The sequence below is a fragment of the Agrobacterium sp. CCNWLW155 genome (assembly GCF_036888815.1).
In the GTDB taxonomy this organism is placed as follows: Bacteria; Pseudomonadota; Alphaproteobacteria; order Rhizobiales; family Rhizobiaceae; genus Agrobacterium; species Agrobacterium radiobacter.
Map to the genome: position 1 here is coordinate 1 of NZ_JBAKFW010000014.1, position 57671 is coordinate 57671.

52 protein-coding genes and 3 pseudogenes (1 of these 55 running past the window's edge) are annotated in these 57671 nt (G+C 58.4%); 18 read left to right on the forward strand and 37 right to left on the reverse strand.

Annotation, left to right across the window (positions count from 1 at the left end; genetic code table 11):
* From V6S97_RS25275 to V6S97_RS25315, 9 genes and pseudogenes are all read right to left on the reverse strand, one after another.
* Positions 1-1129: pseudogene (locus V6S97_RS25275) on the reverse strand (DUF4158 domain-containing protein); the annotation flags it as partial.
* A 451-nt stretch (positions 1130-1580) separates the two neighbouring features.
* The gene (locus V6S97_RS25280) at positions 1581-2324 is read right to left on the reverse strand and encodes an ABC transporter ATP-binding protein (RefSeq protein ID WP_334427933.1); all 744 of its coding nucleotides are present in this window, start codon (positions 2322-2324) and stop codon (positions 1581-1583) included.
* Positions 2321-4093, reverse strand: coding sequence for a branched-chain amino acid ABC transporter ATP-binding protein/permease (locus tag V6S97_RS25285; protein WP_334427934.1), 1773 nt, complete (start codon positions 4091-4093; stop codon positions 2321-2323). The genes V6S97_RS25280 and V6S97_RS25285 overlap by 4 nt, the downstream gene beginning before the upstream one ends.
* A 4-nt stretch (positions 4094-4097) precedes the next feature.
* Positions 4098-5129, reverse strand: a complete 1032-nt coding sequence (locus V6S97_RS25290) for a branched-chain amino acid ABC transporter permease (RefSeq protein WP_334427935.1) — start codon at positions 5127-5129, stop codon at positions 4098-4100.
* Between the two features lie 78 nt (positions 5130-5207).
* Complete coding sequence (locus V6S97_RS25295) at positions 5208-6344, reverse strand: ABC transporter substrate-binding protein (protein ID WP_334427936.1); 1137 nt, start codon at positions 6342-6344, stop codon at positions 5208-5210.
* 53 nt (positions 6345-6397) lie between these two features.
* On the reverse strand, positions 6398-8176 hold the full coding sequence (locus V6S97_RS25300) for an acyl-CoA dehydrogenase family protein (protein WP_334427937.1): 1779 nt from the start codon (positions 8174-8176) through the stop codon (positions 6398-6400).
* Positions 8177-8186: 10 nt separating this feature from the next.
* On the reverse strand, positions 8187-10529 hold the full coding sequence (locus V6S97_RS25305) for a 3-hydroxyacyl-CoA dehydrogenase/enoyl-CoA hydratase family protein (protein ID WP_334427938.1): 2343 nt from the start codon (positions 10527-10529) through the stop codon (positions 8187-8189).
* A gap of 14 nt (positions 10530-10543) precedes the next feature.
* On the reverse strand, positions 10544-11722 hold the full coding sequence (gene bktB / locus V6S97_RS25310) for a beta-ketothiolase BktB (protein WP_334427939.1): 1179 nt from the start codon (positions 11720-11722) through the stop codon (positions 10544-10546).
* A gap of 14 nt (positions 11723-11736) precedes the next feature.
* Entirely contained in the window at positions 11737-13542 is a 1806-nt protein-coding gene (locus V6S97_RS25315) for an AMP-binding protein (RefSeq protein WP_334427940.1), read from the reverse strand.
* A gap of 135 nt (positions 13543-13677) precedes the next feature.
* Between V6S97_RS25315 and V6S97_RS25320 the strand changes: the two genes are divergently transcribed.
* Both V6S97_RS25320 and V6S97_RS25325 read left to right on the forward strand, forming a co-directional pair.
* A complete protein-coding gene (locus tag V6S97_RS25320; RefSeq protein WP_334427941.1) occupies positions 13678-14217 on the forward strand; it encodes a MarR family winged helix-turn-helix transcriptional regulator in 540 nt (179 codons plus the stop codon).
* Positions 14218-14406: 189 nt separating this feature from the next.
* Positions 14407-15063, forward strand: coding sequence for a nucleotidyltransferase family protein (locus V6S97_RS25325; protein ID WP_334427943.1), 657 nt, complete (start codon positions 14407-14409; stop codon positions 15061-15063).
* Between the two features lie 105 nt (positions 15064-15168).
* Here V6S97_RS25325 and V6S97_RS25330 read toward each other — a convergent pair whose 3' ends face one another.
* The 9 genes from V6S97_RS25330 to V6S97_RS25370 form a co-directional block, all read right to left on the reverse strand.
* On the reverse strand, positions 15169-16128 hold the full coding sequence (locus V6S97_RS25330) for an XdhC family protein (RefSeq protein WP_334427945.1): 960 nt from the start codon (positions 16126-16128) through the stop codon (positions 15169-15171).
* Between the two features lie 48 nt (positions 16129-16176).
* Complete coding sequence (locus tag V6S97_RS25335) at positions 16177-16761, reverse strand: adenylate kinase (RefSeq protein ID WP_334427946.1); 585 nt, start codon at positions 16759-16761, stop codon at positions 16177-16179.
* Complete coding sequence (locus tag V6S97_RS25340; RefSeq protein ID WP_334427947.1) at positions 16761-18221, reverse strand: NAD-dependent succinate-semialdehyde dehydrogenase; 1461 nt, start codon at positions 18219-18221, stop codon at positions 16761-16763. The genes V6S97_RS25335 and V6S97_RS25340 overlap by 1 nt, the downstream gene beginning before the upstream one ends.
* A gap of 23 nt (positions 18222-18244) precedes the next feature.
* Positions 18245-18688 (reverse strand): acyl-CoA thioesterase, encoded by a 444-nt coding sequence (locus tag V6S97_RS25345; RefSeq protein ID WP_334427948.1) that lies wholly within the window; start codon positions 18686-18688, stop codon positions 18245-18247.
* Positions 18688-19848 (reverse strand): iron-containing alcohol dehydrogenase, encoded by a 1161-nt coding sequence (locus tag V6S97_RS25350; protein WP_334427950.1) that lies wholly within the window; start codon positions 19846-19848, stop codon positions 18688-18690. The genes V6S97_RS25345 and V6S97_RS25350 overlap by 1 nt, the downstream gene beginning before the upstream one ends.
* A gap of 24 nt (positions 19849-19872) precedes the next feature.
* Positions 19873-21399 carry a class I adenylate-forming enzyme family protein gene (locus V6S97_RS25355; RefSeq protein ID WP_334427951.1) on the reverse strand — a complete coding sequence of 509 codons (1527 nt, stop codon included), beginning with the start codon at positions 21397-21399 and terminating at the stop codon, positions 19873-19875.
* A 23-nt stretch (positions 21400-21422) separates the two neighbouring features.
* Positions 21423-22178, reverse strand: coding sequence for an SDR family NAD(P)-dependent oxidoreductase (locus V6S97_RS25360; protein WP_334427952.1), 756 nt, complete (start codon positions 22176-22178; stop codon positions 21423-21425).
* A gap of 65 nt (positions 22179-22243) precedes the next feature.
* Positions 22244-23011, reverse strand: a complete 768-nt coding sequence (locus V6S97_RS25365; RefSeq protein ID WP_334427953.1) for an enoyl-CoA hydratase-related protein — start codon at positions 23009-23011, stop codon at positions 22244-22246.
* Between the two features lie 84 nt (positions 23012-23095).
* Complete coding sequence (locus tag V6S97_RS25370) at positions 23096-24304, reverse strand: ABC transporter substrate-binding protein (protein ID WP_334427997.1); 1209 nt, start codon at positions 24302-24304, stop codon at positions 23096-23098.
* 268 nt (positions 24305-24572) lie between these two features.
* Between V6S97_RS25370 and V6S97_RS25375 the strand changes: the two genes are divergently transcribed.
* The 4 genes from V6S97_RS25375 to V6S97_RS25390 are packed head-to-tail and all read left to right on the forward strand — an operon-like array spanning position 24573 to position 27926.
* Positions 24573-25331 (forward strand): ABC transporter ATP-binding protein, encoded by a 759-nt coding sequence (locus V6S97_RS25375; protein ID WP_334427954.1) that lies wholly within the window; start codon positions 24573-24575, stop codon positions 25329-25331.
* The gene (locus tag V6S97_RS25380) at positions 25324-26028 is read left to right on the forward strand and encodes an ABC transporter ATP-binding protein (RefSeq protein ID WP_334427955.1); all 705 of its coding nucleotides are present in this window, start codon (positions 25324-25326) and stop codon (positions 26026-26028) included. The genes V6S97_RS25375 and V6S97_RS25380 overlap by 8 nt, the downstream gene beginning before the upstream one ends.
* A gap of 34 nt (positions 26029-26062) precedes the next feature.
* Positions 26063-26950, forward strand: a complete 888-nt coding sequence (locus V6S97_RS25385; protein ID WP_334427956.1) for a branched-chain amino acid ABC transporter permease — start codon at positions 26063-26065, stop codon at positions 26948-26950.
* Between the two features lies 1 nt (position 26951).
* A complete protein-coding gene (locus tag V6S97_RS25390) occupies positions 26952-27926 on the forward strand; it encodes a branched-chain amino acid ABC transporter permease (protein WP_334427957.1) in 975 nt (324 codons plus the stop codon).
* A 289-nt stretch (positions 27927-28215) separates the two neighbouring features.
* Here the strand turns inward: V6S97_RS25390 and V6S97_RS25395 are convergent, their stop codons facing one another.
* On the reverse strand, positions 28216-29172 hold the full coding sequence (locus V6S97_RS25395; protein ID WP_334427958.1) for an AraC family transcriptional regulator: 957 nt from the start codon (positions 29170-29172) through the stop codon (positions 28216-28218).
* Positions 29173-29360: 188 nt separating this feature from the next.
* Between V6S97_RS25395 and V6S97_RS25400 the strand changes: the two genes are divergently transcribed.
* The 3 genes from V6S97_RS25400 (at position 29361) to V6S97_RS25410 (ending at position 31447) form a co-directional block, all read left to right on the forward strand.
* The gene (locus tag V6S97_RS25400; RefSeq protein ID WP_334427959.1) at positions 29361-30152 is read left to right on the forward strand and encodes a hypothetical protein; all 792 of its coding nucleotides are present in this window, start codon (positions 29361-29363) and stop codon (positions 30150-30152) included.
* A 90-nt stretch (positions 30153-30242) separates the two neighbouring features.
* Entirely contained in the window at positions 30243-30773 is a 531-nt protein-coding gene (locus tag V6S97_RS25405) for an alcohol dehydrogenase catalytic domain-containing protein (protein WP_334427960.1), read from the forward strand.
* 29 nt (positions 30774-30802) lie between these two features.
* Positions 30803-31447, forward strand: coding sequence for a zinc-binding dehydrogenase (locus V6S97_RS25410; protein ID WP_334427962.1), 645 nt, complete (start codon positions 30803-30805; stop codon positions 31445-31447).
* Between the two features lie 156 nt (positions 31448-31603).
* On the opposite strand, the gene V6S97_RS25415 is transcribed toward V6S97_RS25410, so the two are convergent.
* On the reverse strand, positions 31604-32395 hold the full coding sequence (locus tag V6S97_RS25415; protein WP_334427963.1) for an SRPBCC family protein: 792 nt from the start codon (positions 32393-32395) through the stop codon (positions 31604-31606).
* Between the two features lie 196 nt (positions 32396-32591).
* Between V6S97_RS25415 and V6S97_RS25420 the strand changes: the two genes are divergently transcribed.
* The 5 genes from V6S97_RS25420 (at position 32592) to V6S97_RS25440 (ending at position 37949) form a co-directional block, all read left to right on the forward strand.
* Positions 32592-33479, forward strand: coding sequence for an FAD binding domain-containing protein (locus V6S97_RS25420; protein ID WP_334427964.1), 888 nt, complete (start codon positions 32592-32594; stop codon positions 33477-33479).
* Complete coding sequence (locus V6S97_RS25425; protein ID WP_334427965.1) at positions 33472-33951, forward strand: (2Fe-2S)-binding protein; 480 nt, start codon at positions 33472-33474, stop codon at positions 33949-33951. The genes V6S97_RS25420 and V6S97_RS25425 overlap by 8 nt, the downstream gene beginning before the upstream one ends.
* Positions 33948-34709: an N-acyl homoserine lactonase family protein gene (locus V6S97_RS25430; protein WP_334427966.1), complete on the forward strand. Its 762-nt coding sequence runs from the start codon at positions 33948-33950 to the stop codon at positions 34707-34709. The genes V6S97_RS25425 and V6S97_RS25430 overlap by 4 nt, the downstream gene beginning before the upstream one ends.
* On the forward strand, positions 34706-37105 hold the full coding sequence (locus V6S97_RS25435) for a xanthine dehydrogenase family protein molybdopterin-binding subunit (protein ID WP_334427967.1): 2400 nt from the start codon (positions 34706-34708) through the stop codon (positions 37103-37105). The genes V6S97_RS25430 and V6S97_RS25435 overlap by 4 nt, the downstream gene beginning before the upstream one ends.
* Before the next feature lie 556 nt (positions 37106-37661).
* Positions 37662-37949, forward strand: a complete 288-nt coding sequence (locus V6S97_RS25440) for a YMGG-like glycine zipper-containing protein (RefSeq protein WP_334427969.1) — start codon at positions 37662-37664, stop codon at positions 37947-37949.
* 70 nt (positions 37950-38019) lie between these two features.
* On the opposite strand, the gene V6S97_RS25445 is transcribed toward V6S97_RS25440, so the two are convergent.
* The 4 genes from V6S97_RS25445 to V6S97_RS25460 form a co-directional block, all read right to left on the reverse strand.
* Complete coding sequence (locus V6S97_RS25445) at positions 38020-39396, reverse strand: sensor histidine kinase (protein ID WP_334427971.1); 1377 nt, start codon at positions 39394-39396, stop codon at positions 38020-38022.
* Positions 39393-40070 (reverse strand): response regulator transcription factor, encoded by a 678-nt coding sequence (locus V6S97_RS25450; protein ID WP_334427972.1) that lies wholly within the window; start codon positions 40068-40070, stop codon positions 39393-39395. Before V6S97_RS25450 ends, V6S97_RS25445 begins: the two co-directional genes overlap by 4 nt.
* 110 nt (positions 40071-40180) lie before the next feature.
* Positions 40181-41188: an alpha/beta hydrolase family protein gene (locus V6S97_RS25455; protein WP_334427973.1), complete on the reverse strand. Its 1008-nt coding sequence runs from the start codon at positions 41186-41188 to the stop codon at positions 40181-40183.
* A gap of 358 nt (positions 41189-41546) precedes the next feature.
* The gene (locus V6S97_RS25460) at positions 41547-42533 is read right to left on the reverse strand and encodes a winged helix-turn-helix transcriptional regulator (RefSeq protein ID WP_334427974.1); all 987 of its coding nucleotides are present in this window, start codon (positions 42531-42533) and stop codon (positions 41547-41549) included.
* A gap of 605 nt (positions 42534-43138) precedes the next feature.
* Between V6S97_RS25460 and V6S97_RS25465 the strand changes: the two genes are divergently transcribed.
* Entirely contained in the window at positions 43139-43621 is a 483-nt protein-coding gene (locus V6S97_RS25465; RefSeq protein ID WP_111794975.1) for a hypothetical protein, read from the forward strand.
* Between the two features lie 28 nt (positions 43622-43649).
* Here the strand turns inward: V6S97_RS25465 and tnpC are convergent.
* The 4 genes and pseudogenes from tnpC to V6S97_RS29250 form a co-directional block, all read right to left on the reverse strand.
* A pseudogene (gene tnpC, locus V6S97_RS25470) lies at positions 43650-45226 on the reverse strand (IS66 family transposase).
* A 69-nt stretch (positions 45227-45295) separates the two neighbouring features.
* Positions 45296-45649 carry an IS66 family insertion sequence element accessory protein TnpB gene (gene tnpB, locus V6S97_RS25475; protein ID WP_135522033.1) on the reverse strand — a complete coding sequence of 118 codons (354 nt, stop codon included), beginning with the start codon at positions 45647-45649 and terminating at the stop codon, positions 45296-45298.
* On the reverse strand, positions 45646-46032 hold the full coding sequence (gene tnpA / locus V6S97_RS25480; protein ID WP_112295772.1) for an IS66-like element accessory protein TnpA: 387 nt from the start codon (positions 46030-46032) through the stop codon (positions 45646-45648). The genes tnpB and tnpA overlap by 4 nt, the downstream gene beginning before the upstream one ends.
* A 35-nt stretch (positions 46033-46067) precedes the next feature.
* A complete protein-coding gene (locus V6S97_RS29250) occupies positions 46068-46355 on the reverse strand; it encodes a helix-turn-helix transcriptional regulator (RefSeq protein ID WP_442886109.1) in 288 nt (95 codons plus the stop codon).
* Between V6S97_RS29250 and V6S97_RS29255 the strand changes: the two are divergent.
* Positions 46342-46506 (forward strand): annotated as a pseudogene (locus tag V6S97_RS29255) (cyclohexanone monooxygenase); the annotation flags it as partial. The gene V6S97_RS29250 and the pseudogene V6S97_RS29255 sit on opposite strands and share 14 nt — an antisense overlap.
* Positions 46507-46509: 3 nt before the next feature.
* On the opposite strand, the gene V6S97_RS25485 reads toward V6S97_RS29255, so the two are convergent.
* The 6 genes from V6S97_RS25485 to bhcA form a co-directional block, all read right to left on the reverse strand.
* Positions 46510-46782, reverse strand: a complete 273-nt coding sequence (locus V6S97_RS25485; protein ID WP_334427976.1) for a hypothetical protein — start codon at positions 46780-46782, stop codon at positions 46510-46512.
* A 611-nt stretch (positions 46783-47393) separates the two neighbouring features.
* On the reverse strand, positions 47394-48473 hold the full coding sequence (locus V6S97_RS25490) for a type I glyceraldehyde-3-phosphate dehydrogenase (protein WP_334427977.1): 1080 nt from the start codon (positions 48471-48473) through the stop codon (positions 47394-47396).
* A 140-nt stretch (positions 48474-48613) separates the two neighbouring features.
* Positions 48614-49579: an iminosuccinate reductase BhcD gene (gene bhcD, locus V6S97_RS25495; protein WP_334427978.1), complete on the reverse strand. Its 966-nt coding sequence runs from the start codon at positions 49577-49579 to the stop codon at positions 48614-48616.
* Positions 49580-49660: 81 nt separating this feature from the next.
* Positions 49661-50824, reverse strand: coding sequence for a 3-hydroxy-D-aspartate aldolase BhcC (bhcC, locus tag V6S97_RS25500; protein ID WP_334427979.1), 1164 nt, complete (start codon positions 50822-50824; stop codon positions 49661-49663).
* 10 nt (positions 50825-50834) lie between these two features.
* A complete protein-coding gene (bhcB, locus tag V6S97_RS25505; protein WP_334427998.1) occupies positions 50835-51782 on the reverse strand; it encodes a beta-hydroxyaspartate dehydratase BhcB in 948 nt (315 codons plus the stop codon).
* A gap of 14 nt (positions 51783-51796) precedes the next feature.
* Complete coding sequence (gene bhcA, locus V6S97_RS25510; RefSeq protein ID WP_334427980.1) at positions 51797-52987, reverse strand: L-aspartate--glyoxylate aminotransferase BhcA; 1191 nt, start codon at positions 52985-52987, stop codon at positions 51797-51799.
* Between the two features lie 174 nt (positions 52988-53161).
* On the opposite strand from bhcA, the gene bhcR reads away from it, so the two are divergent.
* Complete coding sequence (gene bhcR, locus V6S97_RS25515; protein WP_334427981.1) at positions 53162-53998, forward strand: HTH-type transcriptional regulator BhcR; 837 nt, start codon at positions 53162-53164, stop codon at positions 53996-53998.
* A 209-nt stretch (positions 53999-54207) separates the two neighbouring features.
* Positions 54208-54990 (forward strand): FCD domain-containing protein, encoded by a 783-nt coding sequence (locus V6S97_RS25520; protein ID WP_334427999.1) that lies wholly within the window; start codon positions 54208-54210, stop codon positions 54988-54990.
* Positions 54991-55101: 111 nt separating this feature from the next.
* On the opposite strand, the gene V6S97_RS25525 is transcribed toward V6S97_RS25520, so the two are convergent.
* The 3 genes from V6S97_RS25525 to V6S97_RS25535 all read right to left on the reverse strand — a co-directional run.
* Positions 55102-56256 (reverse strand): alpha-hydroxy acid oxidase, encoded by a 1155-nt coding sequence (locus V6S97_RS25525; protein WP_334427983.1) that lies wholly within the window; start codon positions 56254-56256, stop codon positions 55102-55104.
* 386 nt (positions 56257-56642) lie between these two features.
* Positions 56643-57107: a RidA family protein gene (locus tag V6S97_RS25530; protein ID WP_334427984.1), complete on the reverse strand. Its 465-nt coding sequence runs from the start codon at positions 57105-57107 to the stop codon at positions 56643-56645.
* An 8-nt stretch (positions 57108-57115) separates the two neighbouring features.
* Positions 57116-57671: the 3' portion of a DUF4392 domain-containing protein gene (locus tag V6S97_RS25535; RefSeq protein WP_334427985.1), read on the reverse strand. 512 nt of this gene lie beyond the right edge of the window; the window shows 556 of its 1068 coding nt (coding positions 513-1068); its start codon lies off the right edge, out of view; the stop codon is at positions 57116-57118.

Sequence of the window (57671 nt, forward strand, 5' to 3'; positions counted from 1 at the left end):
AGCCTCGTTGTCATCAACCATCGACTCGAGTTCTGGCTTCATTCTCAGCAGCCGGTGCCATCCGACTTTCTGGTCGATAACCTCCAACGCGTTCCGGCCATAATCGTTCGCGGACTGCAGAGCAGTGATCGTATCGAGGAACATGCGCAGCGCTTTGGCGGTGTTCGCTCTGCAGTCCATCTGCCGCTGCTTCTTTCGATTGTTGGCTTGCGAGAACAACTTGCCCATCAGCTTGATGAACATCGTCACCGCATCATCCGTGAGCTTCTGGCAAAAGCTTGATGACTTGAGCCACGATCAGAGCGTGGCGACGGTTGGCGTTGAAGTCGTTGGCAAGCCAGGCTGGCGTTGCATTGCCCTCCCGGATCATCTGGTCCCAACGTCCTGGTGATATGCGCGCCTGCAACATTGGATCAATTCCCAGCTCACGCAGAAAGGCTATCCGCTCGATCAGCCCGACCAGGTTCGACGCACCCGGCGCTTCTGGCGCCGAGCGCAGCCAGTGAAAGCGCGTCTGGCCGATCGATAGGTCAACCTCTAACAGCTTATCCAGTGATTGAAGCTTATCGAATGGGATGCTTTCAAGCAGAGTTTTTTCCGCCCGGCGCCTGGCTGCGGCACGGCCGGCAAGGCCGATCCGTTCGATCGTGTCGATCGCCGGCAGAAGAACTCCGCGTTCGCGAAACGCGGTGACAAGCGAACTGGCTATTGCAGCACCGTCGTCGGACAGGGTCGCCGCTTGAATTGCCGCCAATAGCGCGGCGCGACGATCTTGCGGGTTCGCGCTTCTCGTATCCAGATACACCATCAGCCGCGCCATATGATCCCGACGGGTTTCATCACGGCGGGCATAAAGGGCAAATTCGGCTGGAGCGGCGCCGATCTGATCAGCAACAAACTTCAGCATGGCGCGAGGCGGAGTTTCTTCTGCTCCCAGCACTCGACCCGGGTATCGCATCAGACATAGCTGGATAGCAAAACCGAGTCGGTTGTGATTGCATCTGCGCAGTTCGATCTCCAGACGATCGGCTGGTGACAATGAATAGTGTCGGATCAAGCTGTCCTCGTCGGCCGGGATATCGACAAGCTTCCGGCGATCTTGATCTTTGAGAAGCTTGCGCTTTGGCATCGCCCAACTCCATTCATGACCAATCTGCGTCGAGCGTGGCCGAGTCGGGCCGGACTCAGAAATCAAAATTGGCGCATGTAGCTGGCAATCCACAGAGATTGGATGTTGCATTTCCGAACTACGACATTGTTCCTGTTCCGTTCGGCCTTAGCGTACGATTTCGGACTGCTCTTGTTCTGACCCCGAATACGACGCCTTCGGGTCTCTGGGCAAGTTCGGATTTTTCGAGGGCGCCACCATCCGTGGACGCTTGGCTCAGTTCGGCCATGTCATGCTCTACCGGAGCCATCAGGCCAGACTGCATGGCGTCGTGCGCGGCAGTCTGCTGTGGCTCGTAGATCTTCTGAATACGCGCCTGCGCGCGCGCATTCGTCTGGACTAGATTGGTCGGGTTCCAAGAGAGGCTGTCGGTTGTGAAATTGCCTGCCATTCCCTGCGCGATGCGGTCTTCTCATGTTTCTGCTTCCGCCGAGAGCGACCGATTGTCTGTTGAGCCGAGATAGCTTGCGGCGACACGCGGATCTTCCGCCAGCTTCTCGGCCGGCCCCTCGAGGACGACTCGTCCAAGTTCCAGCACATAGGCCGAGGTGGCGACGTTCAAGGCAGCTCGCGCATTCTGCTCGACCAACAGGATCGAAATACCTGTCTGCTGCAAGGTCCTGATGATCGCGAAAATGTCTCGGACGATCAGCGGTGCCAGACCGAGGCTAGGTTCATCAAGAAGCAGCAGCTTTGGCTTGGCCATCAGCGCCCTCCCCATGGCCAACATCTGCCTCTCTCCACCCGAAAGCGTTGCCGCTTCCTGTCTTCGCCGCTCCTTCAGCTTTGGAAAGAGGGCGAATACTTCCTCGATCGACGATGAGAGCGCGTCCCGGTTGCGGCTGTAGCATCCAAGAACAAGATTGTCTTCAACGGTCAGCGTTGAGAAAAGATCACGCTTCTCGGACACGAGGGAAATGCCAAGACGAACACGTTCCTGCACAGGCAGACCGGTGATTTCCTCGCCTTCAAACCGTGCGGAGCCGGAGGACCGGATCAAACCCATAAGAGACAGAAGGAACGTCGATTTACCCGCCCCGTTTGGACCGATAAGTGTGACAACGTGGCCCACCGGCACCGAGAGGTCGACATCGTGGACGATTTCCTTCCGATGATAGCCGGCGCACAAGGATTCGACAGCCAGACATGTGCTCATACCACACCCCCAAGATAGGCTTCCTGGACCCTTGCGTTACGATGTATCTCGACCGGCGTGCCCTCGGCGATCGGCGTTCCGAAATCAAGTACGAGGATTCGGTCCGTCAAATTCATCACGAAATCCATGTCATGTTCCACGAGAAGTATCCCCATCCCGGTGTCCCGAAGGCGGGCAAGCACGGCCGCCAAGGCATCCTTCTCGAACTTGCGCAGTCCGGCCGCTGGCTCGTCGAGAAGCAAGAGACGCGGTTCGAGGCATAGGGCGCGCGCGATTTCCACGAGCCGGGCTGCCCCCAGCGAAAGCTCGCTGACGGTAGTGTCCGCCTTGTCCAGCAGACCGATGAGATCAAGGGCCTGGGCTGCCCGCTGAATCAGAAGTTGCTCCTCATGCCGGTTAAGTCGCAAGAATGCGCGGAAAACCCCGGCACTCCCGCGCAAATGCGCTCCGAGTGTCACATTCTCAATCACCGACATTTCTGCGACGAGCTTGACATGCTGGAATGTCCGCGCAATCCCAAGCGCGGCGATGCGGCGCGGTGGAAGTCCGTCGATGCGATTGCCGCTGATGGAAACCTCCCCCGAGCTCAAGCGGATTATTCCGGTCAGGAGGTTGAATGTGGTGCTCTTACCGGCCCCATTCGGTCCTAAAAGCGTAACAATTTCGCCGCCACGTACCGATAGATTGACGCCGTTGACGGCAATGAGCCCGCCAAACCGCTTGACCAAATCTTTGGCGGCCAGAATTTCCTCCGCGGTTACAAGCGCAGAGGGCGAAGGTGAAACGGAACTCTCAAGAGAGCTGACATTCTTCGAGGTATGGCTTCCGGCGAATCTCGCCGAAACCAGCGGCCAAAGGCCATCTCTTGCAAACTGCAGGATCAGAACCAGGAGCAGGCCGAACACGATGATTTCGTAGCTGCCGCCGCTGCCGAAGATCGCGGGAAGGATGTCCTGCAATTGATCCTTGAGGATGACGACGGCGGCAGCGCCGAGAACGGCGCCGTAGACGTGCCCGGTGCCACCCAGCACCGCCATCAGCAGGTATTCGATGCCGGCATTCAGCCCGAACGCGGTGGGCGTGACGGCGCGCTGGATATGAGCGAACAGCCAGCCGGACAGGGCGGCAAGCAGGGCCGCGTAGACGAACACCACAAGCTTGTACCGCTCTGTGTGAACACCGAAGGATTCGGCGGCCGTCTTGCCTGCTCGCAGCGCCCGAATTGCTCTTCCGGGTCGTGAATCCAGCAGATTGCAAGTGATGACGACTGCGAGCACGACCAGTGCCCAAACCAGTGGGTAGACCTGTGCCGGGCTGATGAGGGCCGTACCGAACAGCCGAAGAGGCGGAACGCCAGAAATCCCGTTGAAGCCACCGGTCATTTCCAGGTTTCCGAAAAGGGAGTAGATCGCCATCCCCCACGCAATCGTGCCAAGTGGCAGATAGTGACCTGAAAGCCGGATCGTCATCAGGCCGATGGCGAGCGCAGCAATACCGGTGGTGAGCAGCGCGATCGGCAACGTCATCCAGGGCGACAGACCGTATTGCGTCGTCAGGATGGCGGACGTGTATGCTCCAAATCCGACGAACGCGGCCTGACCGAAGGAGGTCATGCCGCCCACACCGGTGAGAATGACGAGGCCGATCGAAACCAGGCTCGCCAGCCCGATCAGGTTGAGAAGCGAGATCCAGAAGGGCGGGATGCCGGGCACGAAGGCGATTGCCAGCGCAAGTACGGCGAACACGATCGCAAAACTACGCGTAGTCAAATCCTTATTCCTCTTCCGGATGGGGGAAAAAAATCGAGCGCCACAGCAGCACCGGGATTACCAGCCCGAAAACGATCGCATCCTTCAATGCGCTGGCCCAGAAGGAGGAAAACGCTTCGGCGAGCCCCACCCCGATCGCACCGACGACGGCGGCTGGATAGCTTGCGAACCCTCCAATGATCGCTGCGACAAACCCTTTCAAGCCGATCAGGAAACCGCTGTCGTAATAGAGCGTCGTGATCGGCGAGATGAGGATTCCCGACACCGCGCCAATCGATGAGGCCATGAGGAATGCTTTCATACCGGCGCTTTCTGGCGAAATCCCCACCAAGCCGGCGCCGCGCGTGCTGATGGCCGTCGCGCGCAACGCCTTTCCTTCGATGCTTCGATTGAAGAAGAGGTAGAGTAGCAACATGACGCAGGCGGTCAGAACGAGCACCGCGATGCCTTGGCTGGACAGGACCATAGAACCGAATTCCAGGTCCGAGTGCAACATCGCAGTCGTTCTGTAACCCTCGGCCCCGAACGACAACAGGGCCACACCCGTCATGGTCCAATGAACACCCACGGAGACAATCAGGAGAGTGAGAATGGAACTGTTAGCCAGTCCCTTGAAGAATATGACGTAGATGTAGGGGCCGAGCGGCACAACGATTGCGAGTGTCAGGAGCAGTCGCGACACATCGGTTGACGTTCCGATGCCGGACCATTGCAACCCAGCGATTGCGCAGGGATAGAGAAGATAGCCAGTGACGATTTTCCAGTATTCCCGTGACCGGCCGGCACGCAGGGCGCGGATCATCTCCAGGCCTCCTGCAATCACGCCGCAGGAAACAAGGACCCAGACCGAACCCGGTGTCTGGCCTCGCTCCAGGGCCGAGAGGGTCAGTCCAGCATAGGCGACAAAATCTCCCTGTGGGATGAAGATGATGCGAGTAACAGAGAATAGGATGATGAACGCGACGGCCAGAAGGGCATAGATTGCGCCGTTCAGGATGCCATCTTGGGCGAGAAAAAGCAGGATTGTACTATCCATTTGGTCTACCCGGAAAACAGTTGCGCCAGAGCCACCTGTCGCGACGCATCGCGAACAGGTGGCCGCCTCGGGAGGCATTCACATCGGCAGATACTGGAAGCGTCCATCCTTGACCGTTATGAGGACGCGGCTGCGTTCATCATGGCCAAAGTGATCGGTCGGGCTTGTCGTGTAGACACCGTTGACGGACACCACGTCCTTCAGGTTTTCGAGGCTCTCGCGAAGAGCCGCGCGGAATTCGGGCGTGCCTGGTGTTCCCCGCTTCAAGGCCTCGGGAATGGCGGCGGCGATCAATTGGCCTGCATCGAACATCATTCCTCCGAAGGCCGAGACGCTTCCCTTGCCATGCGCCGCCTCATATTTTTTTGTGTATTCGACGCCAAGAGCTTTGGATGGATGGGTGTCTGGCAATTGCCCGGCGACGACCACGGGACCGACGGGCAGGATGCTTCCTTCGGCAGCCTTGCCGCCAACCCTGATGTAGTCCGCGGTCGCCGAGCCGTGCGTCTGATAGACGATGCCCTTGAAACCACGCTCGGCCAGCGCCGTTGCCGGCAGGGCGGACGGGGTGCCCGACGCGCCGACGAGAATGGCATCGGGGCGAGCGCTGACCAGCTTCAGAACCTGGCCGGTCACGCTTGTGTCGTTTCGTGCAAAGCGTTCGGTCGCCACGAGTTCGATGTTATTATCCTTAAGCATCGCCGTAATCGTCCGAAGCCAGTCCTCACCATAGGCGTCGGTAAAGCCGACATAACCAAGCTTCTTGACGCCATTCTTCTTCATGTGCTCGATGATCGCGCTCGCCATTAGCTCGTTCTTTTGAACAGCACGAAAAGCCCAGCGATCGACATCCGCGGGAACATTGATCGGAGAAAGCGACACCACCGGTGTCGACTTTTCTACTGCAACGGTCGCGACGGCGACAGAAGTTGGAACCGCAGACGAGCCAATCAACACGTCGGCCTGGTCGCTTTCCGTGCATTTACGGGCGTTGCGCGTCGCGCTGGTGGGATCGGTCGCGTCATCATAAGTTATGTATCTGAGGGTCACATCGCCGACCGATTGCGGCAGGAAGGCCACGGTGTTCTGCTCGGGGATGCCGAGCGAAGCGGCGGGGCCGGTCGCCGAAACGGTGACGCAGATGGTGACGTCCGCGGCAAAGGCCGAAAGTGGAAATGCCGCAAGAAACGGCAATGTAGCCATCAGTTTTCTCATCCCATTGTCCTCCATGGATGATTGTTGAACTCTTCCCGGCCTCGCTCCCGGATTTATGGTGCCACGCGGGCAACTGTCTCGATGGGAGTTCCGTCTCCCCCGGATTGCCTTGCATACACGCTTGCCGCCTCGATAAGCGCCGAAACGCCCATCGTTTCGGGAAGTACGAACCGCGCATGAGCAACCAAAGCCTCCTCCAGCTTTGGCCGCAGTGCCGTTTCGTCGCAGGACATCATTGCGCGCGCTATCAGCGAGCCGCCGATCGATAGGGCTGCGAGCTTGAGAAATGCCGTTGCGGCGGAGAGCGCCTCCTGAGGCGACTGGTCGAGCATCCCGGTGAGATCGACCAGACGCGCCCGGAGCAGACCAAGACTCTTTACCAGTTGCGTGCTGACCTCGGCAGCCAGTTTGAATCCCGCGAGGGATCGCGCGGATCGCTCGCAACTGTCGATCAGCCCGAGAAAATGCCTCTGGCCCTCCCCCGCAAGCTTGCGGCTCAGGAGGTCGATTGCCTGGATACCGTTGGTTCCCTCGTAGATGCTGGTAACGCGCGCGTCTCTCCACAGCTGCGCCACCCCTGTTTCCTCGACATAACCCATGCCGCCATGGATCTGTATGGCTGTATTCGCAGCCTCGATGCCGACCTCGGTGCAATAGCTTTTGGCAATCGGGGTCATAATATCAGCTTCGAATTTCGCTGCCTTCCGCTCTGCTTTGGAGGCGGCCGCGGCGGCGCGGTCGATCGCATCGGCGGTCGACAATGCCAGAAAGCGCGCGGCCGTGGTTGTCGCCCGCATGGTCATCAGCATCCGGCGCACGTCCTGATAATTGGAGATGGGGATGCCCTGCCCTGTGTGCGGATCCATCCCTTGCAGCCGTTCTCTGGCAAATGCTGCCGAAACCTGCGTTGCGCGTTCGGCGACCGCCACCCCCTGCATGGCGACGGCAAGCCGCGCGCTGTTCATCATGGTGAACATGGCGGCAAGCCCCCGGTTGGGCTCTCCGACCATCCAGCCATAGGCTCCGCCATCGTCGCCGAAAACGAGACTGCAGGTCGGAGAACCATGTTGCCCAAGCTTCTCCTCAATTCCGGTGCATCGCACGTCATTGGCCGTCACGCCTCCATCGGCTGCGACGATCAGCTTGGGTACGAGAAAGAGGGAAAGTCCCTTGCTCCCCACCGGCGCGTCCGGCAGGCGGGCCAGCACGAGGTGGACGATGTTTTCGGCAAGGTCATGCTCGCCATATGAGATAAAAATCTTGGCGCCACGGATAAGAAAGCGCGCGTCATCGGTCGGTTCGGCACGGGTGCGAATAGCGCTGAGATCAGAACCCGCGCCGGCCTCCGTCAAAGCCATCGTGGCAGTCCATTCGCCGGAGACGAGCTTCGGCAGATAGATGTCCTTGAGAACGCTTTTACCGTGACGATGAAGCGCCTCGATTGCCCCGACTGTCAGCAGATTGCCCATGGCGAAGGCAAGGGACCCCGAATGCCAGAACTCCTGACAAGCAGCTGTCAGCGTGTGCGGAAGCGCTTGACCGCCATAGTCGACCGGGGCGGATAGGCCGAGCCAGCCGCCCTCGCGGAAGGTGGCGTAGGCTTCCCTGTGCCCCCTCGCTGTTCGAACCGTCATGCCATCTAAGGATACTCCCTGCCTGTCCAGCCTCTTGTCGAGAGGGAGGAGCACTTCCTCTGCGAAAGCGCCCGCCTCGGTGAGAACGGCCATAATCGTCTCGCCGTCGAGCGAGGATGATCCAGAGGTGGGCGCAATCGCAGCAGTGCAGTTGCGAATATAAAAGCCTACTTCTTCGACTGGGGCCTGATAGGTCATGGATCGGAGCTCAGTTCACGAGAGGCTTGTTGGTGTTGTGCATGTGCTGGAGACGGGCGAGCGTTTCCGGGTATTGGGCAAGCCCCAGAATGGCTTCCAACTCCAGAGCCATCATGTCCTCTTCGGAAATGAGGCCGTCGCGTGTGCCTCCTCCAGACAAGACCCAGGCAAGCTTTTCAACAATGCGGATGTCCGTGGCCGTCAGCGCAAGTTTGTGATCGACGGAGATCCTGAGCTGAGACGCAAGCCTGTCGCCGCCAGCCCTGAGTTTGGCCCGTGGCGGCACGGTGTAGTCTTCTGACAGCGCCTTTGCCCGCGCGACAGCCGTAGAAATGAGATGCTCCCGGCTCATAACAATAGGGTCAGTGAGCCGAAGAAATCCGAGATCGCGCGCCAGCAAGGCCGAGCCACTAACCTCGGTTCCCACGATGGTGTCGAAAGCAGCCGCAGCCGCATCGTCCGGCTTATAACGTTCCTGATTGCGCAGGAGGAGCTGGGTAACACCGCCCCAACCAGGCATAATGCCCACTTTGCGCTCTGGAAGCCCTGCAGCAAGTTCACTGTGGGCGACGATCTCGTCGGCATGCATCATCAGTTCACAACCACCGCCAAGAGCCAAGCCACCGGCGGCGGCGACAACAGGAAAAGGCGCATATTTCAAGCCGAGCCAAATGGCTTGGCCGCGTGCGACGAACTGACGGAGACCCGTCCAGTCCCGTGCAATGATGTAGTCGATGAACGTGTCGAGCTTGGCTCCCGCCGAGAATGCCCGTTGGTTGTCCGAACCGATGATCGTCGCGGAAAAACCTTCCTTGACGATATCAGGTAAAGCCTCGGCCATCGCGACGACATCGATGTCGCAGGCGTTCATCTTCGTGTGGATTTCCAGGCCGGCGATGCCATCTCCGAGGTCCCAGACGGACGCCGAAGCATTGGTTCGAACCGGCTGCGGCCGCCGCAGGCTGGCAAGTGAAAGGCAGACGGCATTCCCTCCCGGGGCTTCTGTCCCGTCAGTCAGGAGCGCGGAACTCTTCAGCGCATAGAAACCGCCCCGGTGCTGGGCATCCCTTAGCAGCGGCGGGATTTCAAACTCGCCATCCTCAAGCCTTGCGATCAACCAGTCAATGCCAACCTGATCGGCCAATTCGAACGGTCCGTACCGCCAGTTGTAGCCAAGGCGCATCGCCTTGTCGATTGACGCAATGTCCTCGGCGATTTCGGGGGCGATCGTCGCGGCGTAGACGAGCAGATGTGACAACACCGTCCAGGCGTATCCCGCCGCTTTGTTCGATTGCTCGCAGAGCGCGCGCAGATCGTTGGTGAGACCGGGCAGCGCGTCTTCGATACGCGGGCGATAGCCTCCGCTCGCGAAATCGATCACTTCGTCGACCCGCTCTCCGGCGGTGCTCTTGCGGCGGTAAAAGCCGCCTGGCCCGAAGCGGCCGACCAGGCCGCGGGAGAGCATTGTGGCTATAAAGGGATCCTGTGTAATGTCGTGCCGTCGATGTGCGTCCTCAGCAGGCAGGATGCGCATGAAGCTGCCCCATACGAGGGGAACGAGCTGAATGCCGACATAGTCAAACAAACCGAAAATCCCGGTGCGAGGAATGCCAAACGGCTTGCCCACGACCGCGTCCGCTTCCTCGACCGTCAGGCCCTGCCGGATGGCTTCGAGACATGCGACCGACATCCAGTAGTTGCCGATGCGGTTGGCGATGAAGCCAGGTGTGTCGCGGCAATCCACGACACTCTTGCCCATGACAAGTTCAGCGATCCGGTGCGCCTTCGAATGCGTTTCAGGACGTGTGTGCTCGCCGCTGACAAGTTCAAGCAGAGGCATCACCCGTGGCGGGTTGAAGAAATGGGTGATGACGAAGTCGGCTGCGAAGCGGGGACCCAATCCCTCGATGAGCTGAGCAAGCGGGATGGTCGATGTGTTGGAAGAAACCACAGAACCTGAAAGCCGCGCGTCCTCGATTTTCCGATAGAGCGCACGTTTCAGTTCAATGTCCTCTACGATGGCCTCGACGATCCACTCGGCCTCCGCTACACGCGCAATGTCGTCCTCGATACTCCCGGTCTCAATGAGGGCGGCCCTGTCGGGGTGCATAAAGCCTCCTGCCCTGAGTTGTCTTTCGACACCGGCTTTGGCAATCGCAGCGCGGTCATCCCCTTGTGCTGCAATGTCGAGCAGGAGTACGGAAACGCCAGCGTTGGCGAGTTGCGCGGCAATACCGGACCCCATGGCGCCCGCGCCAATGACCGCGGCTCTGGAGATTACCAGACCATCATCCGCGGAATTCGGGGAAGGAATGTCCGGTGCGGAAATACGCGGTGCCGTGCTGCTGGTCATGAGTTTTCGATCCCTTACTGCAAATATTCGATGACAAGCGCGATGCCTTGGCCGCCACCTATGCACATCGTCACGACCCCATAGCGTCCCTGTGTGCGGCGAAGCTCATAGAGCGCCTTGATGGTGAGAATGGCGCCGGTGGCGCCGAGGGGATGACCGAGGGCAACCGCTCCCCCATTTGGATTGACCTTTTCGATCGGTAGTCCGAGACCGTCATTGACGGCGATGGCCTGAGCCGCGAAGGCTTCGTTCGATTCAAAGACGTCGATGTCGGACAACGTCAATCCGGCTCGTTCAAGTGCGATCGGCACGGCCTTGACAGGACCAATCCCCATAATCTCCGGTGGCACGCCGGCAATCCCCCATCCGAGCACACGACCCATGGGCTTGAGATTGCGACGTACAACCTCCGCCTCGCTCGCCAGCACGACCGCAGCACCGCCATCGTTGATGCCGGACGCATTGCCCGGTGTGACGGTGCCGTTTTGCCGGAAGGCCGGTCTCAGCGCTGCCAGCGCTTCCGCGGAGGTTTCCCGGGGATGTTCGTCCGTATCGAAATCAACAACTCCCTTGCGGGTTTTGATCGCGACCGGGACGATCTGCTCCTCAAAGCGTCCCTCGTCGATCGCCCGCCGCGCCCGCTGCTGACTTTCGAGAGCAAAGGCATCCTGCCGTTCGCGAGAGATCTTATATTTTTGGGCAACGTTTTCTGCGGTGTCACCCATGGCTCCGTGGCCGAAGGGGTCCGCGAGCGTGTTGGTCAGCCAGTCATAGACCCGGCCGTCGCCCATCCGCTTTCCGCCACGCATGCCGTCGACTGAATAAGGGGCGCGGCTCATGGCTTCCGCACCGCCGGCGATTGCGATCTTCGACTCGCCGAGCTTGATCATTTGTGCGGCCGTCACGATCGCCTGGGCTCCAGAGCCACAGAGCCGATTCAACGTCAGGCCTTGCGCTTCGATAGGCACACCGGCACGGATAGCCACCGTCCGCCCGAGAAAGAGATCGGCTGCTTCCGTCGGGATAACCGTGCCGAATACGGAGTTGTCGACGTCTGCGGGTTCGATCCCGGCTCGGCGAATAGCTTCACTTGCAGCCGCTGCGCCTAGCTCCGTTGGCGTCCTGGTGCTGAGGCTCCCACCGAATGTCCCAATAGCGGTGCGCGCTCCGGACACGATAAAGATGTCGGTCATTGTCAGTTCTCTCGTCAGGGTGATGGTTTTTTTGGTGACGCGGGCAGGATAACGTCAGGATGCAACGGGTCGGCATAGAGCCGCTCGACCATGTCGGCGCGCGATCGCAGAAGAGCGCGCTGGTTGAGATAACCCTTGTCGGTGATCTCCCCGGCCTCGATTGACGGAAGGTCGCTCAGGATCAGCGCGCGCGCCACCCGCGATGAGGACCCACTGCCGGAAAGCTCGCCAAGGATCCCGGAAATTCTCTCCCGGATGACTTCGGAGCGTGCAAGCTCATCGAGTGTCGCATCAGGCAGGCTTGCGAGTTGGGAGGCGACGGCACGGTTCAGGAAGATCAGCAGGCCGACTTCATGGCGATCATGGCCCGTGACGACAGCGTCCTGAATCAACGATCTGCCTGCCGAAACAGCCGCCGGCCTGATCAGGCCGGCCTGCACCCAGGTCCCGGTGATCAGCTTGAAGTTTTCCGCGATGCGCCCGTCGAAGAGAATCCCCTTTGACGGATCCTCGGGGTCCAGGAATTTGCCGGCATCACCGATGCAATAGAAACCATCCTGGTCAAAAGCCTCGGCGGTCAGATCCGGTCGACGCCAATAGCCCGGCGTCACCATGGGACCACGGATCCGCAATTCGTATTTGTCCCCGTTGGGCACCAGCTTGATTTCCGCGCCGGGAAATGGCGCGCCAAGATTGTCAGGACGTTCGTTATCCCTGGGAGACGCAGAAACGATCGGAGCCGTCTCCGTCGATCCCCATGACACATGGACTCCTAGATCGGGCCGTCCATATTTCGCACCAAGCGCACGATAGCGCTCCCAGACAGTCGATGGCAGCGAAGCGCCAGCCGTGAACATCACCCGAAGGTCACCGAAGTACGACCGTGCCGCTTCCTCGTCACCTTCAAGGGCGTTGACCAGTTCCTCAAACCCTCGGGGAACTCCGAAATGGATTGTCGGCGGATAGTCGCGAAGATTCCGCAGTGTCCGGTCGAACTGCCCCGGAAGCGGGCGCCCTTCGTCGATCACGAGAGTTCCACCGTTGCGAATGGCGCAGGTGAAGACAATGTTGCCTCCGAACACATGGTTCCAGGGCAACCAGTCGACGAGCATGGGCTGCACATGCTTCAGAAAGGGCCAGACCTGCACGATTGCGTCCTGGTTTGAGCAGATCATTTCGTGTGTGACCATCACGCCCTTCGGCACACCGGTGGAACCCGAGGTGAACAAGATCTTTGCCGTGTCGCTCGCCTTGGCAAGATGCCGGAAGGCTTTTGTCGTGCGATGCTCGAACAACTGGGCTGCAAGGGATTCCTGCTGATCGCTGCCGTTTTTGGTTGCAGCAGTCGCCGCACCTAAAGACAGCGCAAGTTCCAGCGCGCCTGCGAAAGCCTTTCCGTCTTCGGCAAAAACCAGCCCTGGTGAAAGGATTTCCAAAACCTGGCGTAGTCGGCCAAGATCCTTGAGATGAGAGTAGGCGGCCGAAATCGGCGCCACAGGCACTCCGGCAATCTGGGCCGCAAGGCTGAGAAGCGCGTGGTCGATACTGTTGCCGGATAGGATGGCAAGCGGCCGTTCTGCTGAGAGACCGAACTCAATGAGGGCATCGGCGAGGTTGCGGGCGCGCTCCCAGGCTTCGCCATGGGTGAGAACGGTGACTTCCTCTCCTCGAGGGTGAATCAGCAGCGGATGGTTGGGGAAACGCCCCGCGCTTTCCGCCAGCATCTGGCCAACTGTAGAAAATGGTGCGCGGATCGGTTCAGGACCGCGCACGACGAATTCGACCTGCTCGGTCGAACGGGGTGCATTCAACGTGTTCAACTTGATTTCTCCTCCCGCTCCTCAACGGTTGATAATAGATAACAATATTATCTATTAATGGCAATATCTTTTTTCTGACAAATCGGGCGGATGTTGTTAGAAAGGGCAAAAAAATTGCATTGGAGAGAGTGCAGAATGCCCAGATTGAAAATGTCCCCGAAGCTCGCCAATAAGGCAGCGGCAAATGGCTCGAAGGAGATCGCAGACACTGCGGCAAGGAATCTCGATTTGAGCTATTTGGAGAGCACCATCGGATACGCGATCCGTCGAGCACAGCTTGCGGTATTCCAGGACATCTACAGGGGATTCGGTGAGCTCTCGATCACTGCCGTGCAGTTCTCGGTGTTGGCCGTTGTATCGGACAATCCCGGGACCAATCAGGCGGATCTGGCGGCGGCATTGGGTGTTGAACGCCCCCGCATCGTGCCGGTTCTCGACGCTTTGGAGGCGCGGAGCCTTGCGGTTCGCAAACCGGCTCCGAACGATCGGCGGCATCGTTTGCTGTTTCTCACGGAGGAGGGTCAGGCGATGCTTCGGGAACTGAAAAAGCGTTTTGCTGTTCACCAGGCACGAATGATACGCAGGCTCAACGTGGAATCCGCCGAGTCCCTTCTCAACGATCTTTGGCTGCTGGCCGGTGACCGCGACTCCAGTGATTGTCCTGGAGGCACTTGATTGGTTCTTGCAGATACCGAGCGCGGTTCTCGGCTGCAACGATATCGACGACGGCGGGCCGGGATGGCGACAAGTCCTTTCTGATTTTGGCCCCTGTCCGATTTTGGCGAGAATACGGGCATAGGCGTTTCGAGGTCGCTGCTGGGCACCATAAGGCGCACGACTGGCCCGCACGCGAGGAAGAAACTGATGCCCGACGCATGCGATCATAGTCAGCCGCCCGACGGACGCCCTTTTGCTCCCCGCGTCTTCGCTGTCTTGCTAGCGGCAGGACGTTCCAGTCGAATGGGAAAGACAGGGGCATCCAAGTTGCTTGCGGAATTCGACGGCATCGCGCTCGTGCGACGTTCCGCCCTGGTCGCGCTCGGTTCGACCGCCGACGCCGTGATCGTGGTAACCGGCCATCGCAGGCTTGAGATTGAAGCCGCACTCGATGGCTTGAGGGTCGAGTGTGTGGAAAACCCGATGTACGTGTCCGGAATGGCAACCTCGCTTGCTGCCGGGGTCTCCCGCTGCCGCGATCGAGTGGCGGACGCCATCCTGGTAATGCTCGCCGATATGCCGGGATTGATAAGTGACGATCTTGATCAACTTATTGCCGCCTTCCGCTCTACCGATGGCGAAGTGGTCGTGCGCGCAATGGGGGCCGGCAGGCCAGGAAATCCTGTTATCCTCCCAAAATCTCTCTTCGAAGCGGTAGCGCAGTTGGACGGCGACGTCGGAGCCCGCCGTGTCATCGAAGCGTCCGGCCTTCCGGTCGTTCATGTGGAAATCGGGCAAGCAGCACTCCTGGATGTGGACACCCCCGAAGCGGTACGTGCTGCGGGCGGGACGCTGAAAGCTTAACTTGGGCGATCTGCCGCATGTCCTCAAGGCTGCCCATTTCGACGAAACACGTTGCTTCCGACACACGCTGGAACCTCGCAGGGCCGGGGTTGACGTGACGACGATCTATCCAAGAGCAGACGCCTGTTGAGCAGCGAGAGTTTTGGCCGCTGCGATATCGGCGACAACGGAAAGCGCTATCGACGAAGCGTCCCGCGCCTTGTCGAAGATGCCAATCGGTGCCTTGATCCTCGCAATATCCGCATCTTTAAAGCCATGCTTGCGAAGCAAAGCACTCCGTTTCTGGTGGGTTCGTCTGCTCCCGAGAGCCCCTATATAGAACGGGTTTGAGCGCAACGCGGCCTGAAGCCATGGCAATTCCCGGTCGAGGTCGTGGAACAACAACGCGACAGCGGAAAACTGGTCAATCTTCGAAGCGAACGCACTACTGCCAACGCCTGGGTCGATCAGGTCGGCCTCATAGCCAGCCGCCCTCGCCACCGCGCCGGCGGTCGTCAACTCGACGGATCGGCCACACAGGAGAACGCGAATGCGTGGCTGATAATGTGTGGTAAACGTTCCGTCGAACCACCCAGCTTGGCTCCGACTACGCTCTCCGCCGAACTCCATTGATTCCAATCCCGGGGTATACCGAAGAGTGGCGGGGCGTCGGGAGGCCAGACGTGACAAGACCTCGCCCAGCGGATCTGCATTTTTGAGGATGTGAATCGAAAGGCTGATCCCTCCGCCGCATGGAAGCACGATATCGAAGAATGCCGAACCTTCTCCAAGCCGCAGGAAGCGATCACGCCCCTTGCGCATGGCCTCTATAGCTTCCGCGGCCACGGCCGCCTCAGTACAACCACCGGAGACAAAGCCGCAGTAGCAGCCATCTCTTCGCACCGCCATCTGAGCTCCGATCGCGCGCGCCGCACCGCCACGAACCTCAACCAGAGTCACCAAGGCAACGGGAATGCCCGCAAGAAAAGAGTCGTACGCGTAACGGAGGATTTCGCCCGGTTCGTCTGTCGCGAGCCCAACCGTCGGCAAAACCACTTCGTCCTCACCAAAATCATGCAGGTTCATTCGTAACCTCCCGTTGATACAGGTCAGAAGTTCCGGACCTGACCTCAATCACCGTCTCAATAAACTGCTGATTTCAGCGGCGACCTCGTCAACACCGGCCGCAGCGTCAATACGACGGAGCAACCGGCGATGATCGTAGAACGGCGTTAGCGCTGCCGTCGCGCGAGCAAACTCTTCAACTCTTTTCTTTAACACATTCACATTGTCATCAGAGCGCGTTGGGGTGCCGGCGGCTTGCGATTGCTCGGCTCTCTTCGCAATCCGCTCTTCCAGAAAGTCGATCGGGATATCGAAGATAATAACGTGATCGAGCGGGCTGCTCAAACGATCGAGTAAACGCTCGAGCGCCTCGGCCTGCGCGACCGTTCTCGGAAAACCGTCCAGGATAAAGCCCTGTTCCGGCTTTTTATCGGACAGACGTTCCTCAACGAGGCCGATCACAACCTCATCCGGGACGAGTGTCCCACTGTCGACGGCCGCCTTTGCCTCGCGGCCGAGCAACGTTTCTGCCTTGATCGCCTCCCGCAACAGGTCGCCGGTAGAGATATGCATGAGCCCGTAATCCCGCACGAGACGCTCAGCCTGCGTTCCTTTCCCGGCTCCGGGTGGTCCGATGAAGACGAGATTGACCATCACGAAATCCCCATGCACATATATTTGATCTCGAGGTAATCATCCATGCCGTATTTCGATCCCTCGCGGCCATTGCCGCTTTCCTTTACGCCGCCGAAAGGCGCGACTTCAGTCGAGATAAGACCCTCGTTGATGCCGACAATGCCGTATTCGAGCGCCTCGGCGACCCGCCAAACACGCGCGATGTCGCGGCCGTAAAAATAGGCTGCCAGCCCGAACTGCGTGTTGTTGGCAAGCCGGATCGCTTCGTCCTCTGTGTTGAAACGGAAGACTGGTGCAACGGGCCCGAAGATTTCTTCAGCGAAAATCTGGGCATCGGGGGACGCGTTGGCAACGACGGTCGGCTCGAAGAAGCTGTGACCGAGGGCGTGCCGGTGACCGCCTGTCAGGATGTGTCCCCCATGGCTGACGGCGTCCGATACCAGTTCCTCGACTTTCGCAACGGCCTTGTCATCGATCAGAGGACCGATCTGGACGTCTGCATCAAAACCGTTCCCGACCTTGAGAGCGGACACAACTTCGGCCAGTCGCTTGACGAAAGCGTCGTGGATCCCGGACTGGACAAGAAAACGGTTGGCGCAAACGCAGGTCTGACCCGCATTTCGGTATTTTGAGGCGATAGCACCTTTGACCGCCGCCTCGACGTCGGCATCATCGAAGACGATAAACGGCGCGTTGCCACCAAGCTCCATCGACGTCCGCTTCACCGTCTGCGCGCATTGCGCCATCAGGACCTTGCCGATTTCCGTCGAGCCCGTGAAGCTGAGCTTGCGTACGATCGGGTTGGATGTCAGTTCTCCGCCGATCTCGCTCGCCGAACCTGTCACGCAGGAAAGCACGCCCTTCGGCACGCCGGCGCGCTCCGCCAATACGCAAAGAGCCAGCGCCGACAGCGGTGTCTGGCTGGCAGGCTTTATGACCGTGGTGCAGCCCGCGGCCAGTGCCGGCCCGACCTTCCGGGTGATCATCGCGGCCGGAAAATTCCACGGCGTGATTGCGGCGCATACGCCGATCGGCTGCTTGATGACGACGATCCGTTTGTCGGACGTGGGCGCGGGGATCGTGTCGCCATAAACGCGTTTCGCCTCTTCGCCGAACCATTCGATATAGGACGCCGCATAGGCGATCTCTCCTTTGGCTTCGGCAAGCGGCTTGCCCTGTTCCGCTGTCATGATGGCGGCCAGATCGTCCTGGTTCTCGATCAGGAGATCAAACCATTTCCGCAGGATGGCCGCACGCTGCTTTCCAGAAAGCGCCTTCCATCCCGCCAGCGCCTCCTGGGCGCTTTCAATCGCCCGGCGCGTTTCATTGGCACCCATCCGCGGGACCGTCGCGACGACGGAGCCGGTAGCAGGGTTGGTCACGTCAATAACCCGGTTATCGTCCCCATCACGCCATTCGCCGCCGATGAAGCACTTGTCGCGCAGGAGCGACCGATCCTTGAGAGTGAGAACTGCCATGGGTGTTTCCTTGTCTTTTCTAATCAGGCTTGAATGACAAGCGGCTCCAGCAGCCGTCTTGCCTTCGCGCCAAAAGGAATGGGCCGACGCGATAGCCGATCAACGTTTACGTGAATGAAGAAGCCTTCGGCAGCAGCCACGTCCTCGTCATTGCGGAACAGGCCGATTTCGTAACGCACAGAGGAACTGCCAAGCCTCGCAACACGGATCCCCGCTGTCACGCGATCCGGAAAGGACATTTCGGCATGGTAGCGGCAGCCCGTTTCAACCACCAGAAACACTTCTGCACCGCCCTTGATGTCGAGCACATCATGCTCGATCAGGTAGGCGTTCACCGCCGTGTCGAACAGGCTGTAATGCACGACATTGTTCATGTGACCATAGGTGTCGTTGTCCGACCATCGCAGACCGATCTCCCGGAAAACCTTGTAGACAGCGCGGCTCGACGGGGTTGCACGTTCCGCCATTACCAGGCCGCCCTGTAGATCGACAACGCGTCCGCTTCGTTCACTTCACGCGGATTGTTCACGAGGAGGCGCGTCTGCTTCATCGCGTCGCTCGCCATGCCTGCCAGATGCTCTTCACCGATGCCGACATCACGAAGTCTTGGCTGGAGGCCGAGTTTTGCGGACAGACCGGCAAGCTTCTCGATGAAGGCGGCGCAGCGTCCCTGTGCCCCCTGCTCCGCGGCAAGCTCCGGAAACGCATCCGCCGCGATTTCAGCGTAGACGGAAGCCGCGTCCGGGGCGTTGAACCGCAGGACATGGGGCAAAACGAGGGCGTTGGACAGGCCATGCGGGATATGGAACGTGCCGCCGATCGGGTAAGCTAGCGCGTGGACGGCAGCAACCGGAGAGTTGGCAAAAGCCTGGCCAGCCAGCATCGATCCGAGAAGCATGGCGCCGCGGGCGTTGAGGTCCTTTCCATCGAAAACAGCTTTCTCGATGTTCGCACCCAGAAGCTGGAGTGCCTGCCTCGCCAGCATCTTCGAAAGTGGGTTGTTGTTCGCGCTTTTCGACGCGTAGGCTTCGATCGCGTGCACCATGGCGTCGATACCGGTGGCCGCGGTGATATGGGCGGGAAGGCCGACGGTCAGGTCCGCGTCGAGAATGGCGATATCGGGCAGGATGATCGGCGACGACACGCCGCGCTTCTCGTCGCCGCCGACGGTGATGATCGAGACGGAAGTGACTTCCGACCCGGTTCCGGCGGTAGTCGGCACGAGCACGAGCGGCAAGCGGGGGCCCTTGGCATTGCCGACGCCCCACGCTCCGTCGATATCTTCACCAGAGCCGCAGAGTAGTGCCACGACCTTGGCGACATCGAGAGACGACCCGCCACCGAAGCCTATGATCCCGGTCGCGCCTGTCGTCTTGGCCGCAGCCACCGCCGCCATCACGGTGGCAAGCGACGGATCGGCCTCGACGCTGTCGAATACGGTTGCCTCGATCCCCGAGGTGGCAAGCGAGGCGAGCGCCGAATCGCACAGTCCGAGTTTCCGCAACCCCGGATCGGTCACGAAGAGGATGCGCTGTCCGAGCTTCGCCTCGACGATATCGCCGATCTTAGCTGCAGCGCCTGGCCGGAAAACGATCTGCGCGGTCGTGTTGAAGATGAACGGGTTCATTGCAATTCTCCTTAGTCATGTCCTTCAGGCGGGCAGGCTCTCGCGCAGCTTCACGCGTAGGATCTTGCCCGATCCCGTTCGGGGTATCTCCTGGACGACATAGATGCGGTCGGGTACCTTGTAGGCGGACAGCCGCTCCTTGCAGTGACTGAGAAGCGCCGCCTGGTCGAAGGCATCGGCGTCCCTGAGAACGACGCAGGCGACCGGAACCTCGCCCAGCATCGTGTGCGGCATGCCGATGACGGCGCAATCCATCACCGCATGGTCGAGCAGGATCGTTTCCTCCACCTCGGCCGGCGCGATATTTTGCCCACCTCGAATGATCAATTCCTTCAGGCGGCCCGTGATCGTCATGAAACCGTTGGGGTCGGACCTGGCGAGATCACCGGTGCGGTACCAGCCGTCGACAATCGCTTTCTGCGTCTCCTGCGGCTTGTTGTGATAACCATGCATCAGGTTCGGCCCCTTGCAGATCAGTTCGCCCTCCATACCGGCCGGAACGTCGAGGCCGGTCTTCGGATCGATGAGCCGGACCGCCAGCCCTGGGACAGGCAGACCGCAGGAACCGGGCAAACGCCAGCGACCGGGCCAGTTCATGGTCACCATGGTCGACGTCTCGGTAATCCCGTAACCGTCGAGCAGGGAAACGCCGAAAAACTGCTCGAAGTCGCTGTTCAGCGTGCCGGGCAGGATGGCGCCGGCCGATACGCAGAGGCGCACCGATGACAGCAGTTTCTCTCCGCTCGCCTGGCAGGCGGAGAGAAAATAGTGGAAGACGGTCGGCACGCCGGGCATGAACGTGAAGTGGCCTGTGCGGAGGAGTTCTGTTGCCTGCGTCGTGGAGAATTTCTCCATGATATATTCGCTGGCGCCGGTCGCGATGATCGACAGCACTGCAATGTTCAGCGCGTAGGAATGATAGAGGGGCAGCGTGTTGAGGACGACATCGTTCTCGTTCATGCCCGCAATCGGCGCCCAGCAGGCGGCGGTGACCCAAAGCATCGATCGTGTCGAAAGAAGCACGCCCTTCGGCTGGCCGGTCGTTCCCGACGTATAGACAATGTAGGCGGCTCGATCGATATCCGAATCGTCTTCGAAACCGGCTGGTCGCATATGCGTCACCGTTTCAAATCCCGAGGCGGGATCCACCTCGACCACTGTGACAGGGCGATCGAGGCGCGACAGCACCGCGTCCACCATCGACCGCTTTTCGGCGAGGCTAACGATCACCGTGCATCCGGCATCAGTGATGCGATAGGCAAGCTCGGCTTCGGTGGATTCGATGCTGACTGGGACGGCGATACCACCGGCGCGCACAACGGCAAGGCAGGCGACCACCCAGTTGACCGAGTTCGGCAGGAAGATCGCGACAGCCTCCCCCTTTCGGAATCCCGACGTAACAATATGCGACGCAAGAGCCTCCGTCTCCTTGTCGAGTTCAGGATAGGTAACCGCCCGCCTCCGATCTTCGAAGGCCATTTTTTCCGGGTACAGGCGCGTATTCCGTCGAAGGATCTCTCCGACGGGCGCGATCAGATCGAAGTGTATCATGTTGGATCCTCCCAATCCTCCGGTTAGACCATGCAAAAGCCGCCGTTGACACTGATCACCTGCCCCGTCACCCAGGACGATGTGCCAGCGGCAAGGAACGTCACCATGGGCGCCACGTCATCCGGCTTGCCGATGCGGCGCAGCGGATAGGCCTTGACGATCTTCTCCCGGTTCTTCTCCAGGAATTCTGGATCGGAGTGGGAGGTCTCGATAAGGCCGAGTGAGACCGTATTGACGGTAATGTTGTTGCGGCCGAATTCGCGAGCGAGCGACTTGCCGAGCGCGATCGTGCCACCACGCGCAGCTGCGGCAAGTGCAAGGTTGGCTTCGCCAATGCGGGAGCTGTCACCAACGAGATTGATGATCCTGCCCGAGTTCTGGGCGATCATCAACGGTGCCACCTCGTGGCAGCAATTGATCGCGCCATAGAGGCACACATCGATCTGCTTTTTCCATTCGTCCGGCGTCGAATCCACAAAGCGCTGGTATTTGACGTAACCGGCATTATTGACGAGAATATCAACCGTTCCGAAGTCCGATTTGATCGCGGCGACCATCGTCTTGACCTGAGCATTATCGCTGATATCGGCCTGATACGCCTTCGCCGTGCCGCCGCCTGCCTCGATTGATTGCACCACCGCTTGGGCTTCGTCTTTCGACCGGGCGTAGTTTACCGCAACGATGGCGCCTTCGGCCGCAAGAGCTCGTGCGATATCGCCGCCGACATCGCGGCCGCCACCCGTGACGAGCGCTACCTTGCCCTTAAGATTGGTTTCCATTGAATGTCTCCTTGGGATGGGATGCTGCCTGTGCAGCGGATTGAGGGTTGGTTGAAACCTGGCCGTCAGCGGCCCGTAAATCGTGGCGGCCGCTTTTCGGCGAAGGCTTTGCGTCCTTCGGCGTAGTCCTCGCTGGAACTCGCCTGGTCGATCAGCCTTTCAGCGTCGGTGCGGTCGAGATCACCCCGGGCGCAGCCATTGAGGATAAACTTCGCGCCTTTGATCGTCAGAGGTGCATTCGCGACCATCGCATTGGCGCGCTCCAAGGCTGCCGCCGTGGCATCATCCGCCAGCTCGTCGATGAAGCCGTTGCCAAGCGCCTGACCGGCGGTAAAACGGTTAGCCGAATAGAGAATTCGTTTCGCGTCCGTGACACCAACGAGCGAGAACAGCTTGCGTGTCGCAGAGACGCCATAGACGATCGACAACCGGGCCGCTGGAATGCCGAACACGGCGCTTTCTTCCGCAATCCGGAAGTCGCATGACATGGCCAAATGTGCGGCGCCACCTAGGCAATAGCCGCGCAGCACCGCGATGGTCGGCTTCGAGACGTCGTAGATCGCATCGCCCGCAGCGTCGACGGCGACCTCGTAACGGGTGCTTTCCTCTGCCCCGCCCCTTACCGCATCGAACTCGCTGATGTCGGCGCCGGCGGAGAAGTCCGCGCCGGCCCCGGTCAGCAGAATGGCGTGGACATCCGGATCCGAGTCGAACCCGCGAAACCGCTCGGCAAGCTCGCACCACATCGCATAGGTCACGGCATTGCGCTGGTTGGGCCTGTTCAGTGTAACGATGGCGACGCCATCCGTTTTCTCAACCTTAATGTCAGTCATGCCTGCTCGTCTCTTCCTGCCGACCGCGACCGCGTTCAGCGTTTAGGGTGCGCCCGGCGCGGGAGAGCCGGGCGCTTGTTTGGATCACTTCTTAACCAGCGGGCACTGGCTTTCGGAGAGAGGACGGAAGGCCTGGTCGCCTGGAATGGTGGTGACAAGCTTCAGAAGGTCCCATTCGCCCTTCGATTCAGCGGGCGTCTTGACCTGATAGACGTACATGTCATGCACCATGCGACCGTCCTCGCGAATTTTGCCGCCTTTGGCGAAGAAGTCATTGACGGGCGTATCTTTCATCTTCGCCATCACCTGCTTCGTGTCAGTCGTGCCGGCGGCCTTCACAGCCTGCAGGTAGTGCATGGTCGAGGAGTAGTCGCCCGCGTCGCCCATATGCGGCGGACGCCCCACCCGCGCCTCGAACTTTTTGGCGAATGCCCGGGTCTCTTCGTCGCGATCCCAGTAGAAGGCGTTGGTCAGGATCATGCCCTGCGCGGTTTCAAGCCCGAGCGAATGGACGTCTGTATCCCATACGAGCAGCCCCGCAACGGTTTTGCCCGATGACGCGAGACCGAACTCGGCGGCGGATTTTACCGCGTTGACGAAGGTCGTTCCCGACCCTGCCAACGCAACGACATCGGCGGGCGAAGCCTGCGCCTGCAGCATGAAGGCGCTGTGGTCGGAGGTCTCGATGGGGTAGCGGACAGCGCCGGAAACAGTGCCACCGTTCGTTTTGACGATCTGGCTCGCATCCGCTTCCAGCGCATGGCCGAAGGCATAGTCGGCGGTCAGGAAGTACCAGTTCTTCTTGCCTTCCCGGATCAGTTCGTTGGCGGTACCATTTGCCAGCGCATAGGTATCGTACGAGTAATGGATGCTGTTTGGCGTGCAGCCGTCGTTCGTCAAGCGTGACGAACCGGAGCCGTTGACGATCGCGATCTTGTCCTCGTCCTTGGCAACCTGTGTGACAGCCAGCGCGATCCCGGAATTGATCAGGTTGTTGATCATCGTGACGCCCTGCGACTCGTACCACTCACGCGCGGTGGAGACGGCAACTTCCGGCTTGTTCTGGTGGTCGGCCACGACCACTTCCAGCGGACGGTCGAGGACTTTGCCGCCGAAATCCTCAACAGCCATCTTCACCGCAGCGATCGCCCCCTCGCCCGCCTCATGCGAGAACTGACCGCTGACATCGGTCAGGACGCCAATCCGGATCGGCCCCGAATCCTGGGCTTGGGCACTCATCCCCATAGCGGTGAAAGCGGCCGTACAAGACAGCAAAATTCGCAGATGCTTCATCAATCCATCCTCCCAGATGCGGCACCGAAGCTCCTCCTCAAGCGCCGACGTTAAACTTGCGCTATCATACTTACGGCTGGTTGTGAGCCAACGTTATAATGCGCTGCACCAAGATGCCGGAAAAAGATAAGCAGAGTTTTTGCCGTCATGCAAGCTTGCGTTATTAGACTTTGTGTGTTTTTCTGAAACTGCCTTTTGTGAGGAGAGGCACGTGGCGATCATCGTCCGACGCCACCGGAGGAGAAAATCGAGCCGGTAGGGAGGACTCGTGCCGGAGAACGTACCCATCATCGAGGCGCGCAACTTGACGCGCTCGTTTGGCGGCTTCATCGCCGTCAACAATGTCGACATCCAGATTAGGCCGGGAACAATCCATGCCCTGATCGGCCCTAACGGCGCCGGCAAGAGCACGCTGTTCAATCTGCTGACAAAGTTCCTGTCACCGAGTTCCGGTCAGATATTTTTCAAGGGCCGCGACATTACACAGATGGCGCCTGCCGACATCGCTCGGCTTGGCCTCGTCCGGTCCTTCCAGATCTCGTCGGTCTTTACGCACCTCAGCGCACATGAAAACGTGCGAGTGGCGCTGCAGGCCCGTGAGCGAGAAACCTTTTCCTTCTGGAAGTCCAACCAGTGTCTGAAGCGCTTCGACGAGGAAGCCCTGGCGCTCCTTGACAGCGTCGGCCTTGCGGAAAAGGCCCAGACAAAGGCCAGCGAGCTTTCGTACGGACGCAAGCGTGCGCTGGAACTGGCGACGACGCTGGCGCTCGAACCGGACGTGCTGCTACTCGACGAGCCAATGGCCGGCATGGGCACGGAAGACATCGGCAGGACGGCGGCGCTGATCCGCCGCGTTGGCACGGGTCGCACGGTGTTGATGGTCGAGCACAATCTTGGCGTCGTTGCGGATCTTTCCGACACGATCACGGTGCTGCGCCGCGGGGAGGTGATTGCCGAAGGCACCTATGCCGAAGTCTCTACGAACAGCGAGGTTCGCAAGGCTTATATGGGAGGAGCCCATGGCTGAAACAGTTTTAAATGTCAGCAATCTTCAGGCCTGGTATGGCGAAAGCCACGTGCTTCACGGCGTGGAATTCAACGTCAGGAAGGGCGAGGTTGTCACCCTGATCGGCCGCAACGGCGCCGGCAAGACCACGACCCTGCGCAGCCTGATCGGCGTCGTCAGCAAGCGGGCCGGCAGCAGCACCTACAAAGGCGTCGATCTCTTGCGGACACCGGCGCACAAGGTTGCCCGGCTCGGGATCGGCTACGTTCCCGAGGAACGCGGCATTTTTTCGACGCTGAACGTCATCGAAAATCTGATGTTTCCCCCGGCCTGGCAATCGGGCGGGATGAGCGTGGAGGAAATCTACAGCCTCTTCCCGAATCTCAAGGGCCGCGACACCACGCCCGGCACGCGCCTTTCCGGCGGCGAACAGCAGATGCTGGCGATCGGGCGCATCCTGCGCACCGGCGCCGATTTCATCCTGCTTGATGAGCCGACCGAAGGCATCGCCCCCGTCATCGTCGAAGAGATCGGGGCCGCACTCCGCATTCTCAAGGATCGCGGCATGACCATCATTCTCGTCGAACAGAACCTGCGCTTTGCGGCCTCCGTCGCCGACCGGCACTTCGTCCTCGACCAAGGGAAGGTCGTCGACGAAATATACAATGATGCGCTCGACGCCAACATGGACCGGCTGAACCGGTATCTGGGGGTTTGATTGCCATGAGCACACTTCAACAGGTCAAAATCAGATGACAGATTTTCTCGGGGTACCGATACCCGTTCTCCTCGGCCAATTGCTGCTCGGACTGATCAACGGCTCATTCTACGCTCTGCTCAGCCTCGGGCTGGCGATCATCTTCGGCATGCTTAACGTCATCAATTTCGCACATGGCGCCTTCTACATGCTGGGCGGCTTCGTCGCCTGGTACCTGCTGTCGACACTTGGTCTTGGGTATTGGGGAACGCTCGTCGCGGCCCCCATACTGGTCGGGTTCGCCGGCGTTGTGGTTGAAAAGCTGTTTCTGAAACGGCTTTATCGCATGGACCATCTCTACAGTCTCCTCCTGACATTCGGCATTGCACTGATGCTGGAAGGGCTGTTCCGACACGTCTTTGGCGCAGCGGGAAAACCCTATCCGGTTCCCTCGGCGCTGACGGGGGGGATCAATCTCGGCTTCATGTTTCTTCCGATGTACCGCGCATGGGTGATCGTGATCTCGCTCATTATCTGCCTGCTCACCTGGATGGCGATCGAGAAGACCAAGCTGGGCGCCTATCTGCGGGCAGCGACCGAAAACCCGTCGTTGGTCCAGGCTTTTGGTATCAACGTGCCGCTCATGCTGACGCTGACTTATGCTTTCTGCGTCGGGCTCGCCGGCTTTGCCGGCGCACTCGCGGCACCTCTCTATCAGGTCAGTCCCGGCATGGGCTCGAGCATCATCATCACCGTCTTCGCGGTCGTCGTGATCGGCGGCATGGGGTCGATCGGCGGTGCGGTCGTTACGGCGCTCGGTCTTGGTGTCATCGAAGGCCTCACCAAGACATTCTATCCGGCAGCCTCTTCGATCGCGGTCTTCGTCGTGATGGTGCTCGTGATCCTCATCCGGCCAGCGGGCCTGTTCAGCCGGGAGGCATGACATGAAAAGCGTAACCCTTTCCAACGCGGCTGCCATCTCAGGTCATAGTCAATTGATCGAACGCATCCTGCTGCTCGCCGTTGTGGCTACCATGCTGATCGCGCCGCTGGCAGTCTATCCGCTCTTCCTCATCAAGATCCTCTGCTTCGTGTTGTTCGCCGCGGCCTTCAACCTTGTGCTCGGCTACGCGGGTCTACTATCCTTCGGACACGCCGCCTTCTTCGGGGGCGGTGCCTACATCGCGGCTCAGGCGGCGAAGGTGTGGCAATGGCCATTCGAACTGTCGGTATTGGCGGGGACGCTGTTTGCGACCTTGCTGGGGCTGGCCTTTGGAGCGCTCGCCATCCGCCGTCACGGCATCTACTTCGCCATGATTACGCTGGCGCTTGCTCAGATGGTCTATTTCATGGCGGTCCAGATGCCCTTCACGGGCGGTGAGGACGGCATCCAGGCTGTGCCCCGCGGCTACCTGCTCGGCATGATCGACCTCAGGAATATCACTGCAATGTACTACACCGTGCTCGGCGGCACGGTCATCGGTCTCGTCATCATCTGGCGCGCGGTCAACTCGCCTTTCGGACATACGCTGTCCGCTATTCGCGAAAACGAAACGCGTGTCATCTCTCTCGGCCTGAAGCCCGAACGTTACAAGCTGATCGCGTTCACGCTCTCAGCAGCACTCTCGGGTTTTGCCGGGTCACTGAAGGCGATTTCCTTCCAACTCGCCTCACTGGTCGACGTAACATGGCATATGTCCGGGGAGGTCATTCTGATGACCCTTCTTGGGGGCATGGGGACGCTCATCGGACCGATTGTCGGAGCCACCATTGTCGTCGGACTCGAGCATTTCCTGTCGACCAGTGGGCTGCCCATCACCTTTATCATCGGCCTGTTCTTCGTGGTCTGCGTGATGATGTTCAGACGGGGCGCGTTCGGCGAACTGAAGCTTCTCCTCGAGCGACGCAAGAGCGAATAGGAAGTCTTTCGGCGCAAGCGAACATGAAGCGGCCGAAGCACTTGCTTCGGCCGTTTTGCTGGGAACCGGAAGGGTCCATTGCGAAGCTCGATGAACCGATAGCCGAGAGGGCCAGGTCACGGTTTGGAGACCAACGGCATTTGAAGCGGAGATTCGTTTAGCGTCAGCTAAGTTTGCAGGGACGGCCAAATGATCTAGGCGTTCATCTAGGCCAAAGTCTTGTGATGAAAAGCCCAACACCGCAGCTTTGATTTATCCTTGCTCGCAAACCGGCCAGGATCCTAAGGATTTACGGTTGATTGCGCTGGCGGTACTCGCGCGGGCTTAGCCCCACTGCACGCTTGAATGCACTGCTGAAAGCACTTTCAGATTCATAACCGATGTCGATTGCTATCGACGATAGATTTCTTTCGGTCTTCTTCAACGCATTTTTGGCCTGTTCCATGCGCCAGAACATGAAATATTCCATCGGTGTCATATCCACATAGCTCTTGAAACGCTGGGAGAAACTGGTTCGCGACATGCCGGCTGCGGCTGCAAGTGTCGCCAACGTCCAGCTTCTGTTTACATCGTTATGGATCAAGGAGAGCGTGACGCCGATTTTCGGATCGGAGATGGCTTTCAGCCATCCGCCGTCCAGCAGGGCGTCGCGATGGCTGGCCGAACGCAATACGTTGACAAGCGCAATGCGCGACAGGCTGCTGCTGACGACGGCACTGCCAAGCAAAGCGGAGTTCGTCTCTTCCCCGATGAGCCCCAGAACCGATTTTAGAGCGCCTATGCCGGGACAATCGTGCGGAACATGGATTATCGACGGCAAGAGTTTTTGCAATGTCTGGCGACTATCGGGATCGACATCGAAGCGCGCCCCGATCAGGACTGCCGGATTTGAGCCGTCTCCGTATCGGATAACGCCATCATCGCCAAGGCACTGTTCGACCATGCTCATACCATCGATCGCGTCGAGATCCGGATCTGTGGAGATACGATAGGAGGCCGCTCCAAACAGCAGATAGAAGTCGCCCGAACACAAATGCGTCGGCTCGGTGCTATCGGCGCACTGGATCCAGCATTCGCTTCCAGTGACGGCACCGAACTTAATGAAGCCCTCCAACGGAAATTCGAAGGACCATTCCCCGGACGCCTCTATCCGAGCCGATAGCATTCCCTCCACATCCAGCACGGAGAGAATATCGGAAAGGGCATCCATTCGTGTACGGTCCGTAATATTTTCCGTCATTTTCATTATGGAAATATCTTATTTTTAGCTTGAGTATCAGTTTCCAGGCGCTCTTTCAATCAGCAGAGCAACAACGCGCCGAAAGGAACCTGATCATGCCTCAAATTCCGTCTCCGCGTACGGCCGCCGTTATCGCTGCACTGGCAACCGCTGCTCCGGCAGCCGGTGACGCACGCGCAACGGGAAGCGAACCCGTGGCCGAATTCTCGACCGAGTTTGAAAACCAGCAAGTCCTGTCGGACTGGTCCGAGCATAACGTCAACGGATGGGCTCCCAAGTGGCAGCGGCCGCGAATCGAAAACGGCCATCTGGTTCTGCAACCCCGTTCGTCGGGTTGGTTCGACGACAATCATGCCGGTCATCTCTATCGCACGGTCACAGGTGATTTCATTGTCTCCACCCGCGTGAAAGCGGAAGGCACCAAAAGTGCCTATCCAAAGACCGACTTCTCGCTGGCGGGCCTGTTCATCCGCGCTCCTCGTGATCTTCCGGCCGCTTCGAGCTGGACGCCGGGGAAGGAGAACTGGCTCTTCTTCTCGGTCGGAACGGCAGAGCCGGCCGGAGAACCACACTACGAGATCAAGACGACGATCAACTCGCGCTCCGTTCTGAAAATTTTGCAGGCGCACGAGGGTTGGGTCGAATTGCGCATTGCCCGCACGGGCGAACTCTTCACACTACTCCATCGCCCCGAAGGCGTGCAGGACTGGACGGTCCTGGACCAGATGATCCGTCCTGATCTGCCGCAAACATTGAATGTCGGGCTGACAGCTTACTCTGACTGGACTTCGATCGCGCGTTCACCGAACTATAACGTCGACGGAACGGTCGAGCAGCACGCGGATCTCATTGCGCGGGCCGATTATATCCGCTTCCGGCGCCCCGCTTCGACTGACCGCCTTCCGATAGCCAACCTCGATGCGCCCCAAGCCGGTCCACTTGGCCCGATGATCAAGGCGAGACGTGAGGACCTCCTCTCGGACTGACGAAAGTTCACTAAACCGAACGGGCGCCGCTCGCGTTGCAGTAGCACCCGAGCATCCGTTTTTGGTCGCCGGGTAAAAGGAGAAGGTGACATGTGCGAGCATTGTGCCAGCGGAACTGGTCCACACGTATCCGACACGCCAAGCCTTTTAACCAGACGGGAAACGTTGATCCAGATGGGGCTCGGCACGACGATGCTGGGGGTTGGTCCCGCCCTCAGCGGGTCGGCGATCGCCCAGGACGGCGTAACCGAGATACCGGCTCTAGGTTACGCCGTCACCGCCGGCGAGCGGCCGCTTGAGCGATATAGCTTCAACCGCCGTACCCTTGGTCGCGACGACGTACTGATCGACATACTGTATTGCGGTATCTGCCATACCGACGTCCATGCCGCCAGAAATGACTTCGGCAACGCGGTATTTCCACTCATGCCTGGCCATGAAATAGTCGGCAGAGTCTCGGCCATCGGCAGTGCAGTCACCAGATTCAAGGTTGGAGATGCGGTTGGTGTCGGGTGCATGGTGGATTCCTGCGGAACCTGCGAATTCTGCATGTCAGGCTTGGAACAATTCTGCACGGCCGGCAACGTCCAGACTTACGGTTTCAGCCGGGCGCGCGGATAAACTTTCTGGGCGGATACGCCAACAAAATCGTGGTGAAGGAAAACTTCGTCATCAGCATTCCGACGTCTCTGGATCTTGCGCGCGCAGCACCTCTCCTGTGTGCCGGGATTACGACCTTTTCTCCGATGCAACATTGGAGCATCGGCGAAGGTAGCAAGGTTGCCATCGTCGGCCTGGGAGGGCTCGGGCACATAGCCCTCAAGCTCGCCGTCTCGCGAGGGGCAGACGTCATCGTTTTGACCACGACTCCTGCCAAGCGTGACGATGCCATGGCTATGGGTGCCACCGATGTTGTCGTCTGGTCGGATGCCGACGCTCTCAAGCCGTTAGCAACGCGTTTTGACAGCATTCTGACGACACTACCCTATCCCTTCGACCCCAACCTTTTCCTCGGGCTGCTGAAAGTCGATGGCACTATGATCAACGTCGGCCTTATCGGTTCCTTCACCCAGCCGGTCAACAATGTCCTGTTGATGCTTGGTCGCAGAAGTATCAACAGTTCGATGATCGGTGGTACCGCCGAAACACAGCAGGTTATCAACTATTGCGCTGAGCGAAACATCCAGGCTGATATCGAGATGATCCCGATCAGCCAAGTCAACGAAGCCATGAACCGCGTTGTCAATAAAGAGGTTCGATATCGCTTCGTTATCGACATGCGCACCCTGGTTTAGTTTGCAGGTTCGGCGCCGCTGATTGCTCCCGGTCGCCGACACCACTTTCTCGACTGCGCCCGTTCATAGTTGGCACCTTGCAGAGACGCGTTAAGTCTTGTTTTGCAAGTCAGCTTGAGCGGCGGGCGCGCCGCCCACATTCTTAGCCTGTCCCTGTCATTGATTGTTGCCGCGCGCTCCGAACAGGTAGCCAATGGCAGCCGCCATGATCAACTGCGCGATGCTCGCAAGGTCGGGCGAGATGCGCGAGGGCACATCGGTAGCCGGCGCAAGGCTCGGCAACAGCCCGCCATAGACCGCCCACAGGGCTACGAGGACGGAAGCAAAAACCACCAGCGCAAGCACCGGCAAAGAAACGCTGGAACCAGCAGGCGCCCCGGCCTTCGCGAAAGGCTGGGCCAGTGCTATTGTCGGCGCCTCCCGCTGCAGCGAGCCTGCCTTTGCTTGTACCGGCGCAGGCCCCGAGTCCGCCGGCTGAACCGACCCGGTTGCTTCCTGCGGGTTCTGCCGCGCCTGAATTTCCTCGGCAAATCGCTTGAAGAATTGGCCCGCCATCTGCTTTGCGGTCACGTCGATCAACCGGCCACCGAGCTGCGAAAGCTTTCCGCCGATCTGCGCATCCACCGTATAGTCGAGCACAGTCCCGCCATCCGTCGCAGAAAGTTTGACGACAGCAATCCCCTTGGCAAAGCCAGCAACGCCGCCTTGCCCTTCTCCAGCTATCTTGTAGCCATTCGGAGGATCCAGATCCGACAGAGTTACAGCCCCCTGGAACCGTGCCTTGACCGGCCCGACCTTCATGACCGCGACGGCTGCCATTTCTGTATCCGATGATTTCGTCAGTACTTGGCAGCCAGGAATACAGACCTTGAGCACATCAGGATCGTTGAGCGCGGCCCAGACTTCTTCCTTAGTCGCCGGGATCAATTGTTGGCCAGACATTTCCATGGATAACTCTCCTCACCTGTCATTGGAACGGAAACGCTCCGCTCCACGCGATCTGCCTGCTTGACATTCTCCTTTTAAGTCTAATAATGCAAGTCAATTTTGCGACAAGCATCATTGTGGGAGATGATGCCGGAGGAGCACTTATGGCACGATCTTCAGTAAGAGCGACGGCCCCGCTGGCGCCACGGGCGAAACCATGAAGCCCGCACAGTTCGATTACAGCGCACCGGCAACGGTCGAGGAAGCGGCAGCGGCGCTCGCCGCATCGGCCGGTGACGGCAAGATCATCGCCGGCGGGCAGAGCCTGATGCCGATGATCAACTTCCGACTGGTGAAGCCCTCCATCCTTATTGACATCAACCGCATAGCGGGATTGGATAAAATAGAGTTCGACGGCAGCCGGCTGAAGATCGGGGCGACCGTCCGTCATCGCATGACAGCCACCGATCCGCTCATCGCCCGACACCTGCCGATCATTCACGATGCCATGCATCACGTTGCCCACATGACTGTGCGCAACCGTGGCACGTTCTGCGGCAGCGTCGCCCATGCGGACCCCGCAGCCGAAATGCCGCTGATGACCCGCTTTCTCGACGGTACGATCATCGCCTTCTCAGAGCGAGGCGAGCGCCGCATCCCTGCCGCCGACTTCTTCACAAGTTCATTGATGAATGCTCTTGAAGAGGACGAACTGGTCACGGCGGTGGAGATCGACGCCATGCCTGAGGATGCCGGCTGGGCCTTCGAAGAATTCGCCCGCCGCCATGGCGACTTTGCGCTTGCCTGCTTCGCGACAACGTTTCGCATTGAAAATGGAATAGCGAGCGGCGTTCGCATTGGCATGATGGGCGTGGGCGAAACCCCGCTGCGCTTGCCCGAAATCGAAGAGATCGTCGAGGGCACCGACCTTTCCGAACCCATTCTCGATGCGGTGGCAGAGAGACTGGCAAACATCCTGACCCCCAATTCCGATATCCACGCATCAGCGGATTATCGCAGGCATCTGGCTGGCGTACTGGCGAAGCGCGCACTGCGCACAGCTTGGAGCCGCGCCAATGGGAAGGAGATACGGCGCCATGGCTGAAAAGCAGATCACTTTTAATGTCAACGGCCTATCCTACACGCGGGCAATCGAACCCCGCATGCTCCTCAGCGATCTCCTGCGCCATGAGCTCGGCCTGACAGGAACGCATGTCGGCTGCGAGCACGGTGTCTGCGGCGCGTGCACGGTCATTCTCGACGGACGAAGCGCGCGTTCCTGTCTCACACTCGCCGTGCAAGCGGAAGGCATGCAGATCGAGACCATCGAGGGCCAGGGCAGCATCGACAGGCTCGGGCGCATTCAGGAGGCGTTTCGCCAGCATCACGGGCTGCAATGCGGCTTCTGCACGCCGGGCTTTATCATGACGATCACCGATCTTCTGCGCCACCACCCGCTGGAAAGCGACGAGGAGATCCGGGAAGCGCTGTCGGGAAACATCTGTCGCTGCACGGGCTATGAGCACATCGTCAATGCCGTCCGCGAGCTCGCACGTGAAAGAGGACCACTGAGATGAAGATGTATTTTCTCGAGGGCGGCCGGCTGCGGATGCGCCGCTCGATCTTTGTGGCCGGAGCTGCAAAGGAAGAAACCATCGAACTGCCCGTCCACGCCACGCTGATGCGCCATACCCGGGGCAATGTGCTCTTCGACAGCGGATGCAATCCGGATGCGGCGATCGATGCCCAGGCTCGTTGGGGCGGCCTGAGCAAAGTCATGACGCCAATCTTTTCACCGAAGCAGACCGTCGTCCGCCAGCTCGAAGCCATAGGCCTGCAGCCCGACGACATCGACGTCGTCATTTGCTCCCATCTTCATCCCGACCATTGTGGATGCAATTCCTATTTCCGCAAGGCGACCATGCTGTGCCACGAAGCTGAGGCCGCGGCAGCTAGGGCCGAGGGTGCCGAAAACCTCGGCTACCTGCCTAGGGAATGGGATCAGCCCCAAGGCTTCCAGACGTTTGATGTAGACCATGACGTGTTCGGCGACGGCCGTATCGTCGTCATGCCCATGCCCGGGCATACAACCGGCATGAGCGTGGCGCGCGTCGAACTGGAAAAGGACGGCGCTTTCGTCCTTGCGTCGGATGCCGCCCCCCTCCAGGCCAATATCGACACCGGCATCGCACCGAAGAACACTTGGAACATGGATCTGGCGGCTGCCTCGCTCGCGCGGCTCAAGGCCTTGCGCGACAGCGGCGACACGATCATCTCAGGCCATGACGACGTTCAGTGGCAGGGCCTGAGAAAAGGCCGGGAGTTCTATGAATGAAACATTCTGACCATTCCGTCGAGCTTCGTCCCAAGCTGGTTGGCAAGCGCGTCAAGCGCACGGAGGATCCTCGCCTTCTCACCGGAGTTGGGCAATATGTCGACGACATGGCGCCTGCCGGTATGCTTCATGTCGCGTTGCGCCGCTCCGACCAGCCTCATGCGAAAATCCTCAACATCGATGTCGGTGACGCATTCTCCGTCCCGGGTGTCGTCGCGATCTACGATGCAAGCGATATCGAGGGAGAGATAAAACCTGCCATTCCGACCTCACGGATGCCGGGCTATTACGCCACGCCGATCTGGCCGCTGGCACGGGGCAAGGTCCGCTTCGTCGGCGAACCGGTCGTCGCCGTGGTGGCGGAAAGCCGCTATGCCGCCGAGGACGCGCTGGAACACATCACCATCGAGTACGAGCCCCTCCCCTTCGCGATCCGACAGGTCGATGCGGTCAAGGACGACGCGCCGCTCCTGCATGAAGAGGCGGGAACGAATACGATCATCCGCCGCGAATTCAAGCGCGGCGATGTCGACGAAGCCTTCAAGGACGCGGCGGTGACCGTCAGGGGCCGGTTCCGGATGACCCGCAAGACCGCCGTCGCCATGGAAAACCGGTCCTATCTCGCCGAGTGGGACAGCCGAAAACAATCGCTAACGCTCTACACCTCGTCCAACATACCTGGCGTTATCCGCGACGTGCTCTCCGACTGTCTCGATCTTCCCGGAACCCGGATGCGCGTCGTCGCGCCGGATGTGGGCGGCAGCTTCGGCGGCAAGGGCTCTCTTTACGGAGAGGAAATTCTCGTCTGCGCACTGGCGCGGAAGCTGAAGCGGCCCGTCAAATATATCAGCGACCGCCTCGAGGATCTTTCCGCCACCAGCCAGGCGTTCGACGAACTGATCGAGGCGGAACTGGCGGTCACAAAGGACGGTATGCTGATCGGCCTTCGGGCAGACGTGATCGGCGATGTCGGGGCGTACTCGATCTATCCGTGGACGGCGGCGCTCGAAACTGTGCAGGTCGTCAGCTTCCTGCCCGGCCCTTACCGGATGGAGCATTACCGCGGCCGCATTCGCGGCGTGCTGACCCCGAAGCCGCCCACTGGCCCCTACCGCGGCGTTGGCCGCCCCTCCTCCACTTTTGCCATGGAACGCCTGGTCGAGATGGCGGCGCGTAAACTGGGCATGGACCCGGTCGAGTTTCGGCGAAAGAACCTTGTGAGGGATGACGAATTTCCCTACCGCACCGCCTCCGGCATCATCTGGGACAAGTCGGCTTTTCAGGAGTGTCTCGAAGGCGCCTGCAAGCATGTCGATTATCCAATGCTCGTTCGCGAGCGTGAGAAGGCAAGAAAGGCCGGCCGCTGGGTTGGTATCGGGCTTGCGAGCTATGCGGAACTCACCGGCATCGGATCACGGATTTCGGTCGCCCCCGGTATGCCGATCAATACTGGGACCGAGACCTCCAAGATCGAGATCGACGCGACCGGCGCGATCACCGCCGCCTTCGGCATTTCGTCTCATGGTCAAGGGCTGGAGACGACGCTGGCGCAGGTCATCGTTGACGAACTTGGTTGCAAGCTGGAGGACATTGAGGTCAAGCACGGCGACAGCGCTCTTGTTCCGATGGCCAGCGGCACCTATGCCAGTCGCTCGGCCGTTCTCGGCGGCGGCGCCGCAACCCTTGCCGCTCGCGTTGTCAAGGCCAAGGTGCTGCGCGCCGCAGCCTATCTGATGGAGCAAAGCGTCGAGGACCTGGACATTCACGACGGCATCGTCAGCAGCCGAAACTCGAATTCGTCGATGACGTTGAAAGAGGTCGCCTCCGCCGTTTACACCCAGATGGGACGCATTCCACGCGACCAGCGCGAGGACCTGACAGCATCGGAGACCTATGACCCCTATCTCGGAACTGCCTGCTCGTCGACGCATCTGGCCATGGTCGAGGTCGATTCAGAAACTTACGGCGTTAAGATCCTTCGTTATGTGGTTGCGGAGGACTGCGGCAAGATCATCAACCCGATGATCGTCGACGGGCAGGTTCACGGCGCGGTGGCGCAGGGTATCGGCGCTGCCTTGCTTGAAGAGATCGTCCATGACGATCAGGGACAGGCGGTGGCGGCCAGCCTCGCTGATTACCTGGTTCCGGTGGCGAGCAGCGTGCCCGAAATCGGCATCGTCCATATCGAGGCCGATCTGCCCAACAATATCGGTGGCTTCCGCGGCATGGGAGAAGGCGGCACGATCGGCGCGCCGGCGGCAATCGCGAACGCCGTGTCCGACGCACTGGCTCATCTCGGCGTATCCGTGGAGACGCTTCCGGTGACACCTGAGCGCATCTTCCGGATGCTGCACAAAGGGCGCGAGACTTCCACGGAAGCGACGGTTGCCATGTGAAGCTTGCAGATCAAGCTAATATCAAAGCAGACAATCGGTCTCCTGGCCGCAAATCGGCTTGCGGCACGCCGAACACGCCGCGACCGCCGAATAGTCTCGGCCGATCTTGTCATGCAACTGCATCGGCGTGGCTTGCCGTCGGATATCGCGACCTGCATCGGCTTATGGAGATCGAACCTTATTTTTGGTGAAGCGTCATAACGATGTCGGTTTGCAACGGGTTTTGGCCAAAGATTTCAGTTATCGCTTTTTTGCCCAGAGATTTTGGCAGCGTGTTCTCAACGGATTGCAAAAGAACGGCATATCCCAGTCGGTTAGCGGCAACGGTCCAACTCTCTCGTTGAGCGTGTTGATGTCTGAAGAGTTCAATAGTGCAGCGACGCCACCTGATCACGGTGTTCTTTTGGCAGCGCGATTATATCCGATAGTTGCCTAATCGGACCCGACGACTTCCCGTAATCTACCCGTAATCCTCCTCCATCAGATTCGTTTGCAGCGAATACGTGATCCGCTTTTCGGAAACGCTCGCTATCGATCTGTGAACCGAGGGTATGAGATGAAAAAGATTATTGCGGGGGTGCTGGTCTGCCTGTCGCTAACAGCATGCAGCAAGACGGAGAAAGGCGCCGGGATCGGCGCGGCGAGCGGAGCCATCATTGGCGGCCTTGCCAGCGGCACATGGGAAGGGGCCGCGGTTGGTGCTGCTGCCGGTGGTGCCGGGGGAGCAGTGCTCGGCAATGCAAGTGAGAGAAGCGACAGGGACAGGCGGGATCGCTGGGACCAGAGGGATCGACGTGATGACAACTGCCGCTATCGTGACCGTTTCGCTCGCTGCTACCGCTGAGCCGATCTGAGAGGGCGAACGGAACTTCGTGAACGGAGTACCAGGCGGAGATCAGCTGTTTTGCAGCTGACTAAAAAATGCCTGGCGTCTGCCTAGACGCCGGCTGACCATCATAAGGCAGATAGACGCGGAATTTACTTCCGGCACCGCCTGTGGCCTGCAAGGTGACGTCGCCACCATGCTCGCGCGCGATGTCACGGACAATCTTCAAGCCTAGCCCGGATCCACCGCCGTGGCCGTTGATGCGATAGAATGCGTCGAAGATTCGTTCCCGCTTATCCTCGGCAATTCCGGGTCCCTCGTCTTCGACCTCGACCGTCCCCTGCTCACTGAGGCGGATTGAGATTGCCCCACTCTTGCCTCCATGCTGGATCGCATTCTGGATCAGATTGACGAACAGGCGATCCAGTGCGGCCCTGTCGCCCATGGTCCAGACCGGAACTTCGGGAGCGTCCAGAGAAATTGTATATCCCTCTGCCACTGCATATGGCGCAAGATCGCCTACCGCCTCGGCAACGACTTCGCCTAGATTTAGCCTGCGACGTTCGTTGGGGCTCTGTCGGAGCGTTTCGATCGCCAGGAGTTGGTTGGCGAGTGCCGCGAGACGGCGGACTACCAGCTTGATCTTCTCGGTTTCGGGTCCGGGTTCAAGCCCGGCCACGCGCACCTGAAGGATGGCCACCGGCGTCCGCAGTTCGTGAGCTGCGTTGACAAAGAAACGTTCAGTGGCTTCTGCTCCCTCGTCGATTCGACGGAATGCATCATTCAGTCCTCGTACCATTGGGTAGATCTCCAGGGGCAGCCTTGAGACCTCAATCTGCCTTCCTCGAGCCTGATAGTCGACTGTAGCGATCTGGGCAGACAGTTCGCGAATCGATTTGAGGCTGAAGCGCACTACCAGCGGAAGGCCGATCGCAGTCAACGTGAGAAGCACGATGATCGGAATGGCGGTAAAAATGCCTCCGAGCAATAGGATCGCCTGAGCGTCCGAAATAAACGCTCCTCCGCCGGTCCAGATGGTGACCCGGCCAGCCGCACTATCGAACGCTTCCAATCTGGACGTGAGATAGGTACTTGTTTCCGACCCTCGGATGTCGATCGTCTTCAAGTCGTCTAATGCCGCTAGCATGGAGGAGGTAGCCTCAGGAACAGGGCCGTAGTTTAGTTCCCCGCCGTCGGATTCCTTCACAATGATCCAGAGGTTAGGGGAACTGGACATGAAGTCGCGCAGTTGGGCCGTCGGCCTCAGGCTCACGGAGCCGGGTCCGTCCCGATGCACGGAAGCTGCGATGGAGGATGTCAACTGAGGATGGATTACAACGCCGTCGGAATCGGCCTTGAAGAAAACGGCTAGCGCATAGGACGCCAGCGCGAGAAGCGTCAGGGCCTGAAACGCCATAATACACAGTGTGAGACGCCGACTGAGCGACCAGGTAGACGTCTTCATTGATCGCCCACCTTTATGAAGTACCCGACGCCGCGGATGTTATGGACTTCCAGCCCGGAATTGGCGTCGGAAAGCTTCTTGCGCAGTCGCGACACGTTGGCCTCGAGAGAGTTTGAGGCGATCTCGTCATCGAACGCGTAGATCGCGTCTTCCAGCACTCCCTTCAGAACAGTTCGTCCTGGCCGACGAAGCAGGCATTCCAGTATTTGAATATCCTTGCGAGTGAGTTCCAGAACGAGCGACCCCACTCTTGCCTCTCGTGTTTCCAGATCGAAAACCAAACGGCCGAGGCTCGTATTCCGTACCACCTTGTCAGGTGATCGACGACGCACGGCGCGGATGCGAGCAAGCAGTTCTTCAACCTCGAAGGGCTTGGGGAGATAGTCATCGGCACCTTCATCGAGCCCGGTGACCCTGTCCTTGGAACTGCCCAATGCGGAAATCACTATCGCTGGGGTATAACGACCTCCAGAGTGCAACAGGGGAATAAGCGTGAGCCCATCGCCATCAGGTAACTGCCTGTCGATCAGCACCGCATCGTGGACCTCGCTTGCGATGGCCTCGCGCGCGGTCGACAGATCGGGAGCCGAATCCATAACGATGCCTTGGCGTCGCAATGCAGACGCAAGGGCATCGGCCATTTCCGGTTCGTCTTCCACCAACAGGATGCGCATCGGTCTTCCTTCAAGGTCTATGTTCACCGGCCCTAGAATGACGGTTCTGGAGATGAACGAACAAAGCATCGTTTGCCATGAATGTCCCGGCGGCAAGGGACGACCTTGCGCTATTTTCCACCTTCGGCTGCTTTCTGCTGCGTGATGCCCTCGAAGGTGCTAGGGACTTTCGAGTGCTCGATCGTGTGGATGGAAAGTTCCTCGCGATCCCGCACCATACGTTCAAGGAAGGCCTGGATCTCGAGCTGTCTGGTGAGGAGCGGCAACGCGGCAAGAATATGATCGCCTTCAGGATAGTCGACGAACCATTTGGGAAAGTCTGGGCCAGGGAACTCACGCAGATAATATTGCGGTCCGTACCCGGAGAAGCGATCCTGGACCTCGTCGTAGGTCACCAGCCAGTCCTTGCCACCGTGGAAGAACATGATAGGCGCCGGCTTGGACGCGAAAGCGAGTGGCGTTCCCGCCGGCAGCCAAAACGCGCCGGCCATGGAGATGACGCCTGCATAGCGGAACCCCGAAGGCAAATGATACTGAGCAAGCCGAGTGGCATTCGCCACATTATACTCCGCCACAAGGGAGTTCGTAGCTCCGGAACTGCCGCCTATGATCACAATCCGCTTAGCATCCAGGTTCCACTCGTCCGCACGAGCGACAATAAACGTGGTTGCGTCGAAAAGATCCTCGACGCCCCACTCGATGGCCCGGAGATACATCTCGGTGCCATTCTCGTTGGTGAACTCGCCGCGCTTCTTGGCCTCCTTAATTCCCAGGCGGTAATCGATCGCTACAACGGCGTAGCCGAGCGAGAGGAAATGAGTCCACATGGTAACGGACGTTTCGTCTCCGCGATCGCCTCCTTCCCAGCCGCCTCCAAAAGAGAAGAGGATTACCGGTCGTTTCCCTTCGAAACCAGCGGAAGGATCGACGATGAGGTTCAGATAGAGGGCTTGCCCTGTTTTCGTTCCATACTGATGGGTGCTAAACTGAACGCTTGAACCTACGGTCTCGTCGGCTTCCTCTGCAGATACAGGCGTCGCAAACGTTCTTGAATTGAAAGAGACCAGTAAACACAAAGCAGAACTAGACATCATCGCACGGCGCGCCAGCTTCACCATTTCCTCATCCTTTAGTCGACCGATCAAGTAGCTGTAAGTGTTGGCTGCCGACTATGACGCGAACATTACGGCGTTTGGGACAGAGAGATCGTCCGCGCCAGGCATGCCCCTTTTCTGCAGGAGATCTATGCTGGCTCGCTTCGCATCGAGGCACATCAGCGACACGACGTCGAGCTTCTCTGCACGAGCTGCAGCGGACTTCTATGCCGCCCGGTCAGTGGCAATGCCAGTCAAACCGCCTGCCGCTCCATGAGATCCGACGACACTCCAGTTTCTAGCGGCATGTCCTTGAAGAATACGCCTTACGCGGAGCGGGAACCGAAGCGTCCAAAGCGACAGATGCCGCGTAAGCCAACGGTTATAACTCGAACTGATATCGGAGCAGATAGTCTGTATCCTTGGCCGCGATCGGCTTGCGGCATTCGGAACACACGACGATCGCCGAGAAATCCTGGCCGCAGGTCTTATGGCGCAGCCGCATGGGCGGCTTGCCGTCTGCCAACCAGCGGTCTCCCCAGGCCATCATCACCAGCATCGGCTTGTAGAGATCCAGCCCCATTTCGGTGAACCGGTATTCGAACCGTTCGCCGGAATTGTATGGAACCTTCCGAAAAACGTCGGCTTGCACGAGCCGCGCCAGACGGTCGGACAGGATGTTTGTTGCGATTCCGAGATTTTCCCGCATTTCTTCGAAACGCCGCACGCCGTTCCATCCTTCGCGCAGGATCAAAAAACTCCAGCGGTCGCCAATGATGCCCAGCGTGCGTGCCACCGAGCACGGTCGAACCCTCTCCAAAAGGGTCGGATCGGAGCTTCGTCGCGATGTGGGGCGATTCTCAACCGGGGCATAGCCTGCTCCAGGCCCGTCCCTCGGTGCCACCTCTTTGGCGGTGAATGGCTGAAGACATTCACCGCAGACGGTTACAGGATGACAATTGCATCCGCAGCTCTTGTGGATGAGTTGAAGCGGCGGCTCGCCGGAACCGGCCAGCCACTTATCGCCAAACTCCATTAGAGAAAGCATAGTTGGGAAAAGATCTTTGCCACGCACCGTCAAAAAATACTGCTGCCCCGGTTCGTTTGGTCGTTTCCCCATGCTGAGAATCTCATTTGCGACGAGCGCAGATAGTCTGGAAGAAAGGGTCTGCCGCGGAATTCCCAACCGCTGCTGAAACTTGTCGAACCTCCGTACCCCAAAATAGGCTTCCCGAAGGATCAGGAAGTTCCAAGTGTCGAGGACAATCTCCATGGTCCGACGCACGGATGATTGCTTCTGCATAGACAGAGGCTTATTCGACAAAGCTGGGGTAACGTTTTCGATCTTTGTTGTCGTTACGTCATTCACGGACTAGACCCTGTAGCGAACACAGTTAGGTTACGACTGAAATATAGACAGCAAAGTCTGACAATGAAAGTCACTCGGTGCTCCCATTGTGACATTCCATCCTTAATATGTGTCCTCCACCTGGGCGAAGATGCTCACTTCCGCCCACGCTCCGCCGCCCGGACGCTTCCGCTTTCCGAACCCCGCGGGCACGCGACCTGGTCCGCTTGCTCGACTTATTTTGCGAGGGCACGACTGCGGAACGTGACAGCGCGGCACCAGCCGCGTTCGAGACGGCTGCGTCTTCTCGGAAGCAGTATCCTCGCTGCCTTGTCGGCGCAGAGATCGCGGAAGACAAGGGCCAGCCGTTCAGCGCGGTTGTCATGCGGCCAGTTTGCCGCCTTGACCAACGCGGCTCGCGATTGTTCGGATTCCTTTGCACGCCGGAATGTTTTATCTCCGGTCTATGTAAACCGTAAGCGGCGTTCTGAGACCACGGTGTTTTTTATGAAGTACCGACATCTCACCTCATGAAGGTGTTAACGGTTTCATTGATAACCTATGTTCATGTCATACAAGCACTGCTAACTAAACGTACTGGTTATGCTTAGACGAAACGGCCTCGCATGCAGTTTTTTTTCATCAGGTTCTTGATATTTGCCTCTTTAATTTCACTGACGGCTGTCTGGGCTCACGGCTTGGAAGGCGTTAAAACGAATCCTGATGGGGTTATATTCAATGTTTTATTCTACAGTATTTCGGGGTCAATCGCCTATTTCATCGTTCTTTTTCTGGCGTCATTTCTAGCCACAATAATCACTTCGAAGAACAATTTTCCTTTGAACTTCCACACTGTAATGCTGGCTGATACAGTTTTCTCGTACGCATTTATATTGAGCTCTTCGTGGCTTTTTTTGATGCAGAGCGCGAGTAGTGTTTCTGTAGGGGGAAGCCAAGGGGAACAGGTCGTAAACGGCTTGTACACAGTTGTCGGATGGAAAAATGCTTCCTACAACGCCTGGGGCGCGATATGCTTCGCAATTGTGCTGCATTTCGCGTTTTTCATTCATAACTATATTTCAACAAGAAATCAGTCGACAGCAGAATGATAAATGTAGGCTGTCTCGGCGAGATAGCCTATTTATCAGCATAGTTCCACGGCAGCAGCTCATCGATCCGGTTCTGCTTATGGCCGTTGACGATGGTGGCGAGCGTTGCGGTCAGATAGGCCTGCGGATCGACGGCATTGAGTTTGCAGGTCTCGATGAGCGAGGCGATGGTCGCCCAGTTCTCTGCTCCAGCGTCATGGCCTGCGAAGAGCGCGTTCTTCCGGCTCAGGGCAATTGGCCGAATGGTCCGCTCGACGCTATTGTTGTCGATCTCGATGCGCCCGTCGGTCAGGAATAGTTGGAGACCATCCAGTATTTGGCGATGTAGGCCAAGGCTTCGCCGAGCGGGGATTTTGCAGCGACACGGGCTCTGTTATGCGTGAGCCAAACCTGCATGTCGGCGACGAGCGGTGCAGACCGTTCCTTCCGTCCGGTCACGCGAGCCTCCGGATCAAAACCGCGCAATTCGGTCTCTATCCGATACAGCTCGCCGATCCGTTTGACGCCGTCCTCGGCAATCGGTCCTGAACCGTTGCGAGTTATCTCCACCAGCTTGCGACGAGCATGTGCCCAACAATAGGCAAGCCGAATGTCCGGGCCGACACGGTCAGGAGCGATCAGCCTGTTGTATCCGGCATATCCATCGACCTGCAGGATGCCGGAGAAGCCCTGCAATATCCGTTCGGCATGAATACCCCCGCGACCAGGCGTATAGGTGAAGGCGACGCCGGGCGGAGCACCGCCGCCCCACGGTCGGTCATCCCGCGCCAGCGCCCAGAAGTATCCAGTTTTGGTCTTGCGCGAGCCGGGATCGAGGACCGGAGCACGGGTCTCGTCCATGAACAGCTTGGTTGAGCGCTTCAGGTCGGCGATCAACGCATCGAAGACGGGACGCAGCTCATAGGCTGCTCGACCGACCCAGTCGGCGAGCGTGGACCGGTCGAGATCGACGCCCTGGCGACTCATGATCTGAGCCTGCCGATACAGCGGAAGGTGATCGGCATATTTAGAGACCAGAACATGGGCGACGGTCGCCTCCGTCGGCAATCCAGCCTGGATTAATCGCGCTGGAGCAGGAGCCTGAACGACGCCGTCGGTGCAGGAACGGCAGGCATATTTGGGACGGCGGGTGACCAAGACTCGGAACTGCGCCGGGACCACGTCCAACCGTTCGGAGACATCCTCCCCAATGCAATGCAGGCAACCGCCGCAGGCGCAGATCAGGCTTGCTGGCTCGATCACCTCTTCCACTCGGGGAAGATGTTTTGGAAGAGAACCACGATTGGTCGTGCGTGGCTTGGTCGTCCTAGTTCCAGCAGGAGTGTCCGCCTCATCCTCGGCATGGATGGCGGCCATGGCCGTTTCCAGGTCCTCCAATGCCAGATCGAACTGGTCGGGATCGGTCTTCTCGGATTTGCGCCCAAATGCTGCCTGCTTGAAGGCTGCGACCAGCTTCTCAAGCCGTTCGATCCGCTCGTCCTTGCGAGCGATATGCTCGTCCTTACTGGCTATCGCGACGTCCTTGGCCGTCTCGCGTGCCTGGGCTGCGATCAGCATCGCCTTCAGGGCAGCAACATCATCGGGAAGATTAGCAACGTCCAACATGGCCAGAGCCTACCAAAACCAAATCCGTTTTGCTTCCGGAATCTATCGTGCTGAGTCATCGTGTCGCAGCTATTCGATGGCGACCGGCGCTCTCGTTTCGACAGCCCGAACCCGCCTCCAATCAAGCCCGGCGAACAGTGCCTCGAACTGAGCGTGGCTCAATGTCATCAGGCCGTCCTTGATGCCAGGCCAGGTGAAGCTATGCTCTTCCAGCCTCTTGTACGCCAGCACGATGCCGGAACCATCCCAGTAGATCAGCTTCAGCCGATCTGCCTTGCGAGATCGAAACACGAAGACTGCTCCGGTAAACGGGTCCTTGTGCAGCTCGTTCTTCACCAGCGCCGCCAAGCCGTCATGACCCTTGCGGAAATCCACGGGTTTGGTTGCCACCATGATCCGCACGCGGTTCGAGGGGAAGATCATGTCGCCGCCACCAAGGCACGCGCGATGGCGGCGATCCGGGCAGCAGACGCACCTTCCTCAAGACGGATCGTGACAGGGCCCACGACAATCTCGGCGTGACCAACCGCTTTAGACGGAGGGTCCGAAACAGGTGGATCGACGATCACCGCCGCGAACTCTACCGCATCCTCCGGTGCTGGCAGGATCAACTTGCCCTGCCGCGCCATCGTCCGCCAGGTGGAAAGACTGTTCGCCCGCAATCCATAGCGCTGCGCAACTTCATTGACCGTCGTGCCAGGCCTCAGGCTTTCCGAAACGATCTTCGCTTTGATCTCGTCAGGCCATTGACGATGAACCTCACGCACAGGCTTCTTGGTTGTGAGAAACTCCAATGTACTCTCCATGGAGAAACTCCCGTTCTTCATCCATGGAATGTCGATCACAGATCAGGCGGAAGCGAGCAATGTGGGGATAGAACATCGGTTACTGTAAACCTGCCAGGCCGCTTCCCTGTCCATCGCAGAAATGCCTGAGAGAAACTGCTTGAATCCGAGAATCCTGTTCTGAACGCCACTTCGTTTACCGTCCAATTTCCGGAACGCAGATGGTCACGAGCAAACTGCGCGCGGACCATGTTGGACAGGTCGCGAAAGCTGTAGCCACGCTCCTGCAGTTTACGCTGGAAGCTCCGCTCGGACGCCAGATACGTTGTGATGGCAAGTGGCACCCTTACTGCTGTTCCTCGTACACCGGATGTCCCGGGGATAGAGACATTTAAGGGTCGCTGGTTTCATACGGGGCGATGGCCCCCCGAACCTGTCGATTTTACAGGCAGACGTGTTGCTGTAGCCGGTACCGGATCGACCAGGATCCAAGCCATCTCAGAGGTAGCGAAGACCGCTGCAGCTTTGACGGTATTTCAACGCACGCCAAAATTCACTCTTCCCGCCGCCAACAGACGCTATACCCACGAAGAGCTCAGTGAAGTACGCGCGAACTATCCCGAATTTAGAAAATCCCTCCGCTTTACGTCCTTCGGCATTACGGAAACAGCGCCAGACGTCGATCTTACCAAACTTCCCGTTGGTGAACGCAATGAACTGATGGAGCATATGTGGCGTGATGGCACGCTGGGAACGTTCTTCCTCACTCACGATGAGAAGTTCCCTCTACGTTCACAGGCTGTGAACGATATAATTGCCGATTTTGTGCGCACGAAAAGGCCGAGGTAGTGGAGACCGGGTTTCTTGCTCTCGAATATGCTGGTCCGAAAGCCGCGCTGCTGGTGGCAATCGCGATGGCAAACAAGCTGGCGCGGATAGTCTGGCAATGCTCGCGTGCAATCAAGATTACCGAGAGCCAAGCGGAGCGGTCTGCTGAGGGCAGACGTTCTAATTGGAATGCCGGCGATTTGAGGAGGACATGAACCGCAGGGGAAAGTGATCGAAAAGGTCGGGATTGGATAAACCAGCAGTTCTCATGGAGATCCGAGCTCGTTCCGCTGATATGGAATCTAATCCGCGTACCACAATACCGGCCCGCGGCATTTCATGCCGCAATATGAGGTCTGAAACACGTACGCACCCGATTACTCGTTCCAACGGCAAAAAAAGTCCTTGCATCGAAAGGGGCATCCAAACATGAGAACTGACCCGGCGTTGTAGTTAACCCCTCCCCCCAGCCCTTCTTTCCACCGTTTCTACCAAGGACGCCCGCTGGCGCACGTGTGTCACTGCGGACGCTCATTTTTGTCCCAAGCGGCATTTCAGGTCTGGTGAGCCGCTCTTCGATCCGTAAAGCACACTTGCAACTGACCATTTTCAGGTGCGTCCGGCCGCGCAGACGGGAGCGGTCGACTCTCCAGATTCCGCTTGTCCACCAACAGCGCCATTTCGAGCATACGGTTGGCGAAACCCCATTCGTTGTCGTACCAACCGAAAATTCTGAGCAACCCGCCGGCTGCGGACATCGAAAGCTCTGGTCCGCTGACAGTCAGCGATTCCGGGCGCCCGCGTAAATCCACCGAAACGAGCGGTTTTTCGATCCACCCAAGGACAGGTGATCTCTCGCAAAGGTCGCGCAGAATATCGCGAACGTTCCGGAGTTCTGTTTGCGCCCGTAGAGCAACGGTAAGGTCTATCGCCGAAACGCTTGCGGTAGGCACACGAAGGGCGCGTGCTTCTATGAGGCCGGCAAGATGAGGAAGAACTTCACCTAAAAGAAGATGCGCGCTGGTCGTCGTTGGCACCATGGACAAGGCTGCCGCTCTACTGCGCGCCGGATCGCCCCTCGGCTGATCTACGGTAGGCTGACTTCCGGTGTAACAATGGACCGTCGTCAGGTGTCCACCAACCACACCAAACTGCTCATCAACGATCCGAAGCAGAGGAGCAATCGCGTTCGTCGTACACGAACCATTTGAGACAATGCGCTCGCCGCGATAGGTCTCGTCATTTGCGCCCATCACAAGGGTAACATCGGCCCCTTTTGCCGGCCCCGATATGACGATGCGACGCGCGCCTGCTGCCAAAGAAGAATGCGAGAACGCCAGCGCGTCGCGGTGCCCCGTACATTCGAGAACGACATCCACGCCTGACAAATCCACGGCGCCGAGGTCTTGGTGGTTGTGAAATGGAATCGCTCGACCGTCGATTACGAGGCAATTTCCCTCTATTTCCACGCGCCCAACCCAAGGTCCGAATACACTGTCAAACTCGAAAAGATACGCCAAGGTTTCGAGTGAAGCGACATCGTTGATCAATGCAATCTCGAAATCATCGCACCTTACAGCCAGACGCAAAATGGACCGTCCGATGCGGCCAAAACCGTTTATCGCGACTCTCATATGAACAGACCTTGCATCGTGGGTTTCAAGATAGAAATTGCAGCACGGCAGTGCCAGTTTCCGAAGTTCTGTGGCCTCCGATCAACCTGAATAGACCTATGCACATCGCTATTCTTCGCGGCGAACAGTTACTCCGGCGACTAAAAATCCACGACAATGGCAACACCTTTTTGAACAGCCAGATCGACCGCTTTCGACGCCACGGCCAGATCCTGAAGCCCGATGCCGGTTCCGTCAAAGACTGTAATTTCATCGGCGTTTGAGCGACCCGGATGAGCGCCGTTGATAACCGCCCCGATCTCGATGATCCTATCGGGAGAGATCAATCCCTTGGCGACCGGATGCTGCGCTTCTCCGATCGTAACCGATTGCGCGATCTCATCGCTGAAGATGGTCGCTGCCGCCAGCAGTTCGGCCTCTACTTCCTGTTTCCCCTTAGTATCCGTACCCATGCAGGCAAGATGAGTACCCGGGCGAATTTGCGCCGCCTTCAGGATCGGCGCGAAAGACGAAGTGATCGTGATAATGACGTCGGCTTCCGCGCCCAGTCGATCAAGGTCGACTGCCTCGAATGGAACGCCATGTTCGGCAGTGATCTTGGCAAGACGGTCAAGCGCCTCGGGATAAATGTTCCATCCAACGACCTTCTCGAAAGCGCGTTGCTCGAGGGCTGCCCGAAGCTGGAAGGTAGACTGATGGCCCGCGCCGACCATGCCAAGCACCTTGGCGTCAGGCTGCGCCAGATATTTGATCGACACTGCGGAGGCAGCTGCCGTGCGCAACGCTGTCAACAGGTTGCCCCCAACAACGGCCCGACATTTGCCGGTATCAGCATCGAAAAGGAATATGGTCGACTGATGGTTCGTCAGCCCTTTTTCCATGTTGTTGGGCCAGAAGCCGCCGGACTTCAGGCCAAGGGCTAGACTTTCCCGATCAAAACCCGATTTGAAGCCGTAAAGCGCGTCGGCATGACCGATGGCTTCGCGGATCACCGGGAAGTTGTAGGCGGATTTCTGCGCCATCGATGCGAAGACCCGCTCCACCGCAGTAAAGCAATCCGACGCAGAAACGAGGCCTTCGATCTCGTGTTCGGGGACAATGATCATGAAAATTACTCCCGCCTGGATAGCGCGCCGGGGACACCAGATGGCCCCGGCGGTGAATTCTATCCGTTGCTATCGCCTGTTCTAGTAAGCCTTGCCGCGCGCCGAGACCGGCCACAGGGTCTCGACCTTCCCATTGCGCACCCCGACATACCAATCGTGGACATTGCAGGTCGGATCGCAGTGACCAGGCACGAGACGCAGTTTCTCATTGATCCTGAGAACCCCGTTCGTGTCCTCCACCACGCCATGCTCGTCGGAGCATTTGACGTATTTGACATCGTCGCGACCATGGACAAACGGAAGACCGCTATCGACAGATTGCGCCTTGAGGCCGGCATCAACAACGGCGATATGAGGCTTTGCGTGGCTCATCACCGAGGTCAGGATGAACAGGGCGTTTTCCCACTCTCCTTGGTCGATCCGCTTGCCGTCCTTGTCGTGAATGCGGCCATAGTCTGCATCCATGAAGGCGTATGAGCCGCACTGAAGCTCGTTGTAAACACCGGAGTTGGACTCGAAATAATACGAGCCAGTGCCGCCGCCCGAGACTAGTTCCGGGTCAAGCCCCTCGGCCTTGAGCGCCTCGACAGTCTCCGTCACCTGGGAAATCGCCGCATCGAGCTTGGCCTTGCGGTCTTCAAAGCTGTTCATGTGCTGCATCGCGCCCTGATAGGCCTGGATGCCCGCAAATTTCAAGCCCGGTGCTGCGTCGATCGCCTTGGCTATCTCCACCACCTCGGAGGCCGCCTTTACGCCGCAGCGCCCGGCGCCGCAGTCGATTTCGACGAGGCATTCGAGGATCGCGCCATGCTTTTGCGCCGCGGCCGACAGATCATCGACATTGGCGAGATCATCGACGCAGACGATAATCCGGCTGCCGAACTTAGGCAAACGCGCCAGACGGTCGATCTTGGCCGGGTCGCGGACCTGGTTCGATACGAGAACGTCCTTGATACCGCCACGCACAAAGACCTCGGCCTCCGAGACCTTCTGGCAGCACACGCCAATGGCGCCACCGAGCTTTTCCTGAAGCTTCAGAACGTCGACGGACTTGTGCATTTTGCCATGGGCGCGGTGGCGCATGCCGTGGGCCTTGGCATAGTCGCCCATCTTCTTGATGTTGCGTTCCAAGGCGTCGAGATCGAGGATCAGGCAGGGTGTCTGAATGTCCTTCTCATCCATGCCCGGAAAGGCAGGAACATCGTATCCGACTTCAAGGCCGGCGAATTCTGTATGGGCGTTCATGGTTCTCTCCTCAGTTCCAGGGCAGCTTGTCGAGATCGACGTTACCGCCGGTGATGATGATGCCGACACGCTTGCCGGCAAATGCTTCGTGATTCTTCAGGATGGTTGCCAAGGGCACGGCGCTGGACGGTTCCAGCACCACGCGCAGGTGCTTCCAGGCGAGCTTCATCGCATCGATGATCTCCCGATCCGAGGCGGTATAGATCTCGGAGACATGGTTCGACACGAAATGCCAGGTGAGATCTTTCAGCGGCACAAGCAGCCCATCCGCGACGGTCTTCGGCGCATCGTCGGCGATGATGTAACCCGCCTTGAAGCTGCGATAGGCGTCATCGGCCTGTTCAGGTTCGGCCGCAATCACCTTCGTCTCGGGTGCCAACGTCGACAGAGTAAGGCAGGTCCCCGAAATCATGCCGCCGCCGCCTATCGGCGCTACGACCATCTCAAGCCCATCGGCCTGTTCCATAAATTCTTTCGAGCAGGTTCCCTGACCGGCAATCACTCGCGGATCGTTATAGGGATGGACGAAATCCCCTCCTGTTTCGGCTTGGACCTTCGCGAAAGTCTCTTCCCGTGAGGAGGTGGAAGGCTCGCACTCGGTAATTCTGCCGCCGTAACGGCGCACGGTGTCCTTTTTGGCCTGAGGCGCCGTGCGGGGCATGACGACATTGCAGGGGATCCCGCGCCGCATCGCCGCATAGGACAGGCACGAGGCATGATTGCCTGAGGAATGTGTGGCCACACCACTGACTGCCCGTGCTTCGTCCAGCCCGAATACGGCATTGGCGGCGCCGCGTACCTTGAAGGCGCCCGGCTCCTGAAAGTTTTCGCATTTGAAGAACAATTGCGCGCCGCTGAGATCGTTGAGATAACACGACTGCCGGATCGGTGTAAGCTGGATATGAGGCCTGATCCGCTCATGGGCGGCGAGCATGTCCTCATAGCTGGGAATATACATCTCGGTATCGCTCATCACGCGGCTTTCCTCTGGGCGTTTCCTGCGCTTTGACGGTAGGACTGCTGAGCCGCAGCAACGCCGGAACCGAGAGTGACCGGCAGCCCGAGGTCAGCCATCACCATCTCGGCGGTGGCGATACCGGACAGCGCCATGATGTCGGTCAGGCTGCCCAGATGACCGATGCGGAACACTTTCCCCGCGACATCGCCAAGGCCCGTTCCGAAAGCAACGCCATACGTGTTGAGCGCGTGAGCGACGATCTTGTTGGCGTCGAACCCTTCCGGCGTCCGTATGGCGCTGACGCTGTCCGAATAGAGTTCGGGACGGGCGGCGCAAAGCTTCAGCCCCCAGGCGGAAACAGCGCGACGGACACCTTCGGCAATCCGATGGTGCCGGGCAAAGACGTTTTCGAGCCCTTCATCCAGCAGCATGTCGGTCGCCACCTTCAACCCGTTCAGCAAACCGACCGGAGGTGTATAGGGATATCCATTCGAAGCATAACCCTTGGCCATGTCACGGACATCGAAGAAGGTTCGCGGCAGCCTGGCGGAACCGGTCGCTGCCAGAGCCTTTTGGGAGAAACCAAGGATTGCGAGGCCAGGTGGAAGCATGAAGCCTTTCTGGGACCCAGTGACGGCGACATCGACACCCCATTCGTCCATCCGAAAGTCATAGCAGGCGATTGAGCTCACACCATCGACGAAGAGCAGGGCTGGATGTTTTGCGTTGTCGAGCGCACGGCGCACGGCGGCAATATCAGAACGAACGCCCGTTGCCGTTTCGTTGTGCGTGGCAAGCACAACCTTGATTTCGTGACCTTTGTCCGCCGTCAGAATTTCTTCGAACGTGTCTGCGGGGACGCCTTCCCCCCATTCTTGCATCACGACCTGAACGTCGAGGCCGTGGCGTTGGCACATGTCGATCCAGCGGTGGCTGAACATGCCGTTACGCGTCGCCAGGACCTTATCCCCTGCCGACAGGGTATTCGTAATCGCGGTCTCCCAACCACCGGTACCGGTGGAAGGAAACACGAAAACTTCAGCCTTGGAGGTCTTGAGGATCGCTTTGACGCCTTCAAGCGCAGGATGAAGGATATTGCCAAAAAGCGGACTACGGTGATCAATGGTCGGCATATCGACGGCTTTACGGAGCACCTCGGGGATGTTCGTCGGGCCGGGAATGAAAATAGGATTCTGGGTGCTCATGGCTACTCCTCCTTGCTCAACAAGAAAGTTACCACGCACGTCTCATTTAGTAAATTTTTTTGAAATGATTTTTCATTATCCTTAAAAAATAGAGATAGCTATTTAAAAACATAGCATTGTATTTTTTCATTATTCCTAAGTTGATTTTACTATTATTTTTTCTACCCTAAAGCCATGCAGCAAACGATCAGAAAACGAGGACGCCCAAAGGGTGCCAAGCCAACTCAGCCAGCGGCGAGCATTCAGGCTCTCGCCCGGGCGCTCGATGTGCTCGAGGCGCTGGCGTCCCACGATGGCGTAACTCTCACGGAATTGTCCAAATACCTCGATCAGTCCCCGGCAACTCTTCACCGCGCACTCGCAACGCTTGAAAACCGGAGATACGTTGAAAGCAACACGGAACGGCAAGAGTGGTTTGTTGGACCGGAAGCCTTTCGCCTGGGCTCCGCTTTCTTGCGCAGAACGAATATCGTCGAACGAAGTCGGCCAGTGATGCGCGATCTAATGGCCCGGACAGGAGAGACCTCCAATCTTGGCATCGAACGAGATGGCGACGTATTGTTTATAAGTCAGGTGGAAACGCACGACACAATCCGTGCATTTTTCCCTCCCGGCACCCGCTCCCCCCTGCATGCATCCGGAATAGGGAAAGCGCTTCTCAGCGCTTTCGACGACGATAGGCTGGAGGCGTTCTTTAAAACCGCGACGTTCACCCGCTTCACTGATAAGACTATCGCGAACATCAAAGAATTGCGCGAATCAATTCAGCAAACGCGCCGTCTTGGCTATTCCTTCGACGACGAAGAGAGAACCATAGGCATGCGCTGCGTTGCAGCTTCTATTGTGAACAGTTATGGCGAGGCCGTGGCAGGAATTTCCGTTTCCGGTCCAACAATACGTATGCCGGACAAAAGGGTCCGAGAGATCGGCCAACTGGTTTCGGATGCTGCGAACGAAATATCGCGGCAACTCGGATCTCCGCTGCTCAGCCTTCCTCGCCACAGAGACTGATGGGAGCAAACCGCCCTGTCCTTCAACCCCAACGCCGGTTCGGCACAAAACGGTCGACGGGCTGTATATAAGCAAGCCCGGTATCCGCTGAAGCTTTGACTACGAATAGAAGGGTCCGACGACGTCGACGCCGGAGCACGAATGGGTGATCCGCCTCCCGGCCTTTACCGTCGGGCGGCGCAATAGAAATTGGAGGGTAGGTGGCAAACATGAATGGGAACGCACCAAGCAGACCAGAAAAAGCGGCGGACACCGTGGCGAGGCATATTGAGACCCTTATTCTCGAAGGCTCTTTACGCCCTGGCGCGCCACTGCTCCCGGAACGAGAATTGGCGCTGAAACTTAACGTTTCGCGGCCAACACTTCGTGACGCGTTAAAATCTCTCGAAGAGCGAGGCTTCCTGACAAGCAAGGAAGGAAAAGGCGTGAAGGTGGCCCAGATCGGCGCGACGATTATTACGGATCCATTGATAGTGATGCTCTCTGAGCGCAGCGAAGTCGCGGACGATTACCTCGAGTTCCGGGACGTGGTGGAAAGCTCAGCTGCCGCGATGGCGGCACAACGAGCAAACGAACCAGAGATTCAACGTATTAGAGAATGCCTGCTGAAGATCGAAGCAGCGCACAAAGCCAACAACCCACTCGAGGAGGCGGATGCCGACGCGGAAATGCACATCGCAATCTACGAAGCTAGCCACAATCTGGTAATTCTCCAGATCATGCGTGCACTCTCCGAAAACCTCAGAACCGACGTTCTGCATAATAGACGGCGCCTTTTCGCGATCCCCTATGTCCGGGACCTCCTGCGCGATCAACATATCGCTATTGCGCAAGCAATTATCGACAGAAAGCCTCAGGCAGCGCAATCCGCCGCACATGAACACCTCAGCTACCTAAGACAGGCGTCCAGAGAAATTCGAGAAGCGGAAGAAAAACTCGAGATTTCCCTTCGTCGTCTTGAAAGTGGTGGCCTCAGCACTTCGAAAAGCTGAGGCTGTCGGAGGCGATTTTCATCGAATTTCGTTCGTGGACGGGATTGGCTGGTTGTTGCAGGTTGCTCTCTATCCGCTCAAAAGAAGGGAACTCAAAACTCGAAATAATGACTACCGGAAACGAAGATGCCCGGAGTTGAGTTGATCAAGCTTCGTTAATCCCATCAACTTCATGTCGCGCTCAATCTCAGATTTTAGATTTGAAAGTGTTTTTTCCACACCAAGCTGACCACCTGCGGCCAGCGCGTAGAGATAGAGATGACCACCCGAGCAGGCAGTAGCACCGGCAGCCATTGCCTTAAGTACGTGTGTTCCCCGACGAATCCCTCCGTCGCAAATAATTTCAATTTGCCCACCGACAGCATCGGCGATCTCCGAGATTTGGTCAAACGGCGCACGGGACCCGTCGAGTTGGCGACCCGCATGATTTGAAATCATGATGGCCGTCGCACCTATGTCGACCGCACGTTTGGCGTCTTCGACACTCATCACACCTTTTAGGCAAAAATGACCGCCCCAACGCTCCCTCACCTGTTCAGCGTCTTTCCAGCTCATCGATTGGTCGAGCATTGTTGAAAAATACTCCCCCACCGAAATGGCAATGTTGGTACCTTGACTAACGTGACCGTCAAGCTGGGGCAGGCTGAATTTTTCCTTCGTCAGATGGCTCCATGTCCATCTGGGTTTCATCGCAAAGCTTGCGAGGCTGGAAAGCGTCAGTTTTGGAGGGGATGTAAATCCAGTGCGCAAATCGCGCTCACGGTTTCCTCCAGTGATGGTATCGACGGTCAAAGCGATAGCATCGAATTTTGCCTCACGGCACCGTTCTACCATGCTCCAGGTCAGTTCACGATCCTTATGAAAATAGAGCTGGAACATCTTTGGGGTCTGAATTGTCTTTCCGATCTCCTCGACACTCACTGTGCCAAGTGACGAAACACCGAAGAAGGTGCCAAATTTTTCTGCCGCTCGGGCCACCGCCCGCTCGCCGTCGTGATGAAACAGGCGCTGGAGCGCCGTCGGTGAAAGAAACAGCGGTAAATCCAGCTTTTTGCCCATGACCGTGACGGACATGTCTACGGTCTCCACTCCAGCCAGCACGTTTGGTACCAAATCGCAGGTCGCAAACGCCTCTGTGTTGCGGCGGTATGTAATCTCATCGTCGGCCGCGCCGTCGATATAGTGAAAAATCGGAGCGGGAAGGCGTCTTTTGGCAAGCAAACGAAAATCGTCGACATTTCTGCAATGGGCAATGGCTCTGGACACTGAATTTCCTACCTTTCGGATAAAAACAAATGCTCCGGCAATCACCCCGACAGCACAGCGCCTAACCAGCAGCAGTCCCCTTAAAGATCAGCCGTGGCTTATGGCACCGATCTTTGGTAAATTAGTTTTACCACGAATGTCAATCGGTAAAATATATGTCAAAATAAGGTTGACTGAGGTAGAACTGACAGCTGAGCCCTAGCGAAAAAACGCAAAGACACCGTGCTTCTGCAGCAAACGATCTTTTCAAGGAAGTTTGCCGGGCTAATCGACCGTGAACCAAGTGCATCAAGTGAACCGAAGGTGATGTCTGGATTTCCTCCATAATCACCCCCCGGAATTGATCAGGATACGAAGCAGATTGGAAATTCTTGCCGCACGGCTAGTTAATCCACCTCCGCTATAGCCTCAATTTCAACTGCCATCCCCGAAGGAAGGGCATTGGTTCCGAATGAGATGCGAGCATGTTTGCCGGCACGCCCAAGAACTTCACAAATTAAGTCTGAGGCTGCGTTCAGTACGCGGGCCTGCTCCTCAAAATCATCGGCGCACCGGACAAGACCGCCGACACGAACCATTCTGACAATTCTGTCGAGGTCCCCTTCACATGCATGTTTGAGTTGTCCCAAAACATTCAGTGCGCAGAGACGTGCTGCGGCTTGACCGTCCTCGACGGACAGATCGTGGCCAACGGTGCCCTTATAGAGCAATTGGCCGTTCTGCTGTGGGCCCTGCCCTGCGACGAAGACGAGCGAGCCAGTTCGGACATAGGACAAATAATTGCCCTGGGGAGGATTGACCTGAGGAATTTCAATTCCGAGGCCTGACAACCGGTCTTCAATTGTGCTCATTTGACCACTCATTTCAGCTGCCGCCAGTCCCCGCTATCCCCTTTCCATCCTGTCACCCTGCCTGCAAGTCTCTCCAGGGTATTACGAAGTGTATTGACAAGCCCTTCCCACTCCTGCGCGGAAATGCCGTCGACGGCCGGCTCCGGCCCCATGAACATGCCGTCTACGCCACCGAAGGAGACACATTGCTCGATACACCGGCGTTCAAGCCCGCCGTCGTGAAACACCGACGGCTTTTCGAGCAGCGCTGAAAGCGCCGCCACAAGACCGGTCGCCCCCCAATTGGAGACATTGGAGACGATAAGATGATCTGCGGCAGTAGCCGCGGCGACGCCACCTCTCCCTGGATGGCCGCTATCCCGCGCCTTCGGCGAGAACTCTTTCAACTCCTCCGCGATGACCCCCATGCCCAGTTCGTTACCTCCATCACCAATACCAATGAATGGTACGCCTTGCTCTTTAGCGCGCAGGAAGAATTGGTCGAGATCGGCCACGAGTTTATCAAGCGGCCTGCCCCCAAGACCATGGTAGAGGCCTCGATCATTGCGACCTGGACGTTCGATG

Excerpts from the sequence above, each read along its gene's own strand:
- V6S97_RS25280 (WP_334427933.1), bottom strand. The coding sequence starts at position 2,324 with ATGAGCACATGTCTGGCTGTCGAATCCTTGTGCGCCGGCTATCATCGG.
- V6S97_RS25290 (WP_334427935.1), bottom strand. The coding sequence starts at position 5,129 with ATGGATAGTACAATCCTGCTTTTTCTCGCCCAAGATGGCATCCTGAAC.
- V6S97_RS25295 (WP_334427936.1), bottom strand. The coding sequence starts at position 6,344 with ATGAGAAAACTGATGGCTACATTGCCGTTTCTTGCGGCATTTCCACTT.
- V6S97_RS25300 (WP_334427937.1), bottom strand. The coding sequence starts at position 8,176 with ATGACCTATCAGGCCCCAGTCGAAGAAGTAGGCTTTTATATTCGCAAC.
- V6S97_RS25305 (WP_334427938.1), bottom strand. The coding sequence starts at position 10,529 with ATGACCAGCAGCACGGCACCGCGTATTTCCGCACCGGACATTCCTTCC.
- bktB (WP_334427939.1), bottom strand. The coding sequence starts at position 11,722 with ATGACCGACATCTTTATCGTGTCCGGAGCGCGCACCGCTATTGGGACA.
- V6S97_RS25320 (WP_334427941.1), top strand. The coding sequence starts at position 13,678 with ATGCCCAGATTGAAAATGTCCCCGAAGCTCGCCAATAAGGCAGCGGCA.
- V6S97_RS25325 (WP_334427943.1), top strand. The coding sequence starts at position 14,407 with ATGCCCGACGCATGCGATCATAGTCAGCCGCCCGACGGACGCCCTTTT.
- V6S97_RS25330 (WP_334427945.1), bottom strand. The coding sequence starts at position 16,128 with ATGAACCTGCATGATTTTGGTGAGGACGAAGTGGTTTTGCCGACGGTT.
- V6S97_RS25335 (WP_334427946.1), bottom strand. The coding sequence starts at position 16,761 with ATGGTCAATCTCGTCTTCATCGGACCACCCGGAGCCGGGAAAGGAACG.
- V6S97_RS25340 (WP_334427947.1), bottom strand. The coding sequence starts at position 18,221 with ATGGCAGTTCTCACTCTCAAGGATCGGTCGCTCCTGCGCGACAAGTGC.
- V6S97_RS25345 (WP_334427948.1), bottom strand. The coding sequence starts at position 18,688 with ATGGCGGAACGTGCAACCCCGTCGAGCCGCGCTGTCTACAAGGTTTTC.
- V6S97_RS25350 (WP_334427950.1), bottom strand. The coding sequence starts at position 19,848 with ATGAACCCGTTCATCTTCAACACGACCGCGCAGATCGTTTTCCGGCCA.
- V6S97_RS25355 (WP_334427951.1), bottom strand. The coding sequence starts at position 21,399 with ATGATACACTTCGATCTGATCGCGCCCGTCGGAGAGATCCTTCGACGG.
- V6S97_RS25360 (WP_334427952.1), bottom strand. The coding sequence starts at position 22,178 with ATGGAAACCAATCTTAAGGGCAAGGTAGCGCTCGTCACGGGTGGCGGC.
- V6S97_RS25365 (WP_334427953.1), bottom strand. The coding sequence starts at position 23,011 with ATGACTGACATTAAGGTTGAGAAAACGGATGGCGTCGCCATCGTTACA.
- V6S97_RS25370 (WP_334427997.1), bottom strand. The coding sequence starts at position 24,304 with ATGAAGCATCTGCGAATTTTGCTGTCTTGTACGGCCGCTTTCACCGCT.
- V6S97_RS25380 (WP_334427955.1), top strand. The coding sequence starts at position 25,324 with ATGGCTGAAACAGTTTTAAATGTCAGCAATCTTCAGGCCTGGTATGGC.
- V6S97_RS25385 (WP_334427956.1), top strand. The coding sequence starts at position 26,063 with ATGACAGATTTTCTCGGGGTACCGATACCCGTTCTCCTCGGCCAATTG.
- V6S97_RS25390 (WP_334427957.1), top strand. The coding sequence starts at position 26,952 with ATGAAAAGCGTAACCCTTTCCAACGCGGCTGCCATCTCAGGTCATAGT.
- V6S97_RS25395 (WP_334427958.1), bottom strand. The coding sequence starts at position 29,172 with ATGAAAATGACGGAAAATATTACGGACCGTACACGAATGGATGCCCTT.
- V6S97_RS25405 (WP_334427960.1), top strand. The coding sequence starts at position 30,243 with ATGTGCGAGCATTGTGCCAGCGGAACTGGTCCACACGTATCCGACACG.
- V6S97_RS25415 (WP_334427963.1), bottom strand. The coding sequence starts at position 32,395 with ATGGAAATGTCTGGCCAACAATTGATCCCGGCGACTAAGGAAGAAGTC.
- V6S97_RS25420 (WP_334427964.1), top strand. The coding sequence starts at position 32,592 with ATGAAGCCCGCACAGTTCGATTACAGCGCACCGGCAACGGTCGAGGAA.
- V6S97_RS25425 (WP_334427965.1), top strand. The coding sequence starts at position 33,472 with ATGGCTGAAAAGCAGATCACTTTTAATGTCAACGGCCTATCCTACACG.
- V6S97_RS25430 (WP_334427966.1), top strand. The coding sequence starts at position 33,948 with ATGAAGATGTATTTTCTCGAGGGCGGCCGGCTGCGGATGCGCCGCTCG.
- V6S97_RS25435 (WP_334427967.1), top strand. The coding sequence starts at position 34,706 with ATGAAACATTCTGACCATTCCGTCGAGCTTCGTCCCAAGCTGGTTGGC.
- V6S97_RS25440 (WP_334427969.1), top strand. The coding sequence starts at position 37,662 with ATGAAAAAGATTATTGCGGGGGTGCTGGTCTGCCTGTCGCTAACAGCA.
- V6S97_RS25445 (WP_334427971.1), bottom strand. The coding sequence starts at position 39,396 with ATGAAGACGTCTACCTGGTCGCTCAGTCGGCGTCTCACACTGTGTATT.
- V6S97_RS25450 (WP_334427972.1), bottom strand. The coding sequence starts at position 40,070 with ATGCGCATCCTGTTGGTGGAAGACGAACCGGAAATGGCCGATGCCCTT.
- V6S97_RS25455 (WP_334427973.1), bottom strand. The coding sequence starts at position 41,188 with ATGGTGAAGCTGGCGCGCCGTGCGATGATGTCTAGTTCTGCTTTGTGT.
- V6S97_RS25465 (WP_111794975.1), top strand. The coding sequence starts at position 43,139 with ATGCAGTTTTTTTTCATCAGGTTCTTGATATTTGCCTCTTTAATTTCA.
- tnpB (WP_135522033.1), bottom strand. The coding sequence starts at position 45,649 with ATGATCTTCCCCTCGAACCGCGTGCGGATCATGGTGGCAACCAAACCC.
- tnpA (WP_112295772.1), bottom strand. The coding sequence starts at position 46,032 with ATGGAGAGTACATTGGAGTTTCTCACAACCAAGAAGCCTGTGCGTGAG.
- V6S97_RS25490 (WP_334427977.1), bottom strand. The coding sequence starts at position 48,473 with ATGAGAGTCGCGATAAACGGTTTTGGCCGCATCGGACGGTCCATTTTG.
- bhcD (WP_334427978.1), bottom strand. The coding sequence starts at position 49,579 with ATGATCATTGTCCCCGAACACGAGATCGAAGGCCTCGTTTCTGCGTCG.
- bhcC (WP_334427979.1), bottom strand. The coding sequence starts at position 50,824 with ATGAACGCCCATACAGAATTCGCCGGCCTTGAAGTCGGATACGATGTT.
- bhcB (WP_334427998.1), bottom strand. The coding sequence starts at position 51,782 with ATGTATATTCCCAGCTATGAGGACATGCTCGCCGCCCATGAGCGGATC.
- bhcA (WP_334427980.1), bottom strand. The coding sequence starts at position 52,987 with ATGAGCACCCAGAATCCTATTTTCATTCCCGGCCCGACGAACATCCCC.
- bhcR (WP_334427981.1), top strand. The coding sequence starts at position 53,162 with ATGCAGCAAACGATCAGAAAACGAGGACGCCCAAAGGGTGCCAAGCCA.
- V6S97_RS25520 (WP_334427999.1), top strand. The coding sequence starts at position 54,208 with ATGAATGGGAACGCACCAAGCAGACCAGAAAAAGCGGCGGACACCGTG.
- V6S97_RS25530 (WP_334427984.1), bottom strand. The coding sequence starts at position 57,107 with ATGAGCACAATTGAAGACCGGTTGTCAGGCCTCGGAATTGAAATTCCT.